We start from the raw sequence: 55338 nt of genomic DNA on the forward strand, positions 1-55338 counted from the left end.
GGTCCTGGCCGCCGGGAATGTCACGCCCGTCGATCAGATGGACCATGACGGCGATGTGGCCTGCCTTGACGACATAGAGGATGTATTCGCGGATCCAGTAGACGGCGATCGAGACGACGCCGAAGCCGACCACGCCGCCCCACAAGGCAAAGGACAGCGGCCCGTCTGGATCGGTGGAGATATGCCCGACGCCATAGCCGACGGAAGCACCCGTGCCGGTCGCCACGATGTAGGCCAGCGTGATGCCGAAATAAACGATCATGCGAAAGACGATGAAGGGCCAGGTGCGCATCATGATGGACACCGACCGGCCGATATCGAAATCCCACATGCCCCGACTCTCCCCTCAGAGATTGCTTTGAAGGATGCGCTCAACCCGGCTATTGTCAATTGCGATAGCAGCGCCGGGCGTCAGTGGCGCCTTCAGTTCGGCTGGCGATCCGTCCTTTTGAGCAGGCCTTCGAGCAACTGCTTGAAGGCCGCCACGACTTTCTTCGATGTCGCTTCGGGGTCTTTCGAATTGGCGATCCGCTGCGCCGCCTGGCTGCTGGCGCCGTTGATCAGCCGTGCGGCGGTCTCGGGGTCGACACTCGAGACGACCACCCCCTCCTCTTGCAGCGCTCTCAGGTGATCGGTCGTTGAACCGACACAGGCATTGGCATTCGACCATTGTGCCGGATCTCCCAGCACAGCCGGGCCGTCCCGGAACATGATGCGCTGGATTTCCGGCTCCAACGCCATCTCGATATAGGTCGTGCATTCGTCGACGAAGTGCTGCCACCGGGTCGGCGCTTTCGAGGCGACCTCATTCACCCGAGCCGCCATCTCGCCATCGATTTCGGCGATGACCGCCTCCAGCAGCCCCTTCTTGTCGCCAAAATGGTGATAGAGTGCGCCGCGCGTCAGCCCGGCGGCTGCGGTGAAATCATCCATCGACGCTTCGGCATAGCCTGCCGTGCCGAAGGCATGGCGGGCCGCGGCGATCAGCTTGGCACGCGTCTCCGCGACCATTTCCTTGCGGGGTCTGTGCATTGCGTCTGGCCCTATATACATACGGTCCGTATGCCAATTGACATACGCCGCGTATGATTTATGTAACCCTCATACGCTTCGTATGTAATTGCCAGATCGGCTTTTGTCGAGGAACTACAATGCAAAACCCGTATGCTGAAATCTTTCGTGCTCCGGGAGCCAAGGGCTTCGCGACCGCCGGCTTCATCGCCCGCCTGCCGATCGCCATGGCGCCGATCGGTATCGTGGCCATGCTGTCGCAGACACGTGGCGAATACTGGGTGGCGGGCGCTGTCTCTGCGACATTCGCCCTGGGAAACGCATTCGTTTCGCCGCAAACTTCGAGGCTGGTGGATCGCCTTGGGCAGACGCGGGTTGCGGTCCCCACCACCCTGATCGCCTTCATCGCCTTTGCTGTGCTGATTGCGGCGGCCAATCAGGACTGGCCGGTATGGACCCTGTTCGTCTCGGCCCTGGCGGCAGCCGCCATGCCCAGCATGCCGGCCATGGTTCGCGCGCGCTGGACCGAGCTTTTTCGCGGACGTCCGCAAATGAACACGGCATTTGCCTTCGAGTCGGTCGCGGACGAGCTGGTCTATGTTGTCGGCGCGTCGCTTTCGGTGGGACTTAGCGCTGCGCTGTTTCCGGAAGCCGGAGTCCTGGCCAGCACGCTGTTTCTTGCCATTGGCTGGGCCGCGTTTATCCTGCAGCGTTCAACCGAACCAAAAGTGCGGCCGGTTGGTCGTGGCCCAGCTGGCTCGGCAATCCGACTGAGGCCGGTGCAGATCATCACCTTCGCCATTATCTTCGTTGGCGCGACCTTCGCGACGACGGAGGTCAGCACGATCGCACTCACCAAGGAGTTCGGGCAGCCCGGTGCCGCCAGCCTCGTCATCGGCGTCTATGCCGTGGGATCGTTCCTGCTCGGCATTGCGGTCGGCGCGCTCAGCCTCAAGGCGCCGCTACAGCGGCAACTCGCCGTTGCGGTCGCCGTCCTGGCGCTTAGCACATTGCTGCCGCTCACGGCTGGCTCGGTGCCACTGCTGGCCCTGACCGTCTTCCTTAGCGGCGTCGCGATCTCGCCGACCTTCATCACCGCTTTCGGCCTGATCGAGCGGCATGTGCCGGAAGCGATGCTGACCGAGGGCATCACGTGGGTGACGACAGGAATCGGCATCGGCATGGCGCTGGGCGCGTTCGTCGCCGGCGCGGTGGTGGATGCGTTCGGCGCCCAGAGCGGGTTCTGGGTCTCCGTTGCATCGGGCGCGATTGCGCTGGCCACAGTGCTGCTCGGCCAACGCAGCCTGGCCATGCCCGAGTGCGACCTGGGCGGATGCGAAACGGGTGTCATCCCCGCGGGATGATCCTCGAAACGCCCGGTTGCGGACGGCCGGGCGCCGTCCCTCTCGACTGACCTTCAGAGAATCTCGGTCTTGGCGATGTGGATGCCAAAGCCTTCGAGGCCGACATAGTGGCGTTCGCGCGAGGCGATCAGATTGATCGAGGAAATACCGAGATCCTTGAGGATCTGCGCGCCGAGCCCGATCTCGCGCCATTCGTTCTCGCGGCGGCGCGCTTCTTCGTGATCCTCGCGGTCGCCGCTCGACGGTCGCTTGCGCTCCTGGTGGGCAACGCCGACCGAGCCCTCTCTGAGATATACGATGACGCCGCGCTTGCGCTCGCCCAGCAACTTCATGATGTTGTCCAGCCTGTGGCTGGTGCCGAACACGTCAGCCATCACATCCTCAGGATGCAGGCGCACCGGCACTTCCTCGCCATCGCGAATGTCTCCGAACACAAGCGCCACATGGTGCGTGGAGTCCCAGGGCAGCGTGTAGGTGTAGACCTGCGCCCTGCCGCCAGGCGTTTCGATTTCCGAACAAGCCACGCGCTCGACCAGCGTCTCCTTGCGTTGCCGGTAGGCAATGAGGTCGGCGACCGAAATCTGCTTGAGGCCATGTTCTTCGGCGAAGGCCGCAACCTGGGGGCCGCGCTTGACCGTGCCGTCGTCATTGACCAGTTCGGAAATGACGCCGACGGGCGGCAGGCCGGCAAGCTTGCACAGGTCGACGGCGGCTTCGGTATGGCCGGAGCGCATCAGCACGCCGCCCTCGCGCGCGATGAGGGGGAAGATGTGGCCGGGGCGGACGAAATCCGAACCGCCGACATTGCCGTTGGCGAGATTGCGTACGGTCAACGTGCGGTCCTCGGCCGAAATGCCGGTCGTCGTGCCGTGCTTGAAGTCGACGCTGACGGTGAAGGCGGTGGTGTGGGCGGAGTCGTTGTCGGCGACCATCGGCGACAAATTGAGGCGCTTGGCTTCCTCGCGCGGCATCGGCGTGCAGACGATGCCGGATGTGTGCCGGACGATGAACGCCATCTTTTCCGGCGTGCAATGCACCGCGGCAACGATCAGGTCGCCTTCGTTCTCGCGCCCGTCATCATCCATGACGACGACGATTTCGCCGCGTTCGAAGGCGCGCAGGGCTTCGACGATCTTCTTCTGGTCGTAAGGCATTGGCTCGCTCTGCTCGCAGGGATTAGGGAATAGGGTAGTAGGGATCAGGGAAAAGGAATAATTGGCTGTTTCAGTGGGCTGCGTAGCCTACTGCCTACTGCCTACTGCCTATTCCCTGCCCCGTCTGTCCTCGATGTCGCAAATAGTGATCGGCGATGGCGCAGGCCACCATCGCCTCGCCGATCGGCACGGCGCGAATGCCGACGCATGGGTCATGGCGGCCCTTGGTCATGACCTCGACGTCGTTGCCGTCCTTGTCGATCGACTTTCGCGGGGTCAGGATCGACGAGGTCGGCTTGACGGCGAAGCGGGCGATGATCGCCTGGCCCGTCGAGATGCCGCCGAGTATGCCGCCGGCCTTGTTGGACAGGAACACCGGCGTGCCGTCATTGCCCATGCGCATCTCATCGGCATTCTGCTCGCCGGTGATGCGGGCGGCCTCGAAACCGTTGCCGATCTCGACGCCCTTGACGGCATTGATCGACATTAGTCCCGACGCGATGTCCTGGTCGAGCTTGGCGTAGATCGGCGCACCGAGGCCTGGCGGAACGCCGTCGGCGACGATCTCGATCACCGCGCCGACCGAGGAGCCGGACTTGCGGATGCCGTCGAGATAGCGTGTGAAGACGGGCACCGATGCAGGATCCGGGGTGAAGAACGGATTTTCCGCATCACCGACGAAATTCCAGTTCCAATTGGCGCGGTCTATCGCCATCTCGCCCATCGAGACCAGCGCGCCGCGCACCACCATGCCGGGCACCACCTTGCGGGCCAAGGCACCTGCCGCCACCCGCGCGGCCGTCTCGCGCGCCGAGGAGCGGCCGCCGCCACGATAGTCACGAATGCCGTATTTGACGTCATAGGTGTAGTCGGCGTGACCCGGCCGGTATTGGCGGGCGATCTCGCCATAGTCCTTGGAGCGCTGGTCGACATTCTCGATCAGCATCGACACCGGCGTGCCGGTGGTGATCATCGTCTCGCCGTCGTCGTCGAGAACGAAGCCCGACAGCACCTTCACTTCGTCCGGCTCACGGCGCTGGGTGACGAAGCGCGACTGCCCCGGCCGCCGCTTGTCGAGTTCGGCCTGGATTTCCAGCCGGGTGAAGCGGATGCCGGGCGGACAGCCATCGACCACGCAGCCGAGCGCGGCGCCATGGCTCTCCCCCCAGGTGGTGACGCGGAAAAGATGGCCGAACGTGTTGTGAGACATGGAAAGTGCCCTGCCCGGCGATCCGAGCCGGCTGAAGCCTGCCTTCTATTGGCGTTTTTAGCAGGGGTCAAACTGTGATCCGGCGGATTTAGTTTTGACACATTCGGTTGGTTTCTGCTCTCTTCCATTCGCCGTTGAGGAACCGCCGCCACCGTGCCGGCGCAATGACCAAAGAGGACGATGATGCGTACCCTGATTGGCGCTGTTGCCGCCACATTGATGCTCTCCACCACCGCGTTCGCCGGCCAGACCGAGGGCCTGATCAAGAAGGTCGACAAGGACGCGCTGACGCTGACGCTGGACGACGGCAAATCCTACAAGCTGAATGCCGAGACCGATCTCGACGCGCTAAAGCCGGGTATGGACATCGTCATCGCCTACGACGTGACGAATGGCGAAAACGTCATCACCGACATGGAACTGCCGGACAGCTCGGCGAACTAGAAAGACCGGAGCCAAACCGAAACGGCCTCACAGCCACTCCAGGCTGTTGCCTTCGAGTTTAAGCAGGCGATCCTGCGGTATGTCCAGGTTCGATGCCTCCTCCTCGGCCATATCGAGCACGAAGCGAAACAACGTCCGTATGACGCCGCCATGCGTGACGCACACGGTCTGACGGCTCAAACCGTCGAACCAAGGCTTCACCCGATCGAGCAACATCTGGTAGCTCTCGGCGCCATCGCCAGGCGGTTGGAAGTTCCATTTATCGAGATTGCGAGTCCTGCTAACGCCCGGGTATTTCGCCTCGAGCTCGGCAAAGGTGAAACCTTGCCAATCGCCGAAATTGACTTCGACGAGCCGAGGATCGGTTGCGTAGGCGTCCGGATCAAGCTTCATCGCGGCGCGGATGCGCTGCATCGTTTCGCGCGTGCGCTTCATCGGGCTGGCGACGAAGTCGAAATTCCGGGCATTGCCGATGTATTCGGCAAGCCGATGGCCGTTGCGGGTCGCCTGTTCGCGGCCAAGCGCGTTGAGATCGGTGTCGGCCTGCCCCTGCAGCCGGAATTCCGCGTTCCACGCTGTCTGGCCGTGGCGCGCGATATAAACCAGCGGGTACATCAGGGCTTCCGGTATGGGACGGGGCGGATCAAGGGCGCGGGCGTTAGTCCTTGACCGTCGAGATATCCGGCGCGTCGACGGCCTTCATGCCGACCACGTGATAGCCTGAATCGACGTGATGCACTTCGCCGGTGACGCCGCGCGACAGGTCGGAGAGGAAATAGACGCCGGAATCGCCGACCTCTTCCTGGGTGACCGTCTGTTTCAAAGGCGAATTGTATTCGTTCCATTTCAGAATGTAGCGGAAATCGCCGATGCCGGATGCCGCGAGCGTCTTGATCGGGCCGGCGGAAATGGCGTTGACACGGATCTTCTTGGCGCCGAGATCGACGGCCAGGTAACGCACGCTGGCCTCGAGCGCGGCCTTGGCGACACCCATCACGTTATAGTGCGGCATCACCTTTTCAGCACCATAATAGGTCAGCGTCAGCAGCGAGCCGCCATTGGTCATCAGCGCCTCGGCACGCTTGGCGATGGTCGTGAAGGAATAGACCGAAATGTCCATGGTGCGCAGGAAATTGTCGCGCGTCGTCTCGACGTAGCGGCCGGTCAGCTCGTCCTTGTCGGAAAAAGCGATGGCATGGACGAGGAAGTCGAGCTTGCCCCAATGCTGGGCAACGTTGGCGAAAACCTCATCGAGGCTGGCCGGATCGGTGACGTCGCAATGGCCGGCGACAAAAGCGCCCAGTTCCGCCGCGAGCGGCTCCACCCGCTTCTTGAACGCCTCGCCCTGATAGGTCAGCGCGATCTCGGCGCCATGATCGACGCAGGATTTGGCGATGCCATAGGCGATCGATCTGTTGTTGGCGACGCCCAGAATAAGGCCGCGCTTGCCGGCCATAAGGCCCTGTCCACCCGCCATGTAAGCGCTCTCCGCAAGGTTTTCTGCTTTGTGGAGTGCCTATCGCACAGGCACAGGGCCCCTTCAAGCGCTCAACCGGACAGTTCGGGGGACAACAGCCGCCAATCAGCCTTTTTGGCTGCGCAACAGCGATTCGAGCGCGGCATCCCCGCCTTCCGGAAGCATGATGCGCACATGGGCGTAGAGATCGCCGTGGCCGCCGGCTTTTTCCGGCAGGCCCCTGCCCTTCAGCCGCAGCACCTTGTCGGAACTCGACCAGGCGGGAACGTTGACAGCAAGCTTGCCGGTCGGCGTCTCGACCGGCACCTTGGCGCCAAGCACGGCGTCAGCCAGCGCCACCGGCAGATCGGCATGCAGGTCGCGGCCCTCGATGCGGTAGCGCGGATGCCGGCGGATATGAATCTTGACCAGCGCATCGCCGGGCTGGCCCGGCCCTTGCTCGCCCTGGCCCTTCAGCCGGATGGTCTGGCCGTCTTCGACATAGGCCGGCAGCTTCACCGCCACCTTGCGACCATCGGGGAACATCGCCGTCACCTTTTCGGCGGTTGCGGCTTCCTCGATGGTGACGTCGAGCGTCACGTTCAGGTCGGCGGCAGCGGCAGGCTGGCGCCGGCCACCCGCACCACCGCCGCGCGCGCCCGTAAACGCATCGCCGAAAATCTGGCTGAAGATATCGCTGTTGCCGTCGAAAGGATCGCCGCCCGGGCGGCCCGAGCGGAATTCGAATCGCGAACCGCCGGCGCCTTGCTGCTGGCGAAAGCCGCCAAACGGATCGCCGCCGCCGGCAGCGCCTTCGAAGCCCTGGAATCGCGGCTTGCCTTCGGCGTCGATCTCGCCGCGATCGAAGGCGGCACGATTCTTCTCGTCGCCGACGATCTCATAGGCCTGATTGGCCGCGGCAAAACGGTCCTTCGCCTTGGGATCATCCGGATTCTGGTCAGGATGATGCTTCTTGGCGAGTTTCCGATACGCCGATTTTATGTCCTTGGCCGATGCGTTCTTGGCAACGCCCAGCACCTCATAGGGGTCGCGCATGCTTATTGCCCTGGAAATGAGTTGAGTCCACGTTGCCCCCTATATGCGCTCGCATAGGAAGAAATTCCAGTGCGTACCGCCATATCGGCAGCGGAAAATCAGAGCGCCTTGAAGCCCTGCATGCGCCACCCACCGGCGCTGGCCAGGCACAGCTCGCCCTCGAACATGGCGACGCCATCGAAGCTTTCCCGCGAGGCCTTGAACCGGCGGCATGTCTGGCCGTTGTCCTTCAATTCCGCGAGATTGGTGATCGAACCGCGTGATCCCGTGCCGGCATTCGCCCATGGCACCGATTGGCCGCCGAGTTGCTCGATGTCGGCCGAGGACACCGCATTGCCGATCGTCATCTGGTCGGAGTCGCGCTCCGAATCGCTCGGCGCGGCCGAGGTCGATGTGCTGCTGGTCAGGATCGAGCGGTCGACTTCGGCCTTTTCCAGGCTGAAGCCGCCCGTTCCGCAGCCCGCAAGCGGCAAGGCGATCATCACCATCGCGGCTTTCGCGCTGGCCGAAGCGATAAAACGCCATTGCCTGCTGTCAAAAGCTTGCGCGATACGCGACAATCGGCAACCTCCCCTGCTCCGTGACAATTTGAGAAAAACTATGAGTGACACAGAGTTAACAAGCAGTGACTTTACCGAGGCGGCCGAGCCGTTTCGCCTCTTTGCCGCGTGGCTGGAGGACGCCACGAAGAGCGAGATCAACGATCCCAACGGCGTCGCCCTGGCGACCGTCGATGCCGATGGCATGCCTGACGTGCGGATGGTGCTGCTCAAGGGGTTCGATGAAAGCGGGTTTGTCTTCTACACCAATTTCGAGAGCGCCAAGGGCCAGGAGATTCTGGGCAGCATGAAGGCGGCGATGTGTTTCCACTGGAAATCGTTGCGCCGGCAGGTGCGCATTCGCGGCCCAGTGGAGGTCGTCAGCGATGCGGAAGCCGACGCCTACTACCAGACGCGGCCTCGTGGCAGCCGCATCGGCGCCTGGGCCTCGAAGCAGTCGCGGCCGCTCGAAAGCCGCTTCGCGCTTGAAAAGGCGGTTGCCGAATACACGGCACGCCATGCGATCGGCGAGATTCCGCGGCCGAAGCACTGGTCGGGTTTTCGCATCGTGCCGCGAACGATCGAATTCTGGCACGACAGGCCATTTCGGCTGCACGACCGGGTCGTATTTTCATCCAATGCCGCAAGCGGCTGGGACAAGACGCGGCTTTATCCCTGACGCGGGACGATCAGGCCTTCTTCCTGGTCATGAATGCCGTCAGCGCGGCGCGCGCCTCGTCGGATTGCAGCCGCTCGCGAAAGTGCGCGCTTTCCTCGGCGATACGGGCGACAAGCTCTTCGCGCGAGCCGCGCATCAGATCGCGCGCTATCTTCAGCGCCTGTGGCGGCTTGGCGGCGATCTGGCCGGCCGCCGCCAGCACCGAGGCCTCCAGCGAGCCCTCCTCGACCACCTCGTGGATCAAGCCGGCCGCTTTTGCCCTCTCGGCCGAAAGGCCTTCGCCAAGCCCCAGCAACGCAAACGCACCTTGCTGTCCCAGGATGCGCGGCGCCAGCAGGCTCGATCCAGCCTCCGGCACCAGGCCGAGATCGACGAAGGGCGTCCTGAACACGGTGCGCGGCGTGGCGAAGGTCAGGTCGCAATGCAGGTTCAGCGTCGTGCCGATGCCGACCGCGATACCATCGACACCAGAGACCATCGGCTTCTCGACCTTGGCTAGGGCCATAAGGAAATCCCAGACCTCGTTGCCACCCTCGCCACCGGTGGCGACGATCATGAAATCGGCAAGGTCGTTGCCGGAGGAGAAGGCGCCGGGTGCGCCGAGGAAAACATGCACGCGGACCGAGGGGTCGGCGTCGCCTTCGCGCAGGGCGGTCGACATGCACGCATACATGGCGCGCGTCAGCGCGTTCTTCTTGTCGGGGCGGTTCATGCGGATGATCTGGATGGCGCCCTGGCGCTCGACGAGAATATGCTCCGTCACGGTGTTTTCCTTGTGAATTTCAGGCCGAAATCAGCGTCTTGCCGGCAACAGTGAGGCTTTCCGCGCCATCGACAACGCGCTCCCTCAAGGCGCGCGCCTCGCCGAGAAGGTTTTCAGCAAAGAAACGGCAAAGCGCGATACGGCCGTCATCGGCAAGCCCGCCCCGCGCCAGATAGGCGCCGCCGGCGGCGAGCGACATCAACCTGAGGTAAGGCGCGGCACCGGCCAGCGCTTCGTCCGTCCGGCCCTCGGCCGCCAGCTTCTGCAGGAAGCGGGTCGCTTGCGCCAGATCGGCGAATGCCTCGTCCAGGGCATCGGCGGTGCGGCCGAAACCCTCCAGATTGGATGTTCGCAGGGCGTTGGCGACCGCGGCAAGTTCGGCGATGTAGCCACGCACATGGGCGCCGCCGCCGAGCGGCAGCTTGCGCGTCACCAGATCGATCGCCTGGATTCCGTTGGTGCCTTCATAGATCGGCGCTATGCGGGCGTCGCGATAGAGCGCGGCTGCTCCCGTTTCCTCGATGAAACCCATGCCGCCATGCACCTGGACACCGAGCGATGCGACATCGACGCCGACATCGGTCGAGAACGCCTTGGCCAGCGGTGTCAGCAGATTGGCACGGTCGCGCCAATGCACCGCTTGGTCGCCAGACGACTGGCGCGCCATGTCCATGGCGTGGGCACAGGAATAGCTGATCGCGCGCGCGATCTGCGTCATCGCCTTCATGGTCAGGAGATTACGCTGCACGTCGGGGTGGTGGATGATCGGAGCCATGCCCGCCCCGGTGTAGCTCGCCGCCTTGCCCTGGCGACGGTCATTGGCATAGGCGATCGCCTTCTGCGTCGCGGCTTCGGCGACGGCGACGCCCTGCATGCCGACAGAGAGACGGGCGTTGTTCATCATGGTGAACATGCAGGCGAGGCCCTTGTTCTCCTCGCCGATGAGCCAACCGACAGCGCCCGGCGCGGCGCCCTCGAAACCGTCGCCATAGATCATCGTGCAGGTCGGCGAGGCGTGAATGCCCAGCTTGTGTTCGAGGCCTGAGCAGAAGACGTCGTTGCGCGCGCCCACCGAACCATCGTCGCCGACCAGGAATTTCGGCACCAGGAACAGCGAGATGCCGCGCGTGCCGGCCGGCGCGTCGGGCAGCCGCGCCAGCACCAGATGGATGATATTATCGGTGAGATCGTGCTCGCCGTAGGTGATGAAGATCTTCTGGCCGAAGACGCGGTAGGTGCCGTCGCCGGCTGGCTCGGCGCGGGCGCGCAACGCGTTGAGGTCCGAACCGGCCTGCGGCTCGGTCAGGTTCATCGTCCCCATCCATTCGCCCGAGACAAGCTTTGCCAGATATTTCGCCTTGAGCTCCGCTGAGGCGTGTTTGTCGAGCGCCTCGACCGCGCCCATGGTCAGCGTCGGCCCGATGCCGAAGGCCATCGCCGCCGAATTCCACATTTCGAGCGCGGCGACGCCCAGCATTGTCGGCAATGCCTGGCCGCCATACGCTTCCGGCCCGGAGAGAGCATTCCAACCGCCGTCGATCCATCGGCGATAGAGTTCCTTCCAGCCAGGCGGCATGGTGACGGCGGCGCCGTTCAGAACCGCACCGTGTTCGTCGCCGATCTTGTAGAGTGGCGCCACTTCCTCGGTGGCGAAACGGCCGGCCTCGCTGAGAACGGCGTCGACCAGATCCTCGCCGAGATCGCCGAACGTGCCGGCATCGAGGGCCGGCTTCATGCCTGCCACATGCTTGAGCGTGAAAGCGATATCCTCGACCGGCGCCCGATACATACCCGCTTCTTCCTCCTGCCCGCCGGCCCCCTGGCCGATCCTAGGCACAGTGTCGCCGCAAAGCCATGCGGCCTTGGCTGTCTCGGCCCTCTTTTTACGTAAACGTCAAACGTTGTCACGCGGATTTTGCAATCGCGCCAACCCGTATTAGATTGCTTGTAGGCCGGACCAAGTCGACCGGCGACAGACCGACACAGCGGAACCAAACCACCCATGCTTGCCAGACCCGACGCCTATCGCTGCATCGAATGCGGCCTGCCCTATCGGGCCGCGGAGTTCCAATACCATCAGGGAAGACTTGAGAACGGCGCCGCCTACTGGTCGGATCGCGGCATATTGTGCTCGCCGCAATGCTCTCTCGCCCACCACCAAAAACGCGCCTCCGAAGGCACGCTGCGGCAAGAGCCCGCACCCGACCCGTTTGAGATACGACGCTAGCCGGAAACCGAGTGCCCTACGGAGCGGCAGAAATGACTAGTCCGTCGTCTGCCATTGGTTCAGAACGCGACCTTTAGGCCCAGCTTGCCGCTGACGGTTGAACTGTCCTGGGACCATTTGCCCCTGATCTCGCTGCTGACAGTGGTCGATGGCGACATTTTCAGATTGAAGCCGGCTGACAGCGCCGTCGAGAAGTCCGCGTCCTCGAAATTGCTCTCGACACCGAATACGCTCGCGGTGTTTGAATAGCCGAAGCGCTGCTGCAGGTCAGCGCGCGCGTAAGGGCTGATCACCATTCCGTTTCCGAGCTGATAGTCGGCATAGATTCCAGGTTCGAACTTGATCGCGCCAAATGACAGGCGGCTTTTTCCGTACGGATTGCCAAGGGTGTCGGCGTACTCATCGCCGGTGAAGGTGACGCCAAGCAATCCGCCGCGCAGATCGAAGCGCACGCGGTCGGTCAAGTTGAAGATGCGGCCGACCGACCCGGTCATGGCGTAGCCCTGCGTGCCATACGAGCCGGAGCTGAAGCCTGTGCTCTCCACATCCGTGTTGCCGAGGAACGCCGATGCAGCCACAAGCAGATAGCTGGTGCCGCGACGGTAGAGCCCATAACCGCCGAACATACCGCTTCTGTTGGTGGCTTCCCCACTGGGAGGAAAGAAGCCGAACGCATCGGCGTTAACCTTGGCCGACGCAAAACCGCCAAACAGGCCGAGGTTCAATCCGAGCTCATTGTCGAGACCGAAATGCTTGGCGGCGTTGAAATCCACGCTGACCGCTGCGGAGAATTCATCGACGTCGAAGTCCGGACCAGTGGTCAGGGACGGTCCCCTCGAAATCTTGAAGCCGTCGTGCTCCGTGTGGGCCAGCTGACCTGAAGCGAAGACGCCGAACGGCGCTTGCGGGGTGCCTTTGGCGAGGGCGACATCCGCGAGGATCGCGTCATCGACAATATCCATGAGAGCGTCCAGGGACGTGTCGACAACCGCGCCATTGGCAGTTCCGTTGAGATAGCACGGCCCTGACAGAGTGATTCCATCATCCACGAAGATGCAGGCGAAAGCCTTCGAAGGCATCAGGACCAATATAGAACCAACCGATAACGCGACTGCGTTACACAGTTTAAAATTCCATTTCTTCTGTGACATTGTCATTTCCCCTCATTATTACAACAAATATAATAATAGTTAGGAATGCAATTCTCAGGCTATATTCAAGGCTGCAGCTGACCTCGGTGTGCAGGCGCCACATACTGGCCCTGCACTGTCCCCAGAATAACATATCATGCCGTGTTATGATACGGTCTCGGTCGTTGAAACGACTTCCGCATGCCGTAGCGCCCACGCTACTTGCGGAGCTTGGCCGTCGGAGCGATCATGGACCACAAGCCGGCGCCGGTCCAAAGTCTGTCGCCAGGCCCTCGCCCTTTCTTTGAGGCGGCTTGTGATGTAGAATCCGCTGGTCTTCGGAGATACGGGTTACCGGCGTTCGAGGGACGGCGCACGGGCCGGATGGACACTTCGACGGCGCGAACATTGTCGCAGCTGAGACGAGCCCATGACATGACCAACAGCCTCTTCCGGCGTTTCGCTGCGGTCCTTCTGGTCATGTTTTTCGGCTCGATCGGCACCCAGGCCGCGGTCGAGGAAGTGCTTGCTCCAAGGCCAAGCAAGCGGCTCGCCATCGTTATCGGCAACTCGAACTATCAAAGCGCTCGCCTGCAGCATCTGACCAATGCGGTCAACGACGCCACACAGCTTTCCGAAGGCCTGAAAAGGCTGAATTTCGATGTGCTGACAGGGCTTGACCTTTCTTCGGACGGGTTTGCGAAGCTCTTCGACAGGGCCGAGAGCAAACTCGCGACCGCGAGCGCAGTGGTGATCTTCTACGCCGGTCACGGCGTCCAGTTACAAGGGGAGAATTATCTCCTGCCGGTCGATACACCCGACCCCGAAACCCTGGAAAGACTGACGGCCGGCGCGGTCAGGCTCAACGACGTCATCGCGAGATTTTCCAACCGCGAAAGGCAGACATTCATTTTTCTCGATGCCTGCAGGAACAACCCGGTTGGCAAGGGCGCCAGCATGATGGATGGCCTCGCCCAGGTCGAAGTGGGCGAAAACACGTTTGTTGCCTTCGCTACCCAGCCCGGCAACATCACGGCCGATGGCTCCGGAGACAACAGCCCCTTCACCACCGCCCTCTTGCGAAACGTCGAGATACCCGGGCTCAGCATCTCGGATATGATGATCCGCGTTCGCAACGAGACGGAGGCCCTCACGGCCGGTCGTCAGGTTCCATGGGACCAGTCGAACCTTCGCGAACAGTTCTATTTCACCGAGCAACAAGTGCTCGACCCGGCGAAGTTGAGCTCCAGCCTGTCGCGCATTCTGTCGGACCCGGCCGCCAAGCAGAAACTGTTGGTCGAGCTTGCTTCCAACGACCTTCAGACCGCCGTGCTTATCGTCGGACAAACGTTGCGATCGGCCGAGATCCCAAGCCCATCCGACGTTCCGCCGGAACCGCCAGCCACGCGGCTCGCCAGCCTTGAAGGGGCTCGGCAAAGCGTGGTTTCCGGCCTTGAAACATTGATCGTCGGAACGTCGGCTGGCGAGCCGGGGCCTGCGAAAGCGAGCGATCTCGCGCGCAGCATCCAGACCGAATTGCGGCGGCTGGGCTGTTATCGCATGACGGTCGATGGGGATTGGGGCAAGCGCTCGGTCCAGGCGCTCAACAGCTACTACAGGAACACCAATCGGCCGGCGCCGGCGACCGAACCGACAGTCGAACTTCTGGGCGATCTCTTCTTGCACTCCGGCCGCGTCTGCAAGGATCCAGTCATCGTGAAGGCCAGTCGGTCGAAAGTCGCTTCGGATGCCGCGCGCAAAAAGGCAGCGGCTGGCCGAAAGCCATCCCCCACCCAACGGTCGCCATCGTCGCGCCCCGCCGCTCCTCCTCCCGACATCAGTGGCGGGGTCGGCATCGGTGGTGTGTTCTAGCGTCGCTTCGGAAGCATTGGGAAGCATTCCTTAACCATGACGGTTCAGGATTTGCCCTTGGTCAACGGGGAGTCCCTGTTTTGAAGTTTCCGGGGCGTTTTCATCGCCGTTCAGCGAGCGCCATGCCGACGGCCGGCGAACCCGTGTTGCCTCGGCAAGCCGCGTCCCCGAAATCCCCACGCCTCTTCGGGCGATATGCGCTGACACTTGTCGCTTTCGCGACGACCATGGCGCTGTCGTGGGCGGCGAAAGCATCGGATTTTTCCGAACCGTGGAAGGACGCCGACCGGGCCCTGGTCATCGACGCCTACGAGTATAATTCCATCGACTGGGCGCAACTTGCCACCGACAAGCGCATTGTCGGCTTCATCAACAAGGCTTCGGACGGACTGCCGCCGCCCTATTTCTGTTTCGGCGACGACATCGCGGTGAAGCTCTGCAAGTCTCTGTGGAAACGCCATGCGGTGGCGCGCGAACTGTTCCAGACCCGCCGGGTGGTGGCCAAGGCCCTCGGCCTGAAATGGGGCGCCTACCACCTCGCGCGTCCCGGCAATCCGGTCGAGCAGGCCAACAATTTCCTCGACTTCGCCGACCCCGCGCCGGACGATCTTCTCGCACTCGATATCGAAGGCACCGACACGACACAGTTCATGTCGCTGGACGATGCCGAGGCGTTCGTGCGCCAGGTGCATCGGCGCATCGGCCGCTTTCCGGTGCTCTACGCCAACGGCAAGACCGCCCGATACATCGCCGACAACAGCTACAAATATGGTCTGCTGTCGCGGCTGCCGCTCTGGTACGCGCGCTACCGGCCCGACATCGACATGCATTTCCCGGTGGGCAACTGGCAGCGCTACGCACTCTGGCAGTTCTCCGCGCAAGCCAATTGCGGCCGGTCGCGTTGTCCCTACAGGGTCGCCGGCACGCCGGACGACATCGACGTCAACGTCGCCCCGGTCGATGCTAAGACGCTGCGTCAGCAATGGCCGTTCGGTGGCCTGATAGACGTCCCTGCCGATTATCTGGCCAGCGTACCGGTTCCCGTCTCCCGGGAAGCGGCATTGGCAGGCAAGACCACCATCATCTACGCCGATGTGGCAGCGCCGCCGACTTTCGAGGAAATTGCCGCCGTGCTCGGTTCGAGTTGGTCACGCTTCCGGGACGGCTTCCGCATGCCCGTCGTGCCCCGGCGGCCAGGGTTCGGCATCGTCCAATATGTTGCCTGGACTCGGGCCGGGCGGCATTCACCCGGGCAGCCCGACGCCGCCTTCGATGCAGTGGATCCGATCAGCACGGCCTCGACCGAGATCGATCGCGGCCAGCGTTAAGCCTTCGTCCCCGAATTTGCCCGTTCCCGTGCCACGGCCTGCCAGCCTATGTCGCGGCGGCAGAAGCCGTCGGGCCAGTCGATGCGGTCGAGCGCGGCATAGGCTCGTCCCTGCGCCTCCCCAACCGTTGCACCTGAAGCCGTGACGTTGAGGACGCGGCCGCCATTGGCAACAAGCGCACCGCCATTGACCGCGGTGCCGGCCTGGAAGATCTGGACGCCAACGCCCGTTGCCTCTTCGACGCCGCGGATGACCGACCCTTTTTCCGGCGTGCCGGGATAGCCCCTGGCCGCCATCACCACGGTAAGGGCCGCCTCGTCGCGCCAACGCACCGAGCTGTGCGCGAGCTGGCCGTCGGTCGCGGCATTGAGCAGCACCAGCAGATCGTCCTTGAGCCGCATCATCAGCACTTGGCATTCCGGGTCGCCGAAACGGGTGTTGTACTCGATCAGCCTCGGTCCGTTGTCGGTGATCATGAGCCCGGCAAACAGCACGCCCGAGAACGGCGCGCCAAGTTCGGCCATGCCGCGCATGGTCGGCTCGACGATCTCGCGCATGGTGCGCTCGACCATGTCCGGCGTCATCACAGGCGCTGGCGAATAGGCGCCCATGCCGCCGGTGTTGGGGCCGGTATCGCCCTCACCAACCCGCTTGTGGTCCTGCGCGGTGCCGAAGGGGAGCGCGGTGGTGCCGTCGCAGAGGCAGAAGAAGCTCGCCTCCTCGCCGGTCATGAATTCCTCGATCACGACTTCCGCACCGGCACCCCCGAAGGCGCCATCGAAACAAGCGTCGAGCGCCGCCTGCGCCTCGCCCAGCGTCATGGCGACGGTGACGCCCTTGCCGGCGGCGAGCCCATCGGCCTTGATCACGATCGGCGCGCCCGTCTTCTCGACATAGGCCTTGGCGGATGCCAGGTCGGCGAAACGGCCATAGGCGGCGGTCGGGATGCCGTATCGGGCACAGAGGTCCTTGGTGAAGCCCTTGGAACCTTCGAGCCGCGCGGCGGCTTTCGAGGGCCCGAAGACACGAATGCCTTGCGCACGCAGATCATCGGCGATGCCGGCGACCAGCGGGCCCTCCGGGCCGACCACGACGAGGTCGATCGCCTTGTCCTTGCAAAAGGCAGCAACGGCTGCGTGATCGGTGATGTCGAGCTTCAACAGTTCGGCTTCGCCGCCGATGCCTGGATTGCCGGGCGACGCATAGAGCCTGGTCAGCAGCGGCGACGCGGCGAGTTTCCAGGCGAGCGCGTGTTCGCGGCCGCCAGAGCCGAGAAGAAGAACGTTCATGGCCACCTCGTGATGCCGACTTCGAACCAGTCTCTTGGAGCAACCCGCTATTGCTCTAAGCAGGACGGGTCAAGACATCAGGGTGTTTTGGTCAAGATTGCGCACGGGAACGTTACCCGCGCCGAAGGCGGGGGCCGGGTACATATGCCCTCCCCTCAGCCCGGGAAGACGACCGGAAACCAGTCCTCGCGCAGTTTCTGACCCGGCTGCATGCCGTGGCCGGGATAGGGGGGCGAGGTTCTGCCCGGGCGTTCGACATAGCGCGCATCGTCACCGACCCAGCGCAACGACAGCGCCCGGCGCCGCGCCGAGGTCAGGTTGCCGCGTGCGCCATGCGCTGTCCTGAAGTCGAACAGGATGGCGTCGCCCGGTTCCATTTCCCACTCAAGCACCTTCAGCGAAGGCTCCTTGTCCGGGTCGGGCACCGGCAGATAGTCACCCTCACCCGCATAGAAATTGCTGTCGTCGAGCCAGCGCACGGGCAGAATCATCTTGTCCCATTTGTGCGACCCGGCGATCAGCCGCAGCGTCGCCTCCTTGACCGGGTCGATCGGGATCCAGATGCTCACGGTCTGGCGTCCATCGACGAAATAATAGGGAATGTCCTGGTGCCACGGCGTCGGCTTCTGCGTTCCGGGTTCCTTGACCAGCACGTGATCATGGAAGAACTGCGCGGTGCGCGACTGCATCACCGCCGCCGCCAGCTCGGCGGCTGGCGATTTCCGCACCACCTCGACGAATTCGGGAATGCGCTCCCAGTTGCAGTAATCGTCGAAGAAACTGCCGCGGCCATTGGCGATGTCGGACGCGGTCGCGCTGCGGTTGAGCATGTTGCGCTCGATGCCGGCGGCAATCGTGTCGACCCAGCCCGTGAAGGCGCCACGAACGCAAACCGCGCCGTCGCGCTGATAGTCGGCAATCAAATCCGCGTCGATCGCGGGACCGGCGGTGCTGGTAGCGGCTTGCGAAGCCATGGCGCTCTCCTTGTGGAATGCCCGACTATCGCAGGCACTTCTCATTTGGTAAAATAATAACTTTCCATTTGATACATAGAGTGGGCCTATGACTGCCACCCTCACCCAATTGCGCTATCTCGTCGCCGTCGCGCGGCATGGCAGCGTCACCGGCGCGGCGAGAATGCTGAACGTCTCGCAGCCTTCGATTTCGGTGGCGATCGACGCGGTCGAGAGGAACTTCGGTCAAAAGCTGTTCGTGCGCCAGCGGGGAAGCGGCGTGTCGCCGACATCCTTCGGCCGCGCTGTCATTGCCAAGGCAAGGCAGGTGCTCAGCGAATCGGACGAACTGATGGATCTGGGCTCGAGCAAACCCGCCATCAGTGGCGAGCTTGTGCTGGGATGCTTCGAGGATCTGGCGCCGTTCTTCGCCCCGGCCCTCATCCGCGCCTTTTGCGAACGCTATCCAGCCGTCAAGATCGTCGTGCGTGACGAGACGTTCGAGACGCTCGGGCGCCGGCTTGGCGACGGCGCGATCGATCTGGGTCTGACCTATGATTTGAGCCTGCCGACGCATTTTGCCCGGATCCTGCTGCGCGAGCTTCGGCCGCACGCGCTTTTGCCGGCGGGCCATGCTTTGGCGGACAGGCCCACGGTCAGCCTCGCGAATCTGGCGGCCTATCCGTTGATCACGACGGACCAGCCACACAGCTGGCAGCACATGCTCGACCTGTTCCGCAGCCGCGGCCTTTCGCCCGTGGCCGATACGACGACAAGCTCGTTCGAACTGCAGCGCAGCATGGTGGCCAACGGCTTCGGCGTTGCGGTCAGCTATACCCGCCCGCACGGTGACCGCAGCTATGACGGGCTGCCGCTCATCTGCAAGCCGCTGTCGGATCCGCTGCCCATGCAGCGGATCCTGCTCACCTATGACACGCATCAGCGGGTATCGAATGCAGCGCTGGCGTTCATCGAGGTGGCCAAGGGTTGGTTCGCCACCCGCGACATCTTTGCCTCGTGAAAGCCTGACGGGCGCTGCTCCTCCGCTTGCCGCTTGACGGTTTCTGCCGCCGCTGCCACTCCATGAAGATGGAAACTATCCAGTCGAAAGCGGCCCAGGGCCGTGTCGCCGATGCACCGAACGGCCATTGGGTCTACCGCGTGCTGCCGCGTTCGACTTGGCCCTATGCCCAGCTTGCGCGATGGGACAGGCCGATCGGCTGGCAGTTGCTGCTGTGGCCATGCTGGTGGTCGGCCGCACTCGCGGCGAGCGCCTATCCGCGCCCCGGCGATCCGCTGCTCTCCTTGCTGCCGTCGCCGTGGTATCTGGTGCTGTTCCTGATCGGCGCCATAGCCATGCGCGGCGCCGGTTGCACCTACAACGACATCGTCGACGAAGACATCGACAACAAGGTCGAGCGCACGCGCTCGCGGCCGCTGCCGGCGGGCAAGACGACGCGGCGGAGGGCGTGGGTGTTTCTGATCGTACAGGCGCTGATCGGCCTGGCCGTGCTTATACAGCTCAACAGCTTCGCCATCCTGCTCGGCATCTGTTCTTTGGCCGTCATTGCCATCTACCCTTTCATGAAGCGGGTGACCAACTGGCCGCAGCTGGTTCTCGGCCTCGCCTTTTCCTGGGGTGCGCTGATGGGATGGGCAGCCGAGTTCGGCGACCTCGATGGGCCCGCGGCCATGCTCTATATCGGCTCGATCCTGTGGGTAATCGGCTACGATACGATCTACGCGCATCAGGACAAGGAGGATGACGCCATTGTCGGCGTGCGCTCGACGGCACGCCTGTTCGGCGACAACACCAAATTGTGGCTGGCGGGGCTCTATGGTGGCGCGCTGATCTGCTTCGCCGTCGCCTTCGCGTCGGCGCAGGCGCCGGTGGTGGCGCTGGCCGGTCTCATCGCCGCCGGCGCGCATCTGGCGCGGCAGATCGCCGTGCTCGATATCGACAACCCCGACCAGTGCCTGCGGCTGTTTCGATCGAACAACCAGGTCGGCTGGCTGATCTTTCTCGGCCTCATCGGCGGCGCTGTCTGGGTGGCGCTGAAGCCGCTGGTGTAGCGGCTTTTTCCCTTCTCCCCCTGTGGGAGAAGGTGGATCGGCGCGCAGCGACGAGACGGTTGAGGGGTGCGTGACGGAGTGCCGCCCTCGCCAAGCTGGAACACCCCTCATCCGACCGAGCTTCGCTCGGCCACCTTCTCCCTCAAGGGGAGAAGGGGGTCCCATCCTAATCCCTTGAGATGATCTCCTGGCCGTCGACGACGAGCCTCAGACCAAGATCCCCGGCCCTGCGGCGAGCGAGGAAGCGCGGCCGCCGCGTGGTCGAGACACGGCCCTTGCGGCGATCCTGCGGCGGCAGCGCCTTGATGGCGGCGCCGAGCGATTCTTCCAGCGTGCGGGCGACGCCGTCCGATTCGATGAGCAGCATGGGCAGGCGATAGGCGTCCGCCCAGGCGCGCCAGTCGGCGGCGACATCCTCCAGATCCTCGGCCACCAGCAGCGGCACCGACAGCATCGGGTCGTTGTGAAGCAGTTCCAGGGTCACCGTGACATTGCCGTCCGGATCTTCCATGGCGCGGGCGGCGACGCCGCGGAACGCATTGGCCGGCAGGGCGATGATCGCCGGCACGCCGCTCATCTCGAGAATGCGGCGGATCACGGCGCCGCGTTGATCGATTGTGAAGGTCACGTCGCCATAGTCGTCGCGGGTCGCGTAGCTCACCATTTGCGGCAGGCGGAATGGGTCGAGGCGCATGTTGCGCCCGGCCCAGACTGGCTTCAGTCCGGTGTTCATAGAGTGCCTTCCTGTCTGTCTCCTGAGAGCCGGTGTCCGGTTCTCTCCGGGCCGGTTATTCCGGCCTCGTTTGTGAGGTCACAGTAGCGCCGGCTCCTTACCGCCGCGCTTAAGAAGTTCGGTTAAATTTTGCTGATCTCGGGGATGGTTATCGGAATGCCACCAGCCACTATATGTTGAAAGGATCAGATAACCTTACCGGGATTCATGATGCCGGCCGGATCGACGGCGGCCTTTATCCGGCGCATCAGGTCGATCGCCATCGGCGGCGCGGTCTCGATCAGTTCGTCGCGCTTCAACTGGCCGATGCCATGCTCGGCCGAAATCGAACCGTGAAAGCCGCGCACCACGTCGTGCACTGCCCTGTTCATGGTGTGGTACAGGTCGAGGAAGGCTTGGTCTTCGCCACCCACGGGCCGTGAGATGTTGTAGTGCAGATTGCCGTCGCCCATGTGGCCGAAGCAGACCACGCGCGCGCCCGGGCTCACCGCGGCCACGGCCTCGGCGGCCTTGTCGATAAATTGCGGAATCGCTGCGATCGGCACCGAAATATCATGCTTGATCGACGCCCCCTCGGGCTTCTGCGCTTCGGGAAGCACCTCGCGGAAATTCCAGAAGGCGTCGCCTTGCGCCAGGCTCGCGGCGATGACGGCGTCGCCGACCATCTCCTGCTCGAGGCCGACCGAGAGAACCTCCTCGATCAGGCCCCTCGCGTCCTCGGCCGAGCGACCCGAGGAAATCTGCATCAGCACGTACCAGGGCCAGTCCTCGACGAGCGGGCGCACAACGCCTTGTGCGTGCGCCAGCGTGAAGTCGTAGGGCCGCCTGCCGATCAGTTCGAAGGCGGTGAGCGCCGAGCCGGCGCGGTCCATTGCCAGGCCGAACAGCGAAAGCGCCGCCTCCGGCGAAGACAGGCCGACGAAGGCCACTTCCCTGGCTTTCGGTTTCGGAAACAGCTTGAGCACCGCGGCGGTGATGACACCGAGCGTGCCCTCGGCGCCGACGAACAGGTCTTTCAGGTCGTAGCCGGTGTTGTCCTTCTTCAGCTTGCGCAGATCGTCGAACACTTCGCCCGTCGGCAGCACCACTTCGACGCCGAGGCAGAGTTCGCGCGCATTGCCATAGGCAAGCACACCGGTGCCGCCCGCGTTGGACGACAAATTGCCGCCGATCTGGCAGGAGCCTTGCGCCGCCAGCGACAGAGGAAACAGCCGGTCCGCGGCGTCCGCCGCCTCCTGCAGCGTCTGCAGGATGACGCCGGCCTCCACCGTCACCGTGTTGGACAGCACATCGATCTCGCGAATGCGGTTCAGCCGCGACAGCGACAGGATGATCTCGCGGCCGGTCCTGTCCGGCACCTGGGCGCCGACCAGCCCGGTGTTGCCGCTTTGCGGAACCACCGGCGTGCCGGACTCGGTCGCCAGCCGCATGATCCGGCTGACCTCGTCGACGTTGCCCGGCCGCAGCACCAGCGATGTCGCGCCATGCCAGAGCCCACGCCGCTCGGTGAGGTAAGGCGCTATCTCGCGCTCATCGCGCAGCGCATATCTATCGCCGACGATTGCCGCGAAGCGATCAATGAGAGCCTTGTCGAGCGGTCGTGGAAATTCGGTCATGCGGGAAAACTATGCCGCCGGCGCCGGGTTGTCACGAGGAGCGGCCGCGCGCGACAACCGATCGTTGATAGCCTCGCCAAGCCCGTCGAACGGGATCGGCTCGACGGCGATGGCGCGCGCGCCGACGCGATCGAGATCTTGCATATGGGCGAAAAGATTGCTCGCCGCCTCGCGCAGGTCGCCCGATGCCGAGAGGTTGCGGAACGCGGCGGCGTGTTGCCAGCCTTCCGCCCGCCGATCGCCGAAGGCCAGCAGGGCTTCACCCTCGGCGACGGTCCGCGCATTGAGCCGTACAGCGGCGTCAGGCGCATAGTGCGAGGCAAGCATGCCGGGAGCCTCGATGCCGGCAACGCCGCCACGCAGGATCTGCATGCCGGTGGCCGCTTCGATCTCTTCTGCGGCGATGCCGCCGGGCCTGAGCAGGCGCAACCCTGTACCTTCGACCTTGACGATGGTCGATTCCAGCCCCACCGGCGTCGCGCCGCCATCGACCACCAGCCTGATCCTGTCGCCCAGATCGGCCGCAACCGCCTGTGCGGTCGTCGCGCTGATCCTGCCAGAAGAATTGGCGCTGGGCGCGGCGATGGGGTGGCCGAGGTTTGCGATCAGATCGCGGCCAAAGCCCCTCGGCATGCGCAGGGCAATCGTATCGAGCCCGGCCGTCACGAGTGGATGTATGCCGTTGCCGCGCCGTTGCGGCAGAACCAGCGTCAAGGGGCCCGGCCAGAACGCAAGCGCCAGTTCTTCCGACAGCGGATCAAAAAGCCCGATACGTTCGGCCATAGCCATGTCGGCGACATGGGCGATCAACGGGTTGAAGCGTGGCCGCCCCTTGGCTTCGAAAATGCGTGCCACGCCGATGCCGTTGGTGGCATCGCCGGCCAGCCCATAGACGGTTTCCGTCGGAATGGCGACGACATCGCCGGCCCGCAGCAGCGCCAGAGCCGGCTTCAACGCCGCGCCGGCGGCAAGTATTTCAGCCACTCTTTTCACCTCGCAGATGCGGCCTGCGTAATACGACGGCGGCTGTTGGGCAAGTCGATGTTGGCCAAACCCCGCGTCGGCTAGACCCGGCGTTGGCGATCTATCAATCTCTAAAATGCTATGTTTCAACGAAAGCCGGCATCAATTCCGCCCCGTTACCATGCGGTTTCCGGGGCAAGGGGAGCTATTCGTGTCTGTTCGTATCCTGTTGGGGCTAACTGTCGCCACGTTGACTGGCGGCGCTCACGCTTCGTCGCTGGTGTTTCCCGGCGCGTCTTCCTCGACGCCCTCGATCGTTGCGCTGTCGGCCGCCGGCGAAACCAGGGCGCGCGATGTGGTGGCCATGGGCGAGCCCGGTGTCACCTATGAAAAAGTAGCGGCGGTTCCGGCGCCACCGGTGCGACACGTATTCATGCCGGCCCCCGTCATCATTCGCGGCGGCGTCGTCGGCGGAAACGCCATCGTGCCGACCCAAGGGACGGCGCCGGTCGCTGCTACCGCGCCCGTGACCGCCTCGGCAGACTCCCCGCCGGAGGCACAGCAGAATCCCACCGAACCCGCGTCACCACAGGAACCGGCGGCCGCGGTCCAGCCAGCCAGGACCAAGTAGCCACTGTTCCAATGGCCGACCAGCTACAACCCCGAATGGCTTGACGGCGACCCGGTGCCCCGCGCACCATCGCCGGGCAGATTACAGGGGCATCAGGTCGGCGACGCAGCCGCCTGAATTTCATCAAGCGGCGATGGCATAGGCGCTTTGTCGTTCAAAGGGGGTTGATCATGAGACTATCCAGGACCGTCACCGTGGCCGGGCTTCTGCTGGCGTCGCTGCTGGGCGCCAGTGCGGCGCATGCCGATGATATGCTGGGATCCTATGTCGCGCGCATTTCCGATCGGGATCATCAGGCGAGTGACGGCTACGCGCTCGACAACGCCGCCCAAATGGTGCGCCAGGACCGTGCCAACTGGCATAAATTCCATCGCCGCGACCGCGACGACGAGGGCGATGCGTGGTTCAGGAGCAATGACCAGCGCGCCGACCTGCAGCGCATGCTGGAACGCCCCGGCGCGATGAGTTCCTCGACCCGGCGCGCCATCGTCAACGGCGAGCCGCTGATCCAGGTCGACGTCTACGAAAACAGCGTGCGCGTGAGCATTCTCGAAAACTGACGCGCCGGGATCACTTGACGAAATGAAGGGCGACGCTCACGCGCCGCCCTTTCCCCTGACAAGAGCGGATCGAAACTCAGGCCGCTTCTTCCTTGTCGTCTTCATCGTCCTCGGACTCGTCCTCTTCGGATTCGTCGTCGCCTTCGGCCTTCACGCTGTCGTCGGCGTCATCTTCGTCTTCGTCTTCGTCCTCATCTTCGTCTTCGTCGTCACCCGACAGAGTGGCGGCTTCGGCGTCGTCTTCATCAGACTCATCGCCTTCTTCATCGTCGCCGTCCTGGTCGTCATCCGACAGATCCGCTGCCTCGACAGTGACGGCCGCGGCACGATCGAGGTCGGTTTCGGAAGCGGATTCGAGCGCCTCGGCGGGAGCCGGGGTTTCTTCAGTCACTTCGATTTCGTGATCGGAATTCATGGAAGCCTCCGTTTGGTTGGGGAACATGTCCCTTTTGCCACGGAGAGGTCATCGTCATATGACTGTAAGCCGGCGCGAACGGCCGGCCCGAACAAATTTTTCTTAGTCGCTCAACCGGCGATTTTCGAGAAATCCGCGACCTGGCCGGTGGCTGTTCTGATGCGGGCGAGCAGGGCCAGACGGTTGGCGCGCACGGCCTGGTCCTCATCATTCACGAGAACATGATCGAAGAATGAATCAACCGGTTCACGCAAGACGCTAAGCGCCAGCAGTGCGCCGGAAAAGTCTTCGTTTTGAATCGCTTCGCCGGCTTCTTTCTCAGCTTGATTCACTGCCGCAAACAAAGATTTCTCGGCTTCGTCACGAAGCAACGCCGGCTCAACGGTCTCCCCGACCGTGGTTTTCTTCTTTTCCTCGGCGGCCAGGATGTTGGCGGCGCGCTTGGTGCCGGCCAGCAGGTTCCTGCCTTCCTCGGTGTCGAGGAACTTGCCCAGGGCCTCGACGCGGCGGGCAATGCGCAGCAGGTCGTCGGACTGCGGCGTTATGACGGCGTCGATGAGATCGTGCCGCGCCCCCTGGTCGCGGAGGTAGACTTTCAGGCGGTCGTGGAAAAAGGCGAGGAGGTCGGCGATGAATGGCGACAAGGATGCCTCCAGCTCCATCATACGCTGGCCATCAAAGAACTCTTGCTCCTGATCGGCTGAGCCGGAGGTTCGCGAATTCGCGTTGGCCAGTCCGCCTTTCAACAGCCCGGCGATCAGGCCCGCTTCCGACAGCAGCTGGCTGGCCCCCTTGTAGTCGCGAATACGGGAATCGAGCATAGACACCACGCCACGGCTCGCGGCGCCCTCGCCCAGTCTTTCATAGGCGGCGAGCGCCGACGAGACCGCGTCCGCAATGGCGACGCCCAAGGAAAGCGTGATCCTGTTTTCCAGTATGATCCTCACCACGCCAAGCGCCGCCCGTCGCAGCGCGTAGGGATCCTTCGATCCTGTCGGCTTTTCGTCGATGGCCCAGAAGCCGGCCAGCGTGTCGAGCTTGTCGGCGAGCGCCACGCTGATCGAGACCGGGTCGCCCGGCACGCGATCCGATGGCCCCTGCGGCTTGTAGTGTTCTTCCGCGGCGGCAGCCACAGAGGCATGCTCGCCCTGCAGCAGCGCGTATTTGCGACCCATGGCGCCTTGCAGTTCCGGAAATTCGCCAACGACTTCGGTCTGCAGATCAGCCTTTGCAAGAACCGCTGCACGACTCGCCAAGGCCGGATCGGCGCCGACGATCGGCGCCAGATCCTCAGCCAATCGCTTGATCCGTTCCACCCGCTCGCCCTGTGTTCCGAGCTTGGTATGGAAGGTCACATTGAGATGGTCGAGGCGGGCCATCCGCTGATCGAGCGGCTTCGTCAGATCAAGCCCGAATTTCTCCGCCGATGCTTCGAGTCGGCCAAGATCCGGCAAATCGCCCTGGTCGGTCGTCCAGAAATAGAGTGCGTCGGAGAGGCGGGCGCGCACCACCTTGCCATTGCCATGGGCGATCTCCCTGCCCCCATCGCTGGCCTCGATGTTGGCGGTGAGGATGAAGCGGTTGGAAAGCGCGCCGACGGCACCCCGCGGCCGCGTGACGAAGCATTTCTGGTTGGCGCGGATGGTCAGCCGGATGACTTCGGCGGGAATGGCGAGGAAAGCCTGCTCGAATTCGCCCATCAGCACGACGGGCCATTCGACGAGGCCAGACACTTCTTCGAGCAGCCCCTCGTCCTCGACCAGGTCGAGTCCGTTGGCGAAGGCGAGGTTACGCGCGTCAGCAAGGATGATCTCCTTGCGCCGGTCTGCGTCGAGCACGACCTTCGCCGCCTCCAGCTTGCTCACATAATCGTCGAAGCGGCGCACGGTGATGGCACCGGGTGCATGGAAGCGATGACCGTAGGTGATGTTGCCCGAGCGGATGCCGTCGATCTCGAAGTCGACCACCACCGGCTCCTCGGTCTCCGGGCCGAACGTGCACAGGATCGATTGCAGCGGCCGCACCCAGCGCAACGAACCCGGCTTTGCCGAGGCCGGCCCCCAGCGCATCGACTTCGGCCACGGGAAGCTGCGGATGATATTTGGCACCAGTTCGGCGATGATCGCTTCCGCCGCCCTGCCCGGCTTCGAAATATGGGCAACATAGAAGTCGCCCTTCTTCGGGTCGGAATGCACATGGGCCTCAGCGATCGACGACAACCCGGCCTTGCGCAGGAAGCCCTGGATCGCCTGTTCAGGCGCGGAGGCCGACGGGCCCTTGATCTCTTCGCTTACATCCTTGGAGCGCGCGGTGAGGCCCCTTACGTCGATCACCAGCCGCCGTGGCGTCCAGTACTCGCGCGCCGCTTCATAGGTCAGTCCCGCCTCGACCAGGCCGTCGGTCAGCATTTTCCTGAGATCACCCGCCGCCTTGCGCTGCATGCGGGCGGGAATCTCTTCCGAGCGAAGTTCTAGAAGCAGGTCAGGCATGATTAGCTCCTCACCCTCCCCTTGATGGGGAGGGTCGGCGCGTTAGCGCCGGGGTGGGGTGGCGGCGTCTCAATCTCTAGCGCCCTCGGCGTCTCGCGAGCCAAGGTGAGCTTTTCGTTCTTCCACCGCCGCATAAATCGTATCGAGCACGGAATCCAGTTCGTTCTTGATTTCATGGTTCCAGAACCGGACGACGCGATAGCCTCGGCTCTCGAACCATTTTGTTCGACGTTCGTCATGGTGCTGCTGGCTATCGAAGCTGTGATGAGCTCCATCCACCTCGATGATCAGCTTCAGCCGGTGTGAGATGAAATCGGGGAAATAGATTCCGACCGAAGCCTGCTTGCGGAAATGAGTGCCTTCGACCGGAATGCGCCACAGATGCCGCCACAAGATGCGTTCCTCGTCGGTCATTGCCGCACGGAGTCGTTGCGCGGATTGCTGCTTGAACCGGTCGAGTTTCGGCATGGAAAGTCGCGCTGTTACCCCCACCCGCCGCTTCGCGGCGACCTCCCCCATCAAGGGGAAGGTAAAAAGCGCATAGCAACTCGGCCGACCGCTGTCACCCTTTCCAGACCAGCCAGCCTCTAGGCCGCCAACCCGCCCGCCTGGGTTTTCAGGAACGCCTCGCCGCAGGCTTTCGCCAGATTGCGCACCCGCAGGATGTAGCTCTGCCGCTCGGTGACCGAAATCACGCCGCGCGCGTCGAGCAGGTTGAAGACATGGCTGGCCTTGATGCATTGGTCGTAAGCCGGGAAGACCATGCGGTGCATCGGGAGATTGTCGTTCGAAGCAGGCGCACCGGCATCGAGCAGGGCCTTGCACTCGGCCTCGGCGTCCTCGAAGTGGCGCAGCAGCATCGCGGTGTTGGCGTATTCGAAATTATGACGCGAATATTCCTGTTCGGCCTGCAGGAAGACGTCACCATAGGTGACCTTGTCGGCGCCTTCGCGGCCGTTGAAATTGAGGTCATAGACATTGTCGACGCCCTGCACATACATGGCCAGCCGTTCAAGCCCGTAGGTCAGTTCGCCGGCCACCGGCGCGCATTCGATGCCGCAGACCTGCTGGAAATAGGTGAACTGCGACACTTCCATGCCGTCGCACCAGCACTCCCAGCCCAGGCCCCAGGCGCCCAGCGTCGGGCTTTCCCAATCATCCTCGACGAAGCGGATGTCGTGCAGCAGCGGATCGACGCCGATCGCCGCCAGCGAGCCGAGATAGAGCTCTTGAAGGTTAGGCGGATTCGGCTTCAGGATCACCTGGTACTGGTAATAATGCTGCAGCCGGTTCGGGTTCTCGCCATAGCGGCCATCCTTGGGGCGGCGCGAAGGCTGGACATAGGCGGCGTTCCAGCGACGCGGCCCAAGTGCTCGCAGCGTCGTCGCCGGATGAAAGGTGCCGGCGCCGACCTCCATGTCGTAAGGCTGGAGGATGACGCAGCCATAGGCCGCCCAGTAATTGTGCAAGGTCAGGATCAGCCCCTGGAACGAGCGGCTGGGGTGCATGTGGGCGGGGATTTCAACGGTCACGGTGGCCTCGACAGCAAAGGCTAGCTTGCCGGCACGTCGTAGACACACGATGGGAAAGCGTCAAGCAAGGCGCGTCGGACGTGTCGCCGAGCTTGCGGTAGGAAAACGGGGCTCCGTATGGATGCCCCGTTCACAATCTTGTGGCGCCTTACCCCTTCGGGGCGGGAACTGGCTCAGGCTTGACCTTCGGGGTCTCCTGCGCCGTGTTGGATTCGATCGGCGGCAGGCCCTTCATCAGCTTCTGCTGCAAGGTGGCGAGCACGTCGGGATCGGGCTTTAGGTCGCGCGCCTGGTTCCACTGGAACGTGGCTTCCAGTTTGCGGCCGACGCGCCAGTAGGCATCACCGAGATGGTCGTTCAGAACCGGATCTTCCGGCTTCAGCGACACGGCGCGTTCCATTTCGCGCACCGCGTCATCGAATTTGCCCATGCGGAAATAGGCCCACCCCAGGGAATCGACGATGTAGCCATCGCTTGGCCTGAGATCCACGGCCTTCTGGATCATCGCCAGGCCTTCCTTGAGGTTCATGTTCATGTCGACCCAGGAATAGCCGAGATAGTTCAGCACCTGCGGCTGGTCGGGGACCAGTTCCAGCGCCTTACGAAAATTCGGCTCGGCCTTCGGCCATTCCTTCAGCCGCTCATAGGCGATGCCGCGCTGGTAGAAGATATTCCAATTGGCAGCGGTCGGCGTCTTCAGCACGGCGACGGCCTTGTCGTAGAGATCGGCCGCCGAGCGGAAATCATCCTTCGACGAATAGACGCCGCCGAGCGCCAGATAGGCACGCATGTCATCGGGATGGGCGTCGACGAAGGACTTCAGATGGGTGATGGCCTCGTCCTGGCGGTTGAGATCGGCAAGGTTGAGACCAAGCTGCAGGTCCGAAAGCTCCTTCAGCGGCGATGAGGCCGGAATTCGCCGATAGAGCGCGATGGCTCCCTCGCCATCCTTCAATTGCTCGGAAACGGCCGCGAGTTGTACCAGCGCCGCGTCGCTATCGGGCTTCAGGGCCAGCGCATATTGCAGATAGAGGCGCACGAAAGGCTCGCCGCCCCCACGATTGAGCGCGGTGGCGACATCGAGCAGTATCTCGGAAGCTCCGTCGGCCGGACCGGAAACGAAGGGCTCGAGCTTGTCGCCCTTGCTGATCTTGTCGCGCAAGGCGACGATTTCAAGCTTGCCCGGCGCGAACGCCTCGGCCTGGTCGAGCACCGACAGCGCCTTGGCCTTGTCGCCCTTGCGGGCCAGGAACGAGGCGTAGGCCTGGGCATTGCGCATCCAAGTTTCGGGAGCGGAACCGCCGGCAGCGGTATCCTGCATCGTCGCCGCATAGATCGCATCGGCCTTTTCCGGCATGCCAGAAGCATCGGCGATAAGCGCGCGATGGAACGACTTGAACAGCCCGAACCAATCCGGTCCCTGGAGCTTGTCGATGGAAGCCATCGCATCGCTGGCCTGGCCGGCGCCTTGCTCGGCCCAGCCGGACATCACCCCGGAAATCAGGCGGTCCAGGTCGGATTCCAGCGCCAGCTTGAGCCAGTACTGCGCCTTGGTGAAATCCTTCTTGTGGAAGGAATCGACCGCCAGCGCCAGACGCGAGAAGCGCTCGACGTCGGGAACTTCCTTGAGCTTGTCGGCATAGACCAGCGATTCCTCGAACCGGCCCTGCGCGATCAGCGACAGCATCAGGCTCTGTTGCAGGTTGGTGTCGCCGGGGTCGAAGGCCAGGGCCTGCTTGTAGTAGGCGATCGCGCTTTCGAGGTCGTTGTCACCTTCGGCGATACGCGCGGCCAGATAGGCTCCCGAGAACGACGTGATCTTGACCGGTTCGGTGGTCTGCTTGGCGTAGGCCGGCAGGGCCGAGATCGCCATGCCCGTCACAATTGCCAGCCTTGTCAGCCAGCGCGCACGTCCTTGCCGCATCGTATCCCTTTCAGCCAGGCGCCATCTCCGCGTCAGCGGGATCGACGTAGACTCGATCTTTGCTGATAAAGCATGGCCTTTTTGGGGTCGCGCTTCAATCGCCTCGAATTCACAATCGGGTCAGCCGATTAACAAACCATGGCCGGGCGTCCTGGCAACGCTTCTCAGTTCACCCGGCTGATGCAGAAATCGATGACGTCGATCAGCGCCGATTTCTGCGGCGTTGATTCCAGCGGCGCCAGCGCATCGCGGGCGATCTCGCCGAAATGGCGGGCGCGGCCGATCGTGTCGGCGATGGCGCCGTGGCGGGTCATCAGGCCGACAGCCTTTTCCAGGCCGGCATCGTCGGTGACGTTCTCCTCGATGGCGCGCTTCCAGAAGGTGCGCTCGGCCTTGCTGCCGCGCCGGTAAGCGAGAATGACCGGCAAGGTCACCTTGCCCTCGCGGAAATCGTCGCCGACATTCTTGCCGAGATCCTTGCTGCTGCCGCCATAGTCGAGGGCGTCATCGATGAGCTGGAAGGCAAGGCCGAGATTCATGCCATAGGAGCGCAGCGCCGCACGGTCGTTGCGGGTGGCCTGGGCGATGACGGGGCCGACTTCGGCGGCGGCGGAAAAAAGCGCCGCGGTCTTGGCCTTGATGACGGCGAAATGCTCGTCCTCGGTGGTCTCGAGGTTCTTGGCGGCGGCAAGCTGCATCACCTCGCCCTCGGCGATGATGGAGGCCGCGCTCGACAGGATATCCAGGGCTTCGAGCGAGCCGACATCGACCATCATGCGGAAAGCCTGGCCGAGCAGGAAATCGCCGACCAGGACGCTCGCCTGGTTGCCCCAGATCATGCGGGCGGTCTTGTTGCCGCGCCGCATGCCGCTTTCGTCGACGACATCGTCGTGCAGCAAAGTGGCGGTGTGCATGAATTCGACCGAAGTGGCGAGCTTGACGTGCCCCTCGCCAGCGTAACCGAACATCTGCGCGGCGGCGAGCGTCAGCATCGGCCGCAGCCTCTTGCCGCCCGACGAGATCAGATGGTTGGCGATCTCGGGGATCATCTCGACGTCGGAGCCGGCCTTGGACAGGATCAATTTGTTGACGCGACCCATATCGGCCGCCGTCAGATCGATGAGATCCTTGATGGAGGCTGGCTCCCGCTTTCCGTTTTCGATGTTGAGAACGACACCCACGACAAACACTCCCGTCTTGGTATAACGCGTGCGACGGCACCCTTAGTCCCGCTGGACTCTAGGGCGGCGGACACGGCCACGGCAAGTGGCGAATTGGCGCGGCGTCGACAACAGTTTGCCATTCGATGCCCAAGAGCACTGTCTTGCCACGGGAATCCGGCGGCCGGTTTACAGAAGCGCCGCAAACTGAGAGTTTCGCCCGATGATCGAGCTTATCCGCACCAATGACGCCGTCATCATCTCCTTCGTCGAATCGCTGATGCGCGATGCCGGCATCGGCTGCTTCGTCGCCGACCAGAACATGAGCGTGCTGGACGGCTCGCTCGGCATCCTGCCGCGACGCGTCATGGTCGACGCCGACCAGGCCGACGCGGCCCGCCGCATCCTGACAGATGCCGGCATCGCCAACGAGATCCGCGGCAATTGACCTCCGCCGCGCCAGCCGCGCTTGCCCCGGACACGCCGGCCCACACGGTCGACGCCTTCCATCGCGGCCGCTTCTGGCTCGTGCAGCCCAAGCATGGCGGCCATCGCGCCGGCATGGATGCGATGATGCTGGCGGCGGCCGTGCCATCCTCGTTTGGCGGTCGCCTCGCCGATTTCGGCGCCGGCGCGGGAGCCGCGGGACTGGCGGTGCTGTCGCGCTGCCCGACCGCCGAGACCGTGCTGGTCGAACGGGCGCCGGAGATGGCGGCTTTCGCGGCGGCCAGCCTTGCCCACCCCGGCAATGCGCATCTCAGCGACCGCGCCTCGGTGCTCGTCGCCGATGTGACGGCGTCTGGCCAGGCTCGGGCAGCCGCAGGCCTCGCCGACCATGATTTCGACTTCGTCATCATGAACCCGCCCTTCAACGCCGCGCGCGATCGCGCCACGCCGGATCGGCTGCGAAGGGAAGCCCATGTCATGGAGGACGGGCTGTTCGAGAGCTGGATCCGAAGCGCCGCGGCGGTCGCCAGGCCGCGCGGCGGGCTGGCCGTCATCGCGCGGCCCGAACAGCTCGGCGCCATTCTGGATGCTATGGTAGGGCGTTTCGGCGACGCCGAGCTGCTCGCGGTTCATCCTCGCCCCGACGCAGCGGCGATCCGCATTGTCGTCAGGGCCGCACTCGGCGCGCGGGGCAAACTTGCCATCCGCCCTCCCCTGATGCTCCACGCGCAATCCGGCAACGGCCCCGACGCGCGCAGCGAAATGATCACCAACGGTCTCGCCTCGCTGTTTGGAGATTGAGCTATTCCCGGCGAGCCGCATTGCCGTTGGCCGGGAAATGCCTACATGCCTGCAACCATCGACTGGAGACCGCGCCCTCGTGAAACGCCTTTTCAACCGCCTGCTGCCGAAATCCTGGCGCTCCAACGTCGTCACGATCCCCGTTATCCGGCTGCACGGCACGATCATGTCGGGCGGACAATTCCGGCAGAACCTGTCGCTGGCCTCGACCGCCGGCCTCATCGAGAAGGCGTTTTCCTTCGACGCGCCGGCCGTCGCCATCTCGATCAATTCGCCGGGCGGCTCGCCGGTTCAATCGCGGCTGATCTTCAAGCGCATCCGTGACCTGGCGAGCGAGAAGAACAAGGAGGTCCTCGTTTTCGTCGAGGATGTCGCGGCATCGGGCGGCTACATGATCGCCGTCGCCGGCGACGAGATCTTCGCCGATCCGTCCTCCATCGTCGGTTCGATCGGCGTCGTGTCGGCCTCGTTCGGCTTCCCGGAACTGATGAAGAAGATCGGTGTCGAGCGCCGCGTCCACACCGCCGGACAGAACAAGGCGGTGCTCGATCCGTTCAAGCCGGAGAAGCAGGAAGACATCGAGCGCCTGAAGGCGTTGCAGCTCGAGGTTCATGAGACCTTCATCGACCTGGTCAAGGAGCGGCGCGGTGCCAAGCTCAAGGACGATCCGGACCTCTTCACCGGCCTGTTCTGGACCGGCAAGACGGGGCTTGAACTTGGCCTGATCGACGCCCTCGGCGACATGCGGTCGGTGCTGAAGGCCCGTTTTGGCTCCAAGACCCGGCTCAGACTGATCACGGCGCCGCGCGGTTTCCTCAGCCGCTTCGGCCTGTTTGGATCGACCAAGGGCTTTTCGGTGCCCGAGATCGCCGCGGCCGCCGCCGGCGGGGTGATCGATGCGGCGGAAGAACGCGCATCATGGGCTCGGTTCGGGCTTTGAAAAAGCCACAAAGCCGTCTAGCATATGAGACTTGACGTCTCGTGCATGTCGTTTTGCCAAAATCGGATCCTCCTTTGGGCGACATGCAGCAACCGACCCGACCGGCCGCCTTCGCCGGCCCAGCGTGGGAGGAGTTTTGGCATGCCGCAGATCATTTTCTTCACCGTCGTCGTCGCAGCCGCCTATTTCGGCTACCGCACCTTCGTGCGAGAAGCCGAGCGCGTGACGGCCAAGGTGCGGCGCACTGAAAAGCAGGCGGCCAACGGCGCGATAGGAACCTTGGTCAAGGATCCGAAAACCGGCGAATACCGGTTGGCCAAGGACTGAGCATCATCTCGCAGACGACGGACACGGTGGACACCGGCATCGGTTCACGGACCCTGCATGCGCATGCCAAGATCAATCTTGCGCTGCATGTCACCGGCCGGCGTCCCGATGGCTATCACCTGATCGAAAGCCTGGCGGTGTTCACGCGTTTTGGCGACAGGGTCGAGATCGCTCTCGCCGACAGGGATGATTTCACCGTGTCCGGCCGTTACGCGCCGGCGGTCCCTCTCGACGCCAGCAACCTTGTCTTGAAAGCCCGGGACGCCCTGCGGCACGCGGCTGGACCGGAGCAGACACCGCCGGTCGCCATCAGGCTCGAAAAGAACCTGCCGGTCGCCGCCGGCGTCGGCGGCGGGTCGAGCGATGCCGCGGCCGTGCTGCGCGGACTGGCGCAGACCTGGGGTCTGGACGTGGACGACACCGAACTGGCGCGGATCGGTCTTACGCTCGGCGCCGATTTACCGATGTGCCTGGCGGCAAAGCCGCTGGTGGCGCGCGGCATCGGCGACGAGCTATCGATGGTGCCGGATTTTTCGGCGCTTGGGCTGGTGCTGGTCAATCCAGGAACGCCGGTCTCGACGGCGGATGTGTTCGCCGCACTTTCCCGTCGCGACAACGAGCCATTGCCGCCACTGCCGCCCAGCATCGACTTCCACAGCTTGCGCAACTGGCTGGAGATCACCCGCAACGATCTCGAGACGGCGGCCATGGCGATGCAGCCGGCCATCGGCAGGGCGCTTTCCTGGCTGGACAAGGCAGGATCGGGCTTCTCGCGGATGTCAGGGTCCGGCGCGACATGTTTCGGCCTGTTCGAGACCGGCAATGTCGCCAAGCGCGCCGCGGCCGAAATCCGTAGCCGCCAGCCCGACTGGTTCGTCGCGGCGACGCGCAGCATCGCCTCGGAGGGTACCGATGCCCAGACTTGACGAAAGCCGGTCCTTCGTTCCCGTGCGTATCGCGGTTCTGACCGTCTCCGATACGCGCAGCCTTGCCGACGACAAATCCGGCCAGACGCTGGCCGATCGGATCACCGAAGCCGGTCATATCCTGGCTGCCCGCGATATCGTCACCGATGACCGGGAAAAAATCCGCGACAAGGTGCTTGGCTGGTCAAAGGACGCGGCGATCGATGTCGTGATCACCACCGGCGGCACCGGCTTCACCGGGCGCGATGTGACCCCCGAAGCGCTGGAGCCGATCTTCGAAAAGCGCATGGACGGTTTTTCGGAAGTGTTCCACCGCATTTCGTACGACAAGATCGGCACGTCGACTATCCAGAGCAGGGCGACCGGCGGCGTCGTCAACGCCACCTTCGTCTTCGTGCTGCCGGGTTCGCCCGGCGCCTGCAAGGACGCCTGGGACGGCATCCTTAAGGCGCAGCTCGACTACCGGCACATGCCTTGCAACTTCGTCGAGATCATGCCGCGCCTCGATGAGCATCTGCGGCGCGGCGGCAACGCATAAACGATCTCGCGCCCGGCCTGCTCAGCGAATGACCGGCTCGCCATGAAATCGCCGGCGCGAAGGCGACGATACACCGAAGCCGACCTCCATCATCAGCCGCGGCGTGCGTGACGGCACCGTGCCCATGTGGAAGCCGAAGGGATCCTCGACGAAGCCCAGTCCGGCCTCACCGGTCAATGTCACCGGGCTCTGCTCGCCATAGACATCCAACACCTCTTGCGCGGAGTGGCCGACGAGAAGCGTGAACTGATGCTTCAGGCTACGGCGCTTGTGGCTGCCCCTGACATAGACATGGGGACCGGTGTCGGCGTCGACGGGCTTGATGTAGAAGAAGAATTTCAGCATGCGCCAATCGTCGAGATCGAAATGATACTTGCCGAGCGAGGCGAGGTTCTTGTCGGCATCCGACGCGGCACCGGTCGGAAAGCTCCACCAGACGCGGGTCGTGATCATCTTCGCCTGGCCGCCGAGATAATGCGCTGCAATATCCAGCAGCAGCGGATCGCGCTGGACGGCGAGCGCCGCATCGCAATCGAGCGTGCGCTCGAAATAGTGGCCGCTGAGCAACGGCCGGCCGAAACGCTTTTCCGCCTGCGCATGCTCGGCCGGCATGAATTCCAGGCGGCGGTCGAAATTGCCGAAACAGGGCGTGCGCTCGGCGAACCGGGCGATCTCCTCGTGGATCGCCGCTGGCAGGACCAGCCCGGAAAAGAGCCCATCCGAACGGAGCGCGTTGACGGCCGCGGCACGATCGACGCCTCTGAACATGGTGTCCTTCGCATTCGCGGCCGGGGGCGCCGGTTTCGCCCCGAGCCAATGCAGCCTCCGCCCCGCCAAGGTCCGCGCCAGCACGAACATGGGCAGCCATGCAGGGTTTTCGCGGAGATCCTTGAGGTAGGTTGGCACACGCACGGCGATGCGACGCATCAGACCGCCGTTGCGCGCGATGGATTCGAGACTGGCGGCGCCGGATTTGTCGGGGGCTGAAAGGGTCATCGAGGGCCTCGCACATCGCACAAACACCGATGCCGTATCGATGCTCACCGCTTGCTATGATCCAAACCCAATTCAACCGCCACGCCGGCAGAATAACCCCAGGCGACCTATTGTGCAATGCACAATGACCGGAAGCAGGTGCAAACTCACTTGGAGTGGCGGTTTTCCTGCCTGGGCGGCGCCACCCAGATCTCGGCGTCGAGCTTTTTCGTCGCCAGGCCGCGCGCGACCGCCTCGGCGCTGCCGGCACTTTTCGCCACCGCCTGGCGCTTGCTGATCACCAATCCTTCGGCCAACGCCCGGTTACCCGAAAAGACGCGGGCCAGGAACGGCGTACGGCTGCCATGCGCCCGCGAAAACCGTGCCGCCATTGTTTGCCTTGCCGTGTGGGAGACTACAGCGTCGATCCAACCCTCGACCAGCCGAGCGCCCGGCTCAAGCATCAGCAGCCAGTCACCCTTGGCCTGGCGGATGCCGGCAGCCACCCCACCGCTGCGCACATACTGGCAGCCGGCATGTTCGGCGACACGGTGGGTGTGATCGGTGGAGCCCGCGTCACAGACGATGACCTCCCGCACCACGCCCTCCACAGCCCCGCCAACCAGGGAAGCGAGGGTACGGGCGAGAGCCTCCTCGTCATTGCGGGTTTCGATGAGAACGCTGAGCATCCTTAGCCGAATAGCGGAAAGTGCGAGGCAGCGCCAGTTGCCGCGTCGCAGCATAAAAAGTTCTTGCTTTGTTCTCATCGGCAAAATAGGAATAATTTCATGAACAGATCGATTCGAAGCAACTCGGACAGTCCCTGGGAGCGGGCGAAGATGGAACAGATCGTGCGCGCCGACATTGCAGCTTTCGGAGCAGGACGTGCCGAGATGGCCAATGCGATGATCGAGCAAAGCGGCGTGCGTGTCCGTCCGGACCGCAACCGGGGACGTTCGGCGGGGATAAACCCGTCGGGGCGGTTCGAGCCGGTCAGCCGTCATGTGTTCGACGATGGCTGGAATTCCCTGGAAGAACTGCCGCCGTTCAAGACCGAGGTCCAGGTCGAAAAGCCGCGCACCATTATCACCCGCAATGAATCGCCTGATATTTCCTTCGATCGTTCGATCAATCCCTATCGCGGCTGCGAGCATGGCTGCGTCTATTGCTTCGCCCGGCCGACGCATAGTTTCATGGGTCTGTCCCCGGGCCTCGATTTCGAATCCAAGCTGTTCGCAAAGCCCGACGCGGCAAGGCTGCTCGACAAGGAACTGTCGAAAGACGGCTATCAGCCGCGCACCATCGCCATAGGCACCAACACCGACCCGTACCAGCCGATCGAGAAGCAGTACCGGATCATGCGCGAGATCCTCGAAGTGCTGGAGGCGCGCGGCCATCCGGTCGGGATCGTGACGAAATCCGCCCTGGTGACGCGCGACATCGACATCCTGTCGCGCATGGCCGAACGCGGATTGGCCAAGGTGGCGCTGTCGGTGACGACGCTCGATCGCATGCTGGCGCGCACCATGGAGCCGCGCGCTTCGACACCGACCAAGCGGCTGGAGGCGATCCGGCAGCTTTCGGATGCCGGCATTCCGGCCTCGGTCATGGTGGCGCCGATCATTCCCGGCCTGACCGACCAGGAGATGGAGCGTATCCTTGATTCGGCAAGCGCCGCCGGGGCGCGCGAGGCTGGCTATGTCGTGTTGCGCCTGCCGCTGGAGGTCAGCCCGATCTTCAAGGACTGGCTGTTGCGTCACTATCCCGACCGTTATCGCCACGTGATGTCGCTGATCCGTTCGATGCGCGAGGGCAAGGATTACGATTCGGAATGGGGCAAGCGCATGAAGGGCGCCGGTCCCTACGCATGGCAGATCGGCCGACGCTTCGAAATCACGGCCAAGCGCCTCGGCCTCAATGCCGAGCGCCGCACGCTGCGGACCGACCAGTTCGTCGCAGCCGGCAAGGATCAGGAGCAGCTGATGCTGCTCTAGGGACCGAATCATCGCCGGCTGGCTCCTTGTGCCACGGCAAACAATCCCGTCCGGCCTGCCCCGGCCTGCAGACGGTGCCCTCCCGGTCCGGCGCCCCACCCGACCCGGAGGGACTTGCGGAGAATCGGAGCCGATGCGAACCTCGCCGCAACATGGCTCGCGCGCGTTCCGATTCTCCGCCTCTCTTTGAAATCATCGAGAGACCAGACTTCTCCTTCGAGACGAAGGCGATGGCCGAGGGGCTGTGGCCCGTCGCCGGCATGGATGAGGCCGGCCGCGGCCCCCTGGCCGGCCCGGTGGTCGCGGCAGCGGTGGTGCTCGACCCCGCCAACATTCCAGAAGGCCTCGACGATTCCAAACGGCTCAGCCATTTGCAGCGTGAGGCGCTGTTCCTGAAAATCCTGGGCTCGGCCCTGGGCGTTTCGATGGCTTCGATCAGCGCCGAGGGAATCGACGGCAGCAACATCCTCAAGGCCAGCCTGGAGGCGATGCGCCGCGCACTGGTCGGACTGCCGGTTCAACCGAAGCTAGCTCTGGCCGACGGACGCGACGTGCCGCCTGGGCTGCCCTGCGCCGGCCGGGCGCTGATCAAGGGCGACCAGCGCTCACAATCCATCGCCGCCGCCTCGATCGTGGCCAAGGTAATGCGTGACCGCATGATGTGCGGCTGCGGCAACCACCACGACCGCTACGGCTTCGAGGTCCACATGGGCTATGCCACGGTGCGCCATCGCACGGCCATCGAGGCGCATGGTCCGGTCGCGCGGCTGCACCGCGTGTCGTTTTCACCGTTCAGGCTGGGCGGAATCGAGGTGGCTGAAGAAGAGGGCCTTGCCGGATTGGATTGAGCTGAGCGCCTGGCGGGTGATCCCCCCTTTGGAGGATGCCCGGCAGGCCAGAGGGGGTCGCCGCGTGCGAAGCGCCGCCTTATTGTTCGCCGCATAGTAAGGTCGTGACAGGAGATACGGATCCAATCTGTCACCTTCGGCGACTTCTCCCCATCAAGGAGGGTGATTATCCGCGCCAACAAAAAAGCCGCCAGTCACCCGGCGGCTTTGATCCTTGATTGAGATATCAAGTTCAGTTCAGCTTCGACCTGACGTCCTGCAGCGAAGCCTTGAACAGGTCAGCGCCGGCCTTGGCGTCGATCTTGCCGGCGAGCAGCGTGCGGGCGGCCTCCACAGCGATATCGACGGCGCTGGCGCGCACTTCGGCAACCGCGTCGCGCTCGGCCTGGCCGATCTTCTGCTCGGCAAGCGCGGTACGGCGCGCGACATAGTCCTCGGTCTTCTGATGCGCATCGGCGGCAAGAATTTCGGCCTCGCGCTTGGCGGCGGCGACGATGTCGGCTGCCTCCTGCTCGGCTTCCTTGCGTTTGCGCTGATACTGGCCGAGCAGTTGCTGGGCTTCCTCGCGCAGGCGCCGCGCCTCGTCCAGCTCATTGCTGATCCTGGCGGCTCGGGCGTCGAGTGCCTTGGCGATCATGCCGGGCACCTTGATGTAGATGGCGACGCCCAGGAAGATAATGAGGGCTATCGTTGCCCAGAGCGTCGCGAGAGATGTGGCGTCCATGATGCGCTCCTCACCCAGCCACGGACTTGACCGCGGCAGCGATCTCGGCCTTGCTGGCCTTGCCGCCGAACAGTGCCTCGACGATCGCCGAAGTGGTGTCTTCGGCGATGCTGCCGACTTCCTTCATGGCATTGGCCTTGATGGACGAGATCCGTGCCTCGGCCTCGCCAAGCTTTTCGTCGAGCGCGGCCTCGACCTTCCTGCGCGCGGCGTCGGCATCGGCCTTGGCAGCATCGGCGGCCTGCTGGCCGATCGAGTTGGCGTTCTTCTTGGCTTCCGCCAAGTCCTGCTCGTAGGCAGCGACGGCAGCGTCGGCCTCGGCTTTCAATTTGGCCGCCTGGTCGAGGTCGCGGCTGATGCGATCGTTGCGGACATCGATGATGCCGCCGACGCGCGGCATCACCACGCGCTTCAGGAACAGATAGAACAGCCCGAAGGTGATCGCCAGCCAAAGGAGCTGCGACGGGAATGTCGCCGGATCGAATGGCGGAAACGTGCCATGCGCTTCGGCAGGCACGCCGGTGCCGGAATGCGTTTCGCCTTCCGTCGCAGCGTGGCTGGTGTCGGCCGCAGGCGCGGACTCTTGCGCGAAGGCAGATGTCACGAACATGGACTATCCCCTGATATCAGGCCCGCCGCCCAAGCGGCCGGCCCGTCCAATCTTCCCAACGCTCGGTTCAGCCGAACAGGGCTAGAAGCGCGATGAGAAGCGAGAAGATGCCCAGAGCTTCGGTCACGGCGAAGCCGAAGATCAGGCGGCCGAACTGGCCATCGGCAGCCGACGGGTTGCGCAGGGCGCCCGAGAGGTAGCTGCCGAAGATGTTGCCGAGGCCAATGCCCGCGCCACCCATGCCCAGGCAAGCGATGCCGGCGCCGATGTACTTTGCTGCTTCTGCGTCCATTTGTTCAACTCCTTTGGATCTAAAATTCCGTTGCGATTCCATCCGGCGCCAATATCGGGCCGGAAATTCTTGGTCAGTGCCCGGGATGCAGGGCGTCGTTGAGATACATGCAGGTCAGCACGGCAAACACATAGGCCTGCAGGAAGGCAACCAGCAATTCGAGCGCCGTCAGCGCCACCGCCATCGCCAGAGGCAGGATCGATCCCGCGATGCCAAGCGCGCCAAGTGCGCTCAGGCTGACGACAAATCCCGAAAACACCTTGAGCGTGATGTGGCCGGCCAGCATGTTGGCGAACAGACGAACCGAAAGGCTGACCGGGCGCGACACGAAGGAGATCACTTCGATCAGCACCACCAGCGGCAGCAGGTAGACCGGAACGCCATGCGGCACGAACAGTTTCAAGAAGCCCAGGCCATGCTTCATGAAGCCATAGATGATCACGGTCGCGATCACCAGCACGGCCAGCCCGAAAGTCACGATGATGTGGCTGGTGATGGTGAAGAAATAGGGGAAAAGGCCGAGCAGGTTGGCAACCAATACGAACATGAACAGCGAGAAGACCAGCGGAAAGAACTTCATGCCCTGCGTGCCGGCGGCATCGCGCAACATGTTGCCGACGAACTCGTAGGCCATTTCCGACACCGACTGGAGCCGGCCGGGAACGAGGCTGCGGCTGGATGTCGTGAGAAACAGGAAGGCGGCGGCGACCACCACGGTGGTGACCATGAACAAGGCGGAATTGGTGAAAGACAGGTCGTAGCCGCCGATGTTGATCGGAACCAGCTTGGTGATATGGAACTGGTGGATCGGATCGACCTTGTCAGCTGCCACGTTCAAAACCCCGTCAATGCCGCGTACGGCCAAATAAACAGCGCCGCCCGAAAGCGGCTATTTCCAAATGTCGCCCGAACGGCGCTCATTTGCGTTCGTTCCGGTCAGGGCGCGACTTGCCCTGTCCAAATTCTGCCACAACGCCCGCGGAACGCATGACATTGAGTACGCCGGCGCCAAAACCAAGCAGCAGGAAAACGATCAGACCCCACGGCGATGTCCCCGCCAGACGGTCGATGATCCAGCCTATGCCTGCGCCCACCACCACTCCAGCGATAAATTCGCTGGAGAGCTTGACCGCCTGGCCATAACCGGCCGCACTGCCCGCTTTCGCGTCGTCTTTCCCCTCAAGCCGGTTCGGCAGCCTTGTCGCAAGCGATGCTTCAAGGTCGCGCCGGCGGCGCTCGAGATCGTCGTCACGGATGTCGGCGTGATCCTGTTTGCCGGGGCCGGTTTCTCCGGTTCCGTCTGGCCCGTTCTTGTCGGCCATCGCAACCCCCTCGCCCGGCCAGAGCAATGCCGTCTGTCCGCTTCTAAAGTCGCCGGCAACATAGTTAGAGGGTTTGCGCCCGTCAAGCCACGGGCGACGCTTCAAGTCGATGTATTTTCTGCTGAAAAATCAATTGCTTACGAAGGTGCGACATCGTGCCCATCACGGCGGCGTGAGCGCGTCGGCCGAATCCTCCGGGCCACAGCTCCAAGATCGGACGCACTGCGCGGAAACGGACACCGCGTCTTCAGGCGATCAGCTCCAGCCGCCGCCATAGGTGCGATAGAAGATATGCAGGCCGATCTTGGTCATCTTCTGCATGGTGCGCGCCCAGCCGGGGTGAACATACTGGGCGTAGTAGTGGGTCGACGATCCGACTTCCGGGATGAAGATCTTACCCGCGGTGACGGCCATGGCGATCTCTTGCGCGGTCTTGTAGGCGACCGGGCTGTCGATGCGCTTCTTCCTGCCGTCGCAGGCGAAGGAGAACTGGCAACGGTTGAACCAGCTGTCATTCTGATAGACGACGCCGCAGATCGAATTCGGATAGGCGGGGTTGCGGACGCGATTGAGGATGACCTGCGCCACGGCGGCCTGACCACGCACGGATTCGCTGCGGGCTTCGAAATAGATGCCATTGGCCAGGCATGCCTGTTCCGGTTTGGAGAAGACGCTTGCCGGAAGCGGGTTCTGTATCCACGAATGATCGCCCTTGGCCATCGGCGGGATGAAGCGGCCATCGCTCGGCTTTTCGTCCTGGAGCAAGGCTTCGAAGGGCGAGGCCTTGGCATAGTCGGGCTCGGCCTGGGCATAGGCTGTCGCGAGGATATCCGGATGGTCATTGTTGACCAGGGCTGCAAGCATGGACGGCACGCCGGGATCCGGCCTCCTGTCCTCGCGCGCATGAAAGGCGGCGGCGATCTGGATTTCCTTGCCTTTGATCTCGGGCTTGGCGAAAGCCATCTTCAAGTCGCTGTCCATGCTGGGACGCAACAAGGAAGAGGTGCGCTCGAAGATCGATCCGGCGTTGAAGTTCCTGGGTGGAGCGACGGGAGACATCTCGACGATGCGGCCCTTCTTGTCGGCTCGCACGACGCGATCCTCGTCGGGCGTCCCGGCGACCTTGCCACCCTTGCCGCGAAACGACACGTTGCCGACGCCGGCCAGATGGATGCCGGATCCGGAAATGGAACCGGTGACATCGGAATCGACAAAGGGCATTTCCGCCGAATGGGTCGAGCCGGCGACGGATTTCTCGACAAACGAATTCCAGCGCGAGCTCGATGCTTCAAGGCCGGAAACGAGGCTGGTCATGTCCTGATAGGCGGCGACGGTGGGAAATCCGATCCAGATGCCGAGACCGATGACGAGCGGAGGCAGAAAGCCGCGTCTTTTCTCACCGGCGGCGGCGACAAGCCGCTTCAACACACGTCGATGCACGGAACACTCTCCAGGAACGCTACTGACCCACTGGAGAGAAAATGATGCATTAACCTTGATGCGGGGTTAACGCGTTCGATCGTGTTTTTCAAATCGGCCCAAGACGGGGCGGCGGTTCGGGCCCGGTCGAACCGTCAGTTCGGCCGCAGCAAGATGGGCCAGGCAATGAGCGCGCAAACAGCGCCCACCAGCCAGACACCTGGCCACGACCAGAGCAACAGCAAAGCCGGGATGGCCGTCGGCACCACGAAGAAGGCGATGAAGACGAAGCTGTTTGCAAGGCCGAGCGCGGTTCCTGCCCGGTTGGCGCCGGCAAGCGTAGCGAGCTCGGTGTAGGCGACGCCATGCCAGGCGGAAACCGAAATGCCGGCAACGACCAGCAGCGCCGCGATCGCCGGTATCAGCGCGGCGTGGGAGCCCGGCATCGCCGTTGCCGCGAGCACCAGCAGGCCGAGAGCCGCGAAGCCAACCGCGCTCGTCATGCTGCAGAGGCGCAGGAACCCGCGGCGGTTGCCGTGGCGGTCGGTGAAGCGGCCGCTCCAGACACGCATAACCATGGCGCCGGTCTGAACAGCGGCAAGGCTGGCGCTGATCGCCAGCGTGCCCATGCCGGCGAAGTCGTGCAGGAAGACGGAAGCGAAGGTCAGCACCGCGACCTGCGGGAAACAGAGCAGGCCTATTGCGGTGGCGATGCGCCAGACCTCGACATTGCGCAGCGGCGCCGGGCCGCCCGGCTTGGCCATCGCCCTGCCTCCGGCACTGTTCATCCCAAGGTCTATCTCCGGCGGCTGGTGCAGCCAGCGCCAGGCAAACAGCGCCGAGACGGTATTCGAAGCCGCCAGCAGCGCAAAGACCGCCGCGAAACCGTGCACCGACGCCAGGGACGGCAGGACCAGCGCGCCAATCCCGCCGCCGAGCGGCACCGCCGTCTGCCTGATGCTCATGGCAAAACCGCGCTCGCCCTCGCGGAACCAGGCCATGATGGCACGGCCGCTGGAACCGTTGACACTGCCGCCAAGCAGGCCGGTGACCAGCAGGCATGCGGCCAGCATTGCAACGCTAGGCACATAGATCGTCGATGGCACGATGAACAGCGCCATCAGCGCGAGCCAGGCCGCCGTCGCGCCGAGCCCGGTCAACAGCACGCCGCGATCGCCCCAGCGGTCGGTGAGCAGCCCCCAGGGCAGTTCGCTCAAGGCCACACCCAATCCGAGGAGGCCGAGGACAAGGCCGAGATTGCCGTTGGTGAGATGATAACTTGAACGCAGAAACACCGCCGCCGCAGGAATGCCGGCGAAGGTGGCGGAGAAACTGGCATTGGCGGCAACGCCGATGCCAAGCACCTTCCAGCGATGATTGGCGCGAAATCGTTCAGTCTTCGAAGGGACGGCGGTTCGGCCAACCCGGCCTGGCTCACAATTTGCGTCGGCGATCGACATGGCGGGACTCCTGTAATGCCCGTTTTCGGTCCTTGAAGCCTTGTCCATAGCGTCATATGTTGATCCCGAATATCGGGAAGTTTTTGATATTTATTCCCAAAAAGAAGGACTGTTTTGATGCGACGCATAAATTTCGATCTCGATGTGCTCAGGAGTTTCGTCACCGGCATGGAGCTCGGCAGCTTCGCCAAGGCAGCCGATCGGCTCGGACGTTCGACCTCGGCGGTCAGTGCCCAATTGAAAAAGCTGGAGGAGCAGGCGGCGACACCGATCTTTCGCAAGTCCGGCCGCGGCCTGGCGCTGACCGAAGCCGGCGAAACCATGCTCGGCTATGCCAGGCGGCTGCTCGAATTGAACGACGAGGCGGCTTCAGCCATCCACGGCGTCGAGTTGGAAGGTTGGGTCAGGCTCGGCCTGCAGGAGGATTTCGGCGAGGCGGTGCTGCCCGAGGTGCTCGGGCGCTTCGCCCGGACGCACCCCAAGGTCAAGATCGAGGCGCGGATCGCGCGCAGCTATGAGCTCGCCGAGCGGATCACATCGGGCAATCTCGACATTGCGCTGGCGTGGGAGTGCGGCCAGGCGCTGCCCTACAGCCGGCATGTCGGCGATGTGCAGTTGCGCTGGATCGGTCCGGCAAAGCTGATCGAGACCAGCCTGCGTGAGGGTGAGGCGCTGCCGCTGGTGGCGTTGGAAGCACCCTGCCTGTTGCGCACAGTGACGACGGAAACGCTGGACCGCGCCGGCCTGCCATGGCGGATGGCCTTCTCCAGCCCCAGTCTCGGCGGCATCTGGGCGGCTGTGGCGGCGGGGCTGGGGTTGACGATCCGCACCGATATCGGCCTGCCGGCCAATGTCAGGGCAATGGCGCCGCAGGTGCTGGGTTTACCGGCGCTGCCGACAATGGCGCTGGTGCTGCACCAGAAGGACGCTGAACTCGACCCGGTGGCGACGCGGCTGGCGGATATATTGCTGCAGGCGGCGATAGAGGCGCTGCCGCAGGATGCGCGCATGGATGAGAGGTTGAGAGCGGTTGCCTAGGGTCTTGACGATGACGAAGCTGGAGGTGTTACCGCAAATCGCCCAGAGAGACCTGCCTCATTTTCGCTTGTTCGCTCGCCCCGCGAACGGGTTGTCCGAAGTCCGCAGCGCGATGCGGATCGGCACGCCCGGCATGTCGAAGGCTTCCCGCAGGCTGTTCGAAAGATAGCGCACATAGGATTGCGGCATCGCATCCGGCCGCGAGCACTGGACGACGAAGCCCGGCGGGCGCGTCTTGGCCTGGGTGACGTACTTGACCTTCAGCCGGCGACCGGCGACCGCTGGCGGCGGATGATGCGCGAGGATGGCTTCCAGCCAGCGGTTGAGCTTGCCGGTCGAAACACGGCTGTTCCAGACCTTGTGGGTCCTCAAGACCGCGTCCATCAGCTTGTCGAGGCCCCGCCCGGTCTCGGCCGAGACCGGTACGGCCTGGATGCCGCGCGCCTGCGGCAGCAGCCGTTCGGTCTTCTCGCGCAACTCCGCCAGAAGCTCCTGCGGGTTGTCGATGACATCCCATTTGTTGAAGGCGATCACCGGCGCGCGGCCCTCGCGGATGATCAGGTCGGCGATCTGCAGGTCCTGCTTCTCGAAGGGAATGGTGGCGTCGAGCACGATGATGACGATCTCGGCAAAGCGGATCGCGCGCAAGCCGTCCTGCACGGACATGACTTCCAGCTTCTCGTGGATCCTGGCCTTGCGGCGCATGCCGGCCGTGTCGAACAGTTTCAGGCGGCGGCCGTGCCACTCCCAGTCGACGGAGATCGAATCCCGGGTGATGCCGGCTTCCGGCCCGGTCAAAAGCCGCTCCTGCCCGATCAGTGCGTTGATCAGCGTCGACTTGCCGGCGTTCGGTCGGCCAACGACAGCGATGCGCATCGGCTTGGTGTCGTCATAGGTATGCACATCCTCGGCGTCCGGATCGACAATGTCCTCGCCGATCAGAACCTCGCCGGCCGCGATCTCCTCGTCGACGCCCTCTTCCTCGCCGAAGGCGCGAGCCTCGCCCAGCGCGCCAATGACGGCGTCGCGCAAATCGGGCATGCCCTGGCCGTGCTCGGCCGAAATCGGGATCGGTTCGCCGAGGCCCAGTTCCCACGCCTCCAGCATGCCGCCCTGCGCGCCCTTCGCCTCGGCCTTGTTGGCGACCAGGACGACCGGCTTGCCGGACTTGCGCACGATTTCGGCAAAGGTCTTGTCGTCCGGCATCAGGCCGGACTTGGCATCGACCGTGAAGAAGATCAGGTCTGCCTCACGAATGGCGATCTCGGTCTGCGCGCGCATGCGGCCGGGCAAGGTGGACGCCGCCGCATCCTCGAAGCCGGCGGTATCGATGACATCGAAATGCAGGTCGTAGAGCTTGGCGGCATGGACGCGGCGATCGCGGGTTACGCCCGGCGTGTCGTCGACAAGCGCCAGCTTCCTTCCCACCAGCCGATTGAAAAGAGTCGATTTGCCGACATTGGGTCTGCCGATGATGGCGACTTTGAAGGTCACGACGCACTGCCCGAGCCGCGGATCAGCTCGGACATCAACGTTGCCCGCTCGCGGGTGTTGCGTGGGGCGCCGTCATCGGCGGCGATCTGGTCGAACAGCTTCAGGGCATCCTGGGCCTTGCCTTGCTTCCAGGCGGAAAGGCCGAGCGCCTCGCGCGCGGTGTGGCGCAGCGTGTTGGTATCCGAGGTCAGCGCCTCGACGCGGCTGGAGACGTCGGCGAATGAGCCATGGTCGACGAGCAGGAGCGCCGCCCGCAGCCTTGCCATGTCTCGAATGCCCTGGGGGATTGCCGCGTCGGCGGCGACATCGTCGAAATCCTTGACGGCGGCGGCGACGTCGCCCTTGTCGGCCTTGACGGTCGCGGCACGCATGCGGGCGAGCAGCGGATAGGCGCCGTAGCCATCCTTCTCCAATTGGTCGAGCGCCGTCAGCGCCTCGTCGCTCTTGCCGTCATTGGCAAGCTTCAGCGCCTGAGAAAACGCATCGCCGGAGCGGTTGGCGCGCGTCTCGTCCCAGTAGCGATAGCCAACGAAGCCGGCGGTGCCGAGCACGACGAGGACCGCGGCGACGATCAAAGCGGGGCCGAAACGGTCCCAAAGCGCCTGCGCCTGCTCGCGACGAATCTCGTCGTTGACTTCGCGAATAAAACTGTCGTCCGACATCGATCAAAACCATTCCTGCCCGGCTGGGCCCTTTGTCAGCCCGCGTTTTAGCGAAATTTTGTCGGCATGGAAGGGGTCCGGCTGGAAAATCGGGCTTTATCGGGACAGGCCGCCGAAAAGGCCGACCGCACCAACGCCATATTTCCGCGATAGCCGGCTTCATTCGTTTTCCTTGAGGGCAGTCCCGCTTGCCGATGCTTCGTCCGTTTCGCGTTGTTGCGTTTTTCCTCGCCTCGCTCGCCGCCGCCGGCGGAGCCTTGGCCGATCCGCCCGCCCCGCCAATCCCTTCGAAACCGACGCAGGTGGTCATCATCTCGTTCGACAGCGCACGCGACATTTCGCAATGGAAGCGCAGCCGTGCGCTGGCACAGCGCACCGGCGCGCATTTCACCTATTTCCTCTCCTGCGTTTTCCTGCTGTCGCCGGAAACGCGCAAGGCCTACGTGGCGCCCGGCAGGAGCGCGGGAAAATCCAACATCGGCTTCGCCGCCTCGAAGCAGGAAGTGGCCGAGCGGCTGGAGCAGATCGGTCTCGCCGCGCAGGAGGGCCACGATATCGCCAGCCATGCCTGCGGTCACTTCGACGGCAAGCACTGGAGCAAGGCCGACTGGCTGAAGGAATTCGGCTCGTTCGAGCACATTCTCGAGAACGCCTACGCGATCAACGGCATCGAGCCCGAGCCCAAAAGCTGGCGCGATTTCGCCCAGCACGTGGTGGTCGGCTTTCGCGCGCCATATCTGTCGGCAAACAAGGCGCTTTACGAGGCGTTGCCCGCGGCCGGCTATCAATTCGACGCCAGCGGCGTCTCGCGAGGCCCTGTCCAGCCCACGGCCGGCGACGGCATCATGCATTTTTCCCTGCCGCTGATCCCGGAGGGACCGAAATCGCGGCCGGTGATCGCCATGGATTACAATCTCTATGTCAGGCATTCCGGCGGCTTCGAGCGGCCGCGCAAGGCGGACGAGTTCACCAACCGGACCTATGACGCCTTCCGTGCCGCCTTCGAGGCGCAATACAGGGGTAAGCGCATTCCGCTGGAACTCGGCTTCCACTTCACCCTGATGAACGACGGCGCCTACTGGAACGCGCTCGAGCGCTTCGCGGGCGAGGTCTGCGTCAAGGCCGATGTCGAATGCATCAGTTTCCGTGACTATGTTTCCCGGCGTGATGCCGGCCCGAAGCAGACGGTAGGCGGCTGAACCGCCACCGGCCTCGATCCGGAGCCGATCAAACCGGGTCTTCGGCCCCGTGGCGCTCAAGATACCGCTGATCAATGGCTGGAAGCGGCTCACCCTCCAGCGTCGCTTCGAAGGCGCGCAAACGCTTGTGGACCGACTGAAGTTCGACAATGGTCGACCAGGAGGTGAGCAGAAACTGCAGCGATCCCGTCACTTTCCCGAATGCATTCGAGATTTGGTTCAATGCGCCGAACGTAATCTTGTGCGCAACAAGGGACGGTCCCAGGATCAACAGCGCGAAAATGTTGTCAGCCTGGAGGTAGGTGTAACGGACGACGTTGAAATAGATGTAGTGGAAATACAGCCTGAAATAATTGTGGCGAACATTCGCGAAGAGCTCGGCGGTCGTGGCTGGCTGAGCCCTGTCGGCATGATCCTCACCGTAGACCAGTTCCTTGCGGTAAGCGGCTTCGACGCGCTGATTGCGGAACTGTAGTCCTGGAAGTTTCAGGCCGGCAATCATCACCGAGATTGTTCCGAACAGACACCAGGCCAGCGCCGCGACAACCAATGGCTGTGGGATCGCTCCGATAATCGGCAACTCGGTGATATGGGCCTGCAACTGGATCATCACCGGAAGGAAGGCAATCAAGGTCATGATCGACTGCACGAAGCTGGAACCGAGATCCTCCATGATCTGGGAGAACCGCATCGTGTCTTCCTGAATACGCTGAGATGCGCCCTCGATATGGCGGAGCCTGCTCCAGTTCGCGACGAAATAATTGTTCATCGCGGTACGCCAGCGGAAGATCCAATGGCTGACAATGAAGGCATTGACCACCTGCACATTCATGCCGACCAGCGCCAGCCAGGAAAAGTCGGCTAGACCGGTGTAGAACTCGCCGTTGGTCGACTTGCCGGTCCCCGACATCAATCCCTGCACATAATCAAAGAAGGGGCCGTACCAAGCGTTGACGGCGACACTGACCTGCACATTGAAATAGATAAAGAACAGGATGACCGCCGTCATCAGGATCGACCAGCGCTGCCACGGATGAGGTGAGTACCAACTCCAGAACGCGTAGAAAATGGCCACGCACAAGGCGAAGTAGATATAGAACCAGAGGAACGGCTTCGACACGAGAATGGCGATACCGATAATTGGCGGCGCGTCCGCCGCGGCCGGTGGCAGGCCGAGGACCGCGCCCAATTGCTCACCGCCGAAAAACCAGAACAGGATTGCCGCAAGGCTCCAAATAGCGGCCGAAGTAAAGAACAGCTTCGGCCGCGGAAAAAAGGATACGAACACTGTGGCGAGTTCCTTGCTTGGTGCCCAAATCAGCGGGGTTTTGCGGGCATAAAGTCATAAGTCAGATGGAAAGAAAATGGCTGCCCGATGCCCGGCATCGAGCAAGACCCGCAAATCATGGCGATTTTGGCGCGACCGACCATGTGACGAGACCGGAGACGACCAGCAGGGCCGCGGCGACGATCGAGGCGACGAAGAAATCGCCTGACGCCTGAGCCAGCAGCCCCGCGGCGATCGGCCCGATGATCTGGCCCAGGCCGAAGGACGCCGTCATCACGGCGAAGATGCGGCGGGGCGCCGCTGGCGCCTGCTGCCGCGCGACCTGCAGGCCAAATGCCGTGATGGCAATGAAGGTAGCGCCGAGCAGGAAGGCCCCAAGCAGCGGCCCGGTCCGTCCACCCAGAGCCACGCTGGCGGTAACGCCGGCGACCTCGATGAAGCATGCCAGCGCGTAGGCGGCGTGCAGGCCTATGCGGGCGGCAATCTTCTGCCACAACCATGTCGAGGGGAAGCCGGCGAGGCCGGCGACCATCCACACAACGGCCTCGAAGACGCGACTGCCGCCGCCTTGCCGGACAATGGCGACCAGGAACGTTGCCGTCACCACATAGCCGAAGCCGAACAGGCCGTAGGCAAGGATGATCTTCGTCAGCGCCCGGTCATTCGGCAGGGGCGGTTCACGGGCGGCCTCGCCGCTGGCGAGCGGGCCCTCGTTCGCCAACAGCGCGACGGCCACGAAGCCGCAGGCCGAAATCGCCGCCGACCACAGCCAGCCCGCCTGCCAGCCGGCATGCTCCGTGACCAGTGCCGCCATCATCGCCGCCGAGACCGCGATGCCCAGGCCCACGCCGCCAAAGTGCCAGGCCTGCAGGTCGCCACGACCGGCGGCGTGGATATGGCTGAAGACCATGCCGGCCATGAAGACCATGACCAGGGCGCTGGCCAGGCCGGCCAGGAAGCGGATGGCGAGAAAGGCGGCCATTGTGCCGGACAGTCCCATCAGCGCCGCGAGGACCACGCTCGCTCCGAGCCCGGCCAGCATGAGCCCACGCTCCCGCCCATGCGCCCAGCCGCCCGCCGCCGCCAACGCGCCGACGAGGTAGCCGAGATAATTGGCCGACGCGATCCATCCGGCTTGGGCCGGCGACAGATGCAGTTCTTCCATCATGCCGGGCAGGATCGGCGTGTAGACGAAACGGCCGATGCCCATGGCGACAGCCATGGCAATCATGCCGGCGACGGTGAACCGCAGGGCTTTCGAGGTGGCCGATCTCATTGCAGCGCAGCATAAAGGCGGCAAACGCTGACACAATCCGCATCCTGTTGGGCCAGCGCGGCCGGGACGTCACGGCGACGACGGCACAATCCGGATCGGCGCTCACGCGCCTTGCGGCACGATCAAGGTGGAAAGCACCGGGGCGCCGGTCTATGTTCAGCCGGTCATCAAATCACGGCAGGCAGAATCATGACCACACATTCGCGCGGCGTTTCCGCATCGATCGACTCGGTGAAGCTCGACAGGCTGGCGGAAGTCGCCATCAAGGTGGGATTGCAGTTGCAGCCCGGGCAGGATCTGGTGCTGACCTCGTCGATCGCGGCCCTGCCGCTGACGCGGCGCATCGTCGAGCACGCCTACAAGGCCGGCGCCGGGCTGGTGACGCCGATCTTCAACGACGACGAGATGACGCTGGCGCGCTATCGCTTCGGCGCCGATGCGGGCTTCGACCACGCCGCCGGCTGGCTCTATGAAGGCATGGCGAAGGCCTTCGCCAACAATGCGGCGCGGCTTGCCGTGCGCGGCGAGGATCCCTCGCTGCTGTCGGGGCAGGACCCGGCGAAAGTGGCACGCGCCAACAAGGCGAATTCGATGGCGTACCAGCCGGCGCTGGAAAAGATTACCGGCTTCGACATCAACTGGAACATCGTCGCCTATCCGGACCTCGCCTGGGCCAGGCAGGTTTTCCCCGATGACGCCGACGATGTCGCCGTGGCCAAGCTCGCCGACGCCATCTTTGCAGCGTCCCGAGTCGATGTGGAAGACCCGATCGGCAACTGGAAAGCGCACAACGCAGCCCTCCGCGGCCGCACGGAATGGCTGAACGGCCATAATTTCCATGCGCTGCATTTCACCGGACCAGGCACCGACCTGACCGTCGGGCTGGCGGATGGCCATGAATGGATGGGCGGCGCCTCGACCGCCAAGAACGGCATCACCTGCAACCCAAACATCCCGACCGAGGAGGTGTTCACGACGCCGCATGCAAGGCGCGTCGAGGGCCATGTCTCCTCAACCAAGCCGCTGTCCTATCAGGGCACACTGATCGACGAGATTTCTGTACGCTTCGAGGAAGGCAGGATCGTCGAAGCCAAGGCGTCGAAGGGCGAGGACGTCCTGAAGAAAGTTCTCGACACCGATGAGGGATCGCGCCGGCTGGGCGAAGTGGCGCTGGTTCCGCATTCGTCGCCGATTTCGGCAAGCGGCCTGTTATTCTTCAACACGCTGTTCGACGAGAACGCCGCCTGCCACATCGCGCTCGGCCAGTGCTATTCGAAGTGCTTCGTCGACGGCGCCTCGCTCAGCCAGGACGAGATCGCCGCGCGCGGCGGCAACAAGAGCTTCATCCACATCGACTGGATGATCGGCTCGGACAAGATCGACATAGACGGCGTGCACAAGGACGGCGCCCGCGTGCCGGTGATGCGCAAGGGCGAATGGGCCTGAGAGGTATCCATGCCGTGACGTCAGCCGAGCGATGCGGCGGAACAGAATCCGCACCGTTGCAACGCTTATAGGTCACGGCATAGATTCTATGGTCTGCGCCGCGTCGCTTCGCTCCTTGCTCCGCCATAGAATGACGAAGTGAGGGGCATTCAGCGCCCTACCTACCCACCGCCGCCTCATAGACATCCGGCTTGAACCCGACCAGAATAGTATCACCGACCTCCAGCACCGGCCGCTTGATCATCGTCGGCTTGGCCAGCATCAGCGCCTTGGCCTTTGTCTCATCGAGGCCCTGCTTGTCCTTGTCCGGCAACTCGCGGAATGTGGTGCTGCCCTTGTTGAGCAGCCTTTCCCAGCCGACCTTGCCAACCCAGCCGTCCAGCCTGGCTGCGTCGACCCCCTCGGCCCGATAGTCATGGAACCGGTATGGCACGCCGCGCCCCTCGAGCCAGGCGCGCGCCTTCCTGACCGTGTCGCAGGTGGTGATGCCGTACATTGTGATCGTCAAGACAATGGTCCTTCGAACTCCGAATCTGGTCGCAGATTAGGGGCGCGCCGCGCCCTTTGCCAGCGGCCTGGCCGTTGGCTCGACATTGCGCGGCACACGCGGCTGGCCGCGATGTCGATCGCGCAAACACGCTGCAAAGCGCAGGCTCCCGAAAGCGGGGGGTTTGCCGGCCTCAGTAGTAGAAGCGCTCTTCGGTGATCTTGCCGTTCTTGACCGTGTAAAGGCCGACCTCA

57 protein-coding genes and 1 pseudogene (1 of these 58 only partly in view) are annotated in these 55338 nt (G+C 63.6%); 21 read left to right on the forward strand and 37 right to left on the reverse strand.

The features are described from left to right. Both WC739_RS01735 and WC739_RS01740 read right to left on the reverse strand, forming a co-directional pair. Positions 1-331 (reverse strand): annotated as a pseudogene (locus WC739_RS01735) (hypothetical protein); the annotation flags it as partial. A 92-nt stretch (positions 332-423) separates the two neighbouring features. Further along, positions 424-1032 (reverse strand): TetR/AcrR family transcriptional regulator, encoded by a 609-nt coding sequence (locus WC739_RS01740; RefSeq protein WP_372951283.1) that lies wholly within the window; start codon positions 1030-1032, stop codon positions 424-426. Between the two features lie 119 nt (positions 1033-1151). On the opposite strand from WC739_RS01740, the gene WC739_RS01745 reads away from it, so the two are divergent. Beyond that, a complete protein-coding gene (locus tag WC739_RS01745; protein WP_372951284.1) occupies positions 1152-2375 on the forward strand; it encodes an MFS transporter in 1224 nt (407 codons plus the stop codon). Between the two features lie 53 nt (positions 2376-2428). Here the strand turns inward: WC739_RS01745 and ribB are convergent, their stop codons facing one another. Both ribB and aroC read right to left on the reverse strand, forming a co-directional pair. Then, positions 2429-3529, reverse strand: coding sequence for a 3,4-dihydroxy-2-butanone-4-phosphate synthase (gene ribB / locus WC739_RS01750; protein ID WP_372951285.1), 1101 nt, complete (start codon positions 3527-3529; stop codon positions 2429-2431). Between the two features lie 94 nt (positions 3530-3623). Beyond that, positions 3624-4739 carry a chorismate synthase gene (gene aroC, locus WC739_RS01755; protein ID WP_372951286.1) on the reverse strand — a complete coding sequence of 372 codons (1116 nt, stop codon included), beginning with the start codon at positions 4737-4739 and terminating at the stop codon, positions 3624-3626. A gap of 183 nt (positions 4740-4922) precedes the next feature. Here aroC and WC739_RS01760 point away from each other — a divergent pair, with 183 nt between their 5' ends. Further along, positions 4923-5183 carry a DUF1344 domain-containing protein gene (locus tag WC739_RS01760; RefSeq protein WP_372951287.1) on the forward strand — a complete coding sequence of 87 codons (261 nt, stop codon included), beginning with the start codon at positions 4923-4925 and terminating at the stop codon, positions 5181-5183. A gap of 27 nt (positions 5184-5210) precedes the next feature. Here WC739_RS01760 and WC739_RS01765 read toward each other — a convergent pair whose 3' ends face one another. From WC739_RS01765 to WC739_RS01780, 4 genes are all read right to left on the reverse strand, one after another. Beyond that, positions 5211-5798: a histidine phosphatase family protein gene (locus WC739_RS01765; protein WP_372951288.1), complete on the reverse strand. Its 588-nt coding sequence runs from the start codon at positions 5796-5798 to the stop codon at positions 5211-5213. 43 nt (positions 5799-5841) lie between these two features. Then, positions 5842-6660, reverse strand: coding sequence for an enoyl-ACP reductase FabI (gene fabI / locus WC739_RS01770; RefSeq protein WP_224661462.1), 819 nt, complete (start codon positions 6658-6660; stop codon positions 5842-5844). 105 nt (positions 6661-6765) lie between these two features. After that, positions 6766-7695: a DnaJ C-terminal domain-containing protein gene (locus WC739_RS01775; RefSeq protein WP_372951289.1), complete on the reverse strand. Its 930-nt coding sequence runs from the start codon at positions 7693-7695 to the stop codon at positions 6766-6768. A 98-nt stretch (positions 7696-7793) separates the two neighbouring features. Further along, complete coding sequence (locus tag WC739_RS01780; protein ID WP_372951290.1) at positions 7794-8255, reverse strand: RT0821/Lpp0805 family surface protein; 462 nt, start codon at positions 8253-8255, stop codon at positions 7794-7796. Between the two features lie 40 nt (positions 8256-8295). On the opposite strand from WC739_RS01780, the gene pdxH reads away from it, so the two are divergent. Then, the gene (gene pdxH / locus WC739_RS01785) at positions 8296-8913 is read left to right on the forward strand and encodes a pyridoxamine 5'-phosphate oxidase (protein ID WP_372951291.1); all 618 of its coding nucleotides are present in this window, start codon (positions 8296-8298) and stop codon (positions 8911-8913) included. A 10-nt stretch (positions 8914-8923) separates the two neighbouring features. Here the strand turns inward: pdxH and WC739_RS01790 are convergent, their stop codons facing one another. Both WC739_RS01790 and WC739_RS01795 read right to left on the reverse strand, forming a co-directional pair. Beyond that, positions 8924-9676 (reverse strand): crotonase/enoyl-CoA hydratase family protein, encoded by a 753-nt coding sequence (locus WC739_RS01790; protein WP_372951292.1) that lies wholly within the window; start codon positions 9674-9676, stop codon positions 8924-8926. Positions 9677-9695: 19 nt separating this feature from the next. After that, positions 9696-11465, reverse strand: coding sequence for an acyl-CoA dehydrogenase (locus tag WC739_RS01795; RefSeq protein WP_372951293.1), 1770 nt, complete (start codon positions 11463-11465; stop codon positions 9696-9698). A 213-nt stretch (positions 11466-11678) separates the two neighbouring features. Here WC739_RS01795 and WC739_RS01800 point away from each other — a divergent pair, with 213 nt between their 5' ends. Next, the gene (locus WC739_RS01800; protein ID WP_372951294.1) at positions 11679-11903 is read left to right on the forward strand and encodes a hypothetical protein; all 225 of its coding nucleotides are present in this window, start codon (positions 11679-11681) and stop codon (positions 11901-11903) included. Between the two features lie 59 nt (positions 11904-11962). On the opposite strand, the gene WC739_RS01805 is transcribed toward WC739_RS01800, so the two are convergent. Further along, positions 11963-12865, reverse strand: coding sequence for a hypothetical protein (locus WC739_RS01805; RefSeq protein WP_372951295.1), 903 nt, complete (start codon positions 12863-12865; stop codon positions 11963-11965). Between the two features lie 603 nt (positions 12866-13468). Between WC739_RS01805 and WC739_RS01810 the strand changes: the two genes are divergently transcribed. Together WC739_RS01810 and WC739_RS01815 are read left to right on the forward strand one after the other, a co-directional pair. Continuing rightward, complete coding sequence (locus WC739_RS01810; protein ID WP_372951296.1) at positions 13469-14905, forward strand: caspase domain-containing protein; 1437 nt, start codon at positions 13469-13471, stop codon at positions 14903-14905. Positions 14906-15132: 227 nt separating this feature from the next. Next, positions 15133-16233 carry a glycoside hydrolase family 25 protein gene (locus WC739_RS01815; protein ID WP_372951297.1) on the forward strand — a complete coding sequence of 367 codons (1101 nt, stop codon included), beginning with the start codon at positions 15133-15135 and terminating at the stop codon, positions 16231-16233. Here the strand turns inward: WC739_RS01815 and purD are convergent. Beyond that, complete coding sequence (purD, locus tag WC739_RS01820; RefSeq protein WP_372951298.1) at positions 16230-17522, reverse strand: phosphoribosylamine--glycine ligase; 1293 nt, start codon at positions 17520-17522, stop codon at positions 16230-16232. The genes WC739_RS01815 and purD overlap by 4 nt on opposite strands. Before the next feature lie 155 nt (positions 17523-17677). Continuing rightward, positions 17678-18496: a phytanoyl-CoA dioxygenase family protein gene (locus tag WC739_RS01825; RefSeq protein WP_372951299.1), complete on the reverse strand. Its 819-nt coding sequence runs from the start codon at positions 18494-18496 to the stop codon at positions 17678-17680. An 88-nt stretch (positions 18497-18584) separates the two neighbouring features. Between WC739_RS01825 and WC739_RS01830 the strand changes: the two genes are divergently transcribed. Together WC739_RS01830 and ubiA are read left to right on the forward strand one after the other, a co-directional pair. Beyond that, positions 18585-19496 (forward strand): LysR family transcriptional regulator, encoded by a 912-nt coding sequence (locus WC739_RS01830; protein WP_372951300.1) that lies wholly within the window; start codon positions 18585-18587, stop codon positions 19494-19496. 68 nt (positions 19497-19564) lie between these two features. Further along, positions 19565-20548: a 4-hydroxybenzoate octaprenyltransferase gene (gene ubiA / locus WC739_RS01835; RefSeq protein WP_372951349.1), complete on the forward strand. Its 984-nt coding sequence runs from the start codon at positions 19565-19567 to the stop codon at positions 20546-20548. A 166-nt stretch (positions 20549-20714) separates the two neighbouring features. On the opposite strand, the gene WC739_RS01840 is transcribed toward ubiA, so the two are convergent. The 3 genes from WC739_RS01840 to WC739_RS01850 all read right to left on the reverse strand — a co-directional run bounded on the left by WC739_RS01840 (position 20715) and on the right by WC739_RS01850 (position 23881). Then, positions 20715-21281 carry a DUF6101 family protein gene (locus tag WC739_RS01840; RefSeq protein ID WP_372951301.1) on the reverse strand — a complete coding sequence of 189 codons (567 nt, stop codon included), beginning with the start codon at positions 21279-21281 and terminating at the stop codon, positions 20715-20717. 185 nt (positions 21282-21466) lie between these two features. Further along, positions 21467-22897 carry an FAD-binding oxidoreductase gene (locus tag WC739_RS01845; RefSeq protein WP_372951302.1) on the reverse strand — a complete coding sequence of 477 codons (1431 nt, stop codon included), beginning with the start codon at positions 22895-22897 and terminating at the stop codon, positions 21467-21469. 9 nt (positions 22898-22906) lie between these two features. Next, positions 22907-23881: an L-threonylcarbamoyladenylate synthase gene (locus WC739_RS01850; protein WP_372951303.1), complete on the reverse strand. Its 975-nt coding sequence runs from the start codon at positions 23879-23881 to the stop codon at positions 22907-22909. A 190-nt stretch (positions 23882-24071) separates the two neighbouring features. Between WC739_RS01850 and WC739_RS01855 the strand changes: the two genes are divergently transcribed. Both WC739_RS01855 and WC739_RS01860 read left to right on the forward strand, forming a co-directional pair. Next, the gene (locus tag WC739_RS01855; RefSeq protein ID WP_372951304.1) at positions 24072-24491 is read left to right on the forward strand and encodes a hypothetical protein; all 420 of its coding nucleotides are present in this window, start codon (positions 24072-24074) and stop codon (positions 24489-24491) included. A 170-nt stretch (positions 24492-24661) separates the two neighbouring features. Then, positions 24662-25051 carry a hypothetical protein gene (locus WC739_RS01860; RefSeq protein WP_372951305.1) on the forward strand — a complete coding sequence of 130 codons (390 nt, stop codon included), beginning with the start codon at positions 24662-24664 and terminating at the stop codon, positions 25049-25051. A 76-nt stretch (positions 25052-25127) separates the two neighbouring features. Here the strand turns inward: WC739_RS01860 and WC739_RS01865 are convergent, their stop codons facing one another. The 6 genes from WC739_RS01865 to WC739_RS01890 all read right to left on the reverse strand — a co-directional run bounded on the left by WC739_RS01865 (position 25128) and on the right by WC739_RS01890 (position 32592). Continuing rightward, a complete protein-coding gene (locus WC739_RS01865; protein ID WP_372951306.1) occupies positions 25128-25466 on the reverse strand; it encodes an ATPase in 339 nt (112 codons plus the stop codon). A 110-nt stretch (positions 25467-25576) separates the two neighbouring features. Then, positions 25577-27955, reverse strand: coding sequence for a glycine--tRNA ligase subunit beta (glyS, locus tag WC739_RS01870; protein ID WP_372951307.1), 2379 nt, complete (start codon positions 27953-27955; stop codon positions 25577-25579). Positions 27956-28024: 69 nt separating this feature from the next. Further along, positions 28025-28423, reverse strand: coding sequence for an endonuclease domain-containing protein (locus WC739_RS01875; RefSeq protein ID WP_372951308.1), 399 nt, complete (start codon positions 28421-28423; stop codon positions 28025-28027). A gap of 119 nt (positions 28424-28542) precedes the next feature. Next, a complete protein-coding gene (locus WC739_RS01880; protein WP_181173137.1) occupies positions 28543-29463 on the reverse strand; it encodes a glycine--tRNA ligase subunit alpha in 921 nt (306 codons plus the stop codon). Positions 29464-29635: 172 nt separating this feature from the next. Further along, on the reverse strand, positions 29636-31411 hold the full coding sequence (locus tag WC739_RS01885) for a tetratricopeptide repeat protein (protein ID WP_372951309.1): 1776 nt from the start codon (positions 31409-31411) through the stop codon (positions 29636-29638). Between the two features lie 164 nt (positions 31412-31575). Further along, complete coding sequence (locus tag WC739_RS01890; RefSeq protein ID WP_372951310.1) at positions 31576-32592, reverse strand: polyprenyl synthetase family protein; 1017 nt, start codon at positions 32590-32592, stop codon at positions 31576-31578. A gap of 202 nt (positions 32593-32794) precedes the next feature. On the opposite strand from WC739_RS01890, the gene WC739_RS01895 reads away from it, so the two are divergent. The 6 genes from WC739_RS01895 (at position 32795) to moaB (ending at position 36550) form a co-directional block, all read left to right on the forward strand. Further along, the gene (locus tag WC739_RS01895) at positions 32795-33019 is read left to right on the forward strand and encodes a DUF2007 domain-containing protein (protein ID WP_352572767.1); all 225 of its coding nucleotides are present in this window, start codon (positions 32795-32797) and stop codon (positions 33017-33019) included. Further along, on the forward strand, positions 33016-33819 hold the full coding sequence (locus WC739_RS01900; RefSeq protein WP_372951311.1) for a tRNA1(Val) (adenine(37)-N6)-methyltransferase: 804 nt from the start codon (positions 33016-33018) through the stop codon (positions 33817-33819). Before WC739_RS01895 ends, WC739_RS01900 begins: the two co-directional genes overlap by 4 nt. Before the next feature lie 79 nt (positions 33820-33898). After that, positions 33899-34759, forward strand: coding sequence for a S49 family peptidase (locus WC739_RS01905; RefSeq protein ID WP_372951312.1), 861 nt, complete (start codon positions 33899-33901; stop codon positions 34757-34759). A gap of 141 nt (positions 34760-34900) precedes the next feature. Next, positions 34901-35086: a hypothetical protein gene (locus WC739_RS01910; protein WP_372951313.1), complete on the forward strand. Its 186-nt coding sequence runs from the start codon at positions 34901-34903 to the stop codon at positions 35084-35086. Positions 35087-35112: 26 nt separating this feature from the next. After that, positions 35113-36012, forward strand: coding sequence for a 4-(cytidine 5'-diphospho)-2-C-methyl-D-erythritol kinase (locus tag WC739_RS01915; RefSeq protein WP_372951314.1), 900 nt, complete (start codon positions 35113-35115; stop codon positions 36010-36012). Continuing rightward, positions 35999-36550, forward strand: a complete 552-nt coding sequence (gene moaB / locus WC739_RS01920) for a molybdenum cofactor biosynthesis protein B (RefSeq protein WP_372951315.1) — start codon at positions 35999-36001, stop codon at positions 36548-36550. Before WC739_RS01915 ends, moaB begins: the two co-directional genes overlap by 14 nt. A gap of 21 nt (positions 36551-36571) precedes the next feature. On the opposite strand, the gene WC739_RS01925 is transcribed toward moaB, so the two are convergent. Together WC739_RS01925 and WC739_RS01930 are read right to left on the reverse strand one after the other, a co-directional pair. Then, positions 36572-37546 carry a hypothetical protein gene (locus tag WC739_RS01925; protein WP_372951316.1) on the reverse strand — a complete coding sequence of 325 codons (975 nt, stop codon included), beginning with the start codon at positions 37544-37546 and terminating at the stop codon, positions 36572-36574. A gap of 146 nt (positions 37547-37692) precedes the next feature. Beyond that, on the reverse strand, positions 37693-38214 hold the full coding sequence (locus WC739_RS01930; RefSeq protein ID WP_372951317.1) for a glycosyltransferase: 522 nt from the start codon (positions 38212-38214) through the stop codon (positions 37693-37695). 150 nt (positions 38215-38364) lie between these two features. Between WC739_RS01930 and WC739_RS01935 the strand changes: the two genes are divergently transcribed. Together WC739_RS01935 and WC739_RS01940 are read left to right on the forward strand one after the other, a co-directional pair. Continuing rightward, complete coding sequence (locus WC739_RS01935) at positions 38365-39519, forward strand: PA0069 family radical SAM protein (protein ID WP_372951350.1); 1155 nt, start codon at positions 38365-38367, stop codon at positions 39517-39519. Between the two features lie 152 nt (positions 39520-39671). Beyond that, positions 39672-40367: a ribonuclease HII gene (locus WC739_RS01940; RefSeq protein ID WP_372951318.1), complete on the forward strand. Its 696-nt coding sequence runs from the start codon at positions 39672-39674 to the stop codon at positions 40365-40367. Between the two features lie 232 nt (positions 40368-40599). Here WC739_RS01940 and WC739_RS01945 read toward each other — a convergent pair whose 3' ends face one another. The 7 genes from WC739_RS01945 to WC739_RS01975 form a co-directional block, all read right to left on the reverse strand. Then, entirely contained in the window at positions 40600-41091 is a 492-nt protein-coding gene (locus WC739_RS01945) for a F0F1 ATP synthase subunit B (RefSeq protein ID WP_372951319.1), read from the reverse strand. Between the two features lie 10 nt (positions 41092-41101). Next, positions 41102-41701, reverse strand: coding sequence for a F0F1 ATP synthase subunit B (locus tag WC739_RS01950; RefSeq protein WP_372951320.1), 600 nt, complete (start codon positions 41699-41701; stop codon positions 41102-41104). A gap of 67 nt (positions 41702-41768) precedes the next feature. Continuing rightward, complete coding sequence (locus WC739_RS01955) at positions 41769-41993, reverse strand: F0F1 ATP synthase subunit C (RefSeq protein WP_013896722.1); 225 nt, start codon at positions 41991-41993, stop codon at positions 41769-41771. 73 nt (positions 41994-42066) lie between these two features. Continuing rightward, positions 42067-42825 (reverse strand): F0F1 ATP synthase subunit A, encoded by a 759-nt coding sequence (locus tag WC739_RS01960; protein ID WP_372951321.1) that lies wholly within the window; start codon positions 42823-42825, stop codon positions 42067-42069. An 85-nt stretch (positions 42826-42910) separates the two neighbouring features. Further along, entirely contained in the window at positions 42911-43315 is a 405-nt protein-coding gene (locus tag WC739_RS01965) for an AtpZ/AtpI family protein (RefSeq protein ID WP_372951322.1), read from the reverse strand. 255 nt (positions 43316-43570) lie between these two features. Continuing rightward, positions 43571-44755: a cell wall hydrolase gene (locus WC739_RS01970; protein WP_372951323.1), complete on the reverse strand. Its 1185-nt coding sequence runs from the start codon at positions 44753-44755 to the stop codon at positions 43571-43573. A gap of 134 nt (positions 44756-44889) precedes the next feature. Continuing rightward, positions 44890-46194 carry an MFS transporter gene (locus WC739_RS01975; RefSeq protein ID WP_372951324.1) on the reverse strand — a complete coding sequence of 435 codons (1305 nt, stop codon included), beginning with the start codon at positions 46192-46194 and terminating at the stop codon, positions 44890-44892. 117 nt (positions 46195-46311) lie between these two features. Here WC739_RS01975 and WC739_RS01980 point away from each other — a divergent pair, with 117 nt between their 5' ends. Continuing rightward, positions 46312-47232 (forward strand): LysR substrate-binding domain-containing protein, encoded by a 921-nt coding sequence (locus WC739_RS01980; RefSeq protein ID WP_372951325.1) that lies wholly within the window; start codon positions 46312-46314, stop codon positions 47230-47232. Positions 47233-47289: 57 nt separating this feature from the next. Here WC739_RS01980 and der read toward each other — a convergent pair whose 3' ends face one another. Together der and WC739_RS01990 are read right to left on the reverse strand one after the other, a co-directional pair. Continuing rightward, the gene (der, locus tag WC739_RS01985) at positions 47290-48726 is read right to left on the reverse strand and encodes a ribosome biogenesis GTPase Der (RefSeq protein ID WP_372951326.1); all 1437 of its coding nucleotides are present in this window, start codon (positions 48724-48726) and stop codon (positions 47290-47292) included. Beyond that, a complete protein-coding gene (locus tag WC739_RS01990; protein WP_372951327.1) occupies positions 48723-49388 on the reverse strand; it encodes a tetratricopeptide repeat protein in 666 nt (221 codons plus the stop codon). Before WC739_RS01990 ends, der begins: the two co-directional genes overlap by 4 nt. 194 nt (positions 49389-49582) lie before the next feature. Between WC739_RS01990 and WC739_RS01995 the strand changes: the two genes are divergently transcribed. Next, entirely contained in the window at positions 49583-50587 is a 1005-nt protein-coding gene (locus WC739_RS01995; protein ID WP_372951351.1) for a polysaccharide deacetylase, read from the forward strand. Between the two features lie 28 nt (positions 50588-50615). Here WC739_RS01995 and sbmA read toward each other — a convergent pair whose 3' ends face one another. Together sbmA and WC739_RS02005 are read right to left on the reverse strand one after the other, a co-directional pair. Next, positions 50616-51875, reverse strand: coding sequence for a peptide antibiotic transporter SbmA (gene sbmA, locus WC739_RS02000; RefSeq protein ID WP_372951328.1), 1260 nt, complete (start codon positions 51873-51875; stop codon positions 50616-50618). Between the two features lie 115 nt (positions 51876-51990). After that, a complete protein-coding gene (locus WC739_RS02005; protein ID WP_372951329.1) occupies positions 51991-53151 on the reverse strand; it encodes a YbfB/YjiJ family MFS transporter in 1161 nt (386 codons plus the stop codon). Positions 53152-53340: 189 nt separating this feature from the next. Between WC739_RS02005 and WC739_RS02010 the strand changes: the two genes are divergently transcribed. After that, a complete protein-coding gene (locus tag WC739_RS02010; RefSeq protein ID WP_372951330.1) occupies positions 53341-54597 on the forward strand; it encodes an aminopeptidase in 1257 nt (418 codons plus the stop codon). A 157-nt stretch (positions 54598-54754) separates the two neighbouring features. Here WC739_RS02010 and WC739_RS02015 read toward each other — a convergent pair whose 3' ends face one another. Then, on the reverse strand, positions 54755-55105 hold the full coding sequence (locus WC739_RS02015) for an ArsC family reductase (RefSeq protein ID WP_372951331.1): 351 nt from the start codon (positions 55103-55105) through the stop codon (positions 54755-54757). Between the two features lie 172 nt (positions 55106-55277). Then, positions 55278-55338, reverse strand: the 3' end of a protein-coding gene (locus tag WC739_RS02020) for a SnoaL-like domain-containing protein (protein ID WP_372951332.1). The gene runs 293 nt beyond the window's last position; only the last 61 of its 354 coding nucleotides appear in the window; its start codon lies beyond the right edge, outside the window — the gene reads right to left on this strand; its stop codon occupies positions 55278-55280.

The organism is Mesorhizobium sp., from assembly GCF_041661565.1.
Taxonomy (GTDB): domain Bacteria; phylum Pseudomonadota; class Alphaproteobacteria; order Rhizobiales; family Rhizobiaceae; genus Mesorhizobium.

What these genes read in the sequence shown, in the direction of transcription:
- WC739_RS01935 (WP_372951350.1), top strand. Translation starts at nt 38,365, where the DNA reads ATGGAACAGATCGTGCGCGCCGACATTGCAGCTTTCGGAGCAGGACGT.
- WC739_RS01840 (WP_372951301.1), bottom strand. Translation starts at nt 21,281, where the DNA reads ATGAACACCGGACTGAAGCCAGTCTGGGCCGGGCGCAACATGCGCCTC.
- WC739_RS01910 (WP_372951313.1), top strand. Translation starts at nt 34,901, where the DNA reads ATGCCGCAGATCATTTTCTTCACCGTCGTCGTCGCAGCCGCCTATTTC.
- ribB (WP_372951285.1), bottom strand. Translation starts at nt 3,529, where the DNA reads ATGCCTTACGACCAGAAGAAGATCGTCGAAGCCCTGCGCGCCTTCGAA.
- aroC (WP_372951286.1), bottom strand. Translation starts at nt 4,739, where the DNA reads ATGTCTCACAACACGTTCGGCCATCTTTTCCGCGTCACCACCTGGGGG.
- WC739_RS01765 (WP_372951288.1), bottom strand. Translation starts at nt 5,798, where the DNA reads ATGTACCCGCTGGTTTATATCGCGCGCCACGGCCAGACAGCGTGGAAC.
- WC739_RS01930 (WP_372951317.1), bottom strand. Translation starts at nt 38,214, where the DNA reads ATGCTCAGCGTTCTCATCGAAACCCGCAATGACGAGGAGGCTCTCGCC.
- WC739_RS01860 (WP_372951305.1), top strand. Translation starts at nt 24,662, where the DNA reads ATGAGACTATCCAGGACCGTCACCGTGGCCGGGCTTCTGCTGGCGTCG.
- WC739_RS01980 (WP_372951325.1), top strand. Translation starts at nt 46,312, where the DNA reads ATGCGACGCATAAATTTCGATCTCGATGTGCTCAGGAGTTTCGTCACC.
- glyS (WP_372951307.1), bottom strand. Translation starts at nt 27,955, where the DNA reads ATGCCTGACCTGCTTCTAGAACTTCGCTCGGAAGAGATTCCCGCCCGC.
- WC739_RS01775 (WP_372951289.1), bottom strand. Translation starts at nt 7,695, where the DNA reads ATGCGCGACCCCTATGAGGTGCTGGGCGTTGCCAAGAACGCATCGGCC.
- WC739_RS01875 (WP_372951308.1), bottom strand. Translation starts at nt 28,423, where the DNA reads ATGCCGAAACTCGACCGGTTCAAGCAGCAATCCGCGCAACGACTCCGT.
- WC739_RS01975 (WP_372951324.1), bottom strand. Translation starts at nt 46,194, where the DNA reads ATGTCGATCGCCGACGCAAATTGTGAGCCAGGCCGGGTTGGCCGAACC.
- WC739_RS01925 (WP_372951316.1), bottom strand. Translation starts at nt 37,546, where the DNA reads ATGACCCTTTCAGCCCCCGACAAATCCGGCGCCGCCAGTCTCGAATCC.
- WC739_RS01885 (WP_372951309.1), bottom strand. Translation starts at nt 31,411, where the DNA reads ATGCGGCAAGGACGTGCGCGCTGGCTGACAAGGCTGGCAATTGTGACG.
- moaB (WP_372951315.1), top strand. Translation starts at nt 35,999, where the DNA reads ATGCCCAGACTTGACGAAAGCCGGTCCTTCGTTCCCGTGCGTATCGCG.
- fabI (WP_224661462.1), bottom strand. Translation starts at nt 6,660, where the DNA reads ATGGCGGGTGGACAGGGCCTTATGGCCGGCAAGCGCGGCCTTATTCTG.
- WC739_RS01825 (WP_372951299.1), bottom strand. Translation starts at nt 18,496, where the DNA reads ATGGCTTCGCAAGCCGCTACCAGCACCGCCGGTCCCGCGATCGACGCG.
- WC739_RS01965 (WP_372951322.1), bottom strand. Translation starts at nt 43,315, where the DNA reads ATGGCCGACAAGAACGGGCCAGACGGAACCGGAGAAACCGGCCCCGGC.
- pdxH (WP_372951291.1), top strand. Translation starts at nt 8,296, where the DNA reads ATGAGTGACACAGAGTTAACAAGCAGTGACTTTACCGAGGCGGCCGAG.
- WC739_RS01950 (WP_372951320.1), bottom strand. Translation starts at nt 41,701, where the DNA reads ATGTTCGTGACATCTGCCTTCGCGCAAGAGTCCGCGCCTGCGGCCGAC.
- WC739_RS01760 (WP_372951287.1), top strand. Translation starts at nt 4,923, where the DNA reads ATGCGTACCCTGATTGGCGCTGTTGCCGCCACATTGATGCTCTCCACC.
- WC739_RS01995 (WP_372951351.1), top strand. Translation starts at nt 49,583, where the DNA reads ATGCTTCGTCCGTTTCGCGTTGTTGCGTTTTTCCTCGCCTCGCTCGCC.
- WC739_RS01955 (WP_013896722.1), bottom strand. Translation starts at nt 41,993, where the DNA reads ATGGACGCAGAAGCAGCAAAGTACATCGGCGCCGGCATCGCTTGCCTG.
- WC739_RS01880 (WP_181173137.1), bottom strand. Translation starts at nt 29,463, where the DNA reads ATGCACCCCAGCCGCTCGTTCCAGGGGCTGATCCTGACCTTGCACAAT.
- WC739_RS01845 (WP_372951302.1), bottom strand. Translation starts at nt 22,897, where the DNA reads ATGACCGAATTTCCACGACCGCTCGACAAGGCTCTCATTGATCGCTTC.
- ubiA (WP_372951349.1), top strand. Translation starts at nt 19,565, where the DNA reads ATGGAAACTATCCAGTCGAAAGCGGCCCAGGGCCGTGTCGCCGATGCA.
- WC739_RS01800 (WP_372951294.1), top strand. Translation starts at nt 11,679, where the DNA reads ATGCTTGCCAGACCCGACGCCTATCGCTGCATCGAATGCGGCCTGCCC.
- WC739_RS01740 (WP_372951283.1), bottom strand. Translation starts at nt 1,032, where the DNA reads ATGCACAGACCCCGCAAGGAAATGGTCGCGGAGACGCGTGCCAAGCTG.
- WC739_RS01895 (WP_352572767.1), top strand. Translation starts at nt 32,795, where the DNA reads ATGATCGAGCTTATCCGCACCAATGACGCCGTCATCATCTCCTTCGTC.
- WC739_RS01815 (WP_372951297.1), top strand. Translation starts at nt 15,133, where the DNA reads ATGGCGCTGTCGTGGGCGGCGAAAGCATCGGATTTTTCCGAACCGTGG.
- WC739_RS01990 (WP_372951327.1), bottom strand. Translation starts at nt 49,388, where the DNA reads ATGTCGGACGACAGTTTTATTCGCGAAGTCAACGACGAGATTCGTCGC.
- WC739_RS01865 (WP_372951306.1), bottom strand. Translation starts at nt 25,466, where the DNA reads ATGAATTCCGATCACGAAATCGAAGTGACTGAAGAAACCCCGGCTCCC.
- WC739_RS01810 (WP_372951296.1), top strand. Translation starts at nt 13,469, where the DNA reads ATGACCAACAGCCTCTTCCGGCGTTTCGCTGCGGTCCTTCTGGTCATG.
- purD (WP_372951298.1), bottom strand. Translation starts at nt 17,522, where the DNA reads ATGAACGTTCTTCTTCTCGGCTCTGGCGGCCGCGAACACGCGCTCGCC.
- WC739_RS02005 (WP_372951329.1), bottom strand. Translation starts at nt 53,151, where the DNA reads ATGAGATCGGCCACCTCGAAAGCCCTGCGGTTCACCGTCGCCGGCATG.
- WC739_RS02010 (WP_372951330.1), top strand. Translation starts at nt 53,341, where the DNA reads ATGACCACACATTCGCGCGGCGTTTCCGCATCGATCGACTCGGTGAAG.
- WC739_RS01940 (WP_372951318.1), top strand. Translation starts at nt 39,672, where the DNA reads ATGGCTCGCGCGCGTTCCGATTCTCCGCCTCTCTTTGAAATCATCGAG.
- WC739_RS01745 (WP_372951284.1), top strand. Translation starts at nt 1,152, where the DNA reads ATGCAAAACCCGTATGCTGAAATCTTTCGTGCTCCGGGAGCCAAGGGC.
- WC739_RS01795 (WP_372951293.1), bottom strand. Translation starts at nt 11,465, where the DNA reads ATGTATCGGGCGCCGGTCGAGGATATCGCTTTCACGCTCAAGCATGTG.
- WC739_RS01945 (WP_372951319.1), bottom strand. Translation starts at nt 41,091, where the DNA reads ATGGACGCCACATCTCTCGCGACGCTCTGGGCAACGATAGCCCTCATT.
- WC739_RS01830 (WP_372951300.1), top strand. Translation starts at nt 18,585, where the DNA reads ATGACTGCCACCCTCACCCAATTGCGCTATCTCGTCGCCGTCGCGCGG.
- WC739_RS01805 (WP_372951295.1), bottom strand. Translation starts at nt 12,865, where the DNA reads ATGGATATTGTCGATGACGCGATCCTCGCGGATGTCGCCCTCGCCAAA.